The organism is Snuella lapsa (assembly GCF_039539345.1).
Taxonomy (GTDB): Bacteria; Bacteroidota; Bacteroidia; order Flavobacteriales; family Flavobacteriaceae; genus Snuella; species Snuella lapsa.
The window spans coordinates 1-57,671 of the sequence record NZ_BAABCY010000105.1 but is presented as its reverse complement, the minus strand read 5'-3'; the positions used below and the strand labels follow the sequence as shown (position 1 = coordinate 57,671).

48 protein-coding genes (1 of these 48 running past the window's edge) are annotated in these 57,671 nt (G+C 36.0%); 37 read left to right on the top strand and 11 right to left on the bottom strand.

Annotation, left to right across the window (positions count from 1 at the left end):
- The 12 genes from ABD792_RS18810 to ABD792_RS18755 all read left to right on the top strand — a co-directional run.
- Window positions 1–214, top strand: partial view of a hypothetical protein gene (locus ABD792_RS18810; RefSeq protein ID WP_345008068.1) — the final stretch only. 980 nt of this gene lie to the left of the window's left edge; the window shows 214 of its 1,194 coding nt (coding positions 981–1,194); its start codon lies beyond the left edge, outside the window; its stop codon occupies window positions 212–214.
- Between the two features lie 105 nt (window positions 215–319).
- Complete coding sequence (locus tag ABD792_RS18805; protein ID WP_345008066.1) at window positions 320–850, top strand: hypothetical protein; 531 nt, start codon at window positions 320–322, stop codon at window positions 848–850.
- A gap of 99 nt (window positions 851–949) precedes the next feature.
- A complete protein-coding gene (locus tag ABD792_RS18800; protein ID WP_345008064.1) occupies window positions 950–1,594 on the top strand; it encodes a CsgE family curli-type amyloid fiber assembly protein in 645 nt (214 codons plus the stop codon).
- A gap of 140 nt (window positions 1,595–1,734) precedes the next feature.
- On the top strand, window positions 1,735–2,142 hold the full coding sequence (locus tag ABD792_RS18795) for a curli production assembly/transport component CsgF (RefSeq protein WP_345008062.1): 408 nt from the start codon (window positions 1,735–1,737) through the stop codon (window positions 2,140–2,142).
- Between the two features lie 166 nt (window positions 2,143–2,308).
- On the top strand, window positions 2,309–3,769 hold the full coding sequence (locus ABD792_RS18790; protein WP_345008060.1) for a CsgG/HfaB family protein: 1,461 nt from the start codon (window positions 2,309–2,311) through the stop codon (window positions 3,767–3,769).
- A gap of 18 nt (window positions 3,770–3,787) precedes the next feature.
- On the top strand, window positions 3,788–5,284 hold the full coding sequence (locus ABD792_RS18785) for a carboxypeptidase regulatory-like domain-containing protein (RefSeq protein ID WP_345008058.1): 1,497 nt from the start codon (window positions 3,788–3,790) through the stop codon (window positions 5,282–5,284).
- 165 nt (window positions 5,285–5,449) lie between these two features.
- Entirely contained in the window at window positions 5,450–6,628 is a 1,179-nt protein-coding gene (locus tag ABD792_RS18780) for an AIR synthase related protein (RefSeq protein WP_345008056.1), read from the top strand.
- A gap of 67 nt (window positions 6,629–6,695) precedes the next feature.
- A complete protein-coding gene (locus tag ABD792_RS18775; protein WP_345008054.1) occupies window positions 6,696–7,661 on the top strand; it encodes a DUF3078 domain-containing protein in 966 nt (321 codons plus the stop codon).
- A 183-nt stretch (window positions 7,662–7,844) separates the two neighbouring features.
- Complete coding sequence (locus ABD792_RS18770; RefSeq protein ID WP_345008052.1) at window positions 7,845–10,403, top strand: adenosylcobalamin-dependent ribonucleoside-diphosphate reductase; 2,559 nt, start codon at window positions 7,845–7,847, stop codon at window positions 10,401–10,403.
- A gap of 160 nt (window positions 10,404–10,563) precedes the next feature.
- The gene (prfA, locus tag ABD792_RS18765) at window positions 10,564–11,640 is read left to right on the top strand and encodes a peptide chain release factor 1 (RefSeq protein WP_345008050.1); all 1,077 of its coding nucleotides are present in this window, start codon (window positions 10,564–10,566) and stop codon (window positions 11,638–11,640) included.
- Between the two features lie 43 nt (window positions 11,641–11,683).
- Window positions 11,684–12,508 (top strand): orotidine-5'-phosphate decarboxylase, encoded by an 825-nt coding sequence (gene pyrF / locus ABD792_RS18760; protein ID WP_345008048.1) that lies wholly within the window; start codon window positions 11,684–11,686, stop codon window positions 12,506–12,508.
- Between the two features lie 73 nt (window positions 12,509–12,581).
- Entirely contained in the window at window positions 12,582–13,385 is an 804-nt protein-coding gene (locus ABD792_RS18755; RefSeq protein WP_345008046.1) for an ABC transporter substrate-binding protein, read from the top strand.
- Here the strand turns inward: ABD792_RS18755 and ABD792_RS18750 are convergent.
- The 3 genes from ABD792_RS18750 to ABD792_RS18740 all read right to left on the bottom strand — a co-directional run bounded on the left by ABD792_RS18750 (window position 13,360) and on the right by ABD792_RS18740 (window position 14,604).
- Window positions 13,360–13,491: a hypothetical protein gene (locus tag ABD792_RS18750; protein ID WP_345008044.1), complete on the bottom strand. Its 132-nt coding sequence runs from the start codon at window positions 13,489–13,491 to the stop codon at window positions 13,360–13,362. The genes ABD792_RS18755 and ABD792_RS18750 overlap by 26 nt on opposite strands.
- 73 nt (window positions 13,492–13,564) lie before the next feature.
- Window positions 13,565–13,762, bottom strand: a complete 198-nt coding sequence (locus tag ABD792_RS18745) for a Lacal_2735 family protein (protein WP_345008042.1) — start codon at window positions 13,760–13,762, stop codon at window positions 13,565–13,567.
- Window positions 13,763–13,899: 137 nt separating this feature from the next.
- Window positions 13,900–14,604, bottom strand: a complete 705-nt coding sequence (locus ABD792_RS18740) for a DUF4197 domain-containing protein (RefSeq protein WP_345008041.1) — start codon at window positions 14,602–14,604, stop codon at window positions 13,900–13,902.
- 149 nt (window positions 14,605–14,753) lie between these two features.
- On the opposite strand from ABD792_RS18740, the gene ABD792_RS18735 reads away from it, so the two are divergent.
- Window positions 14,754–15,332 carry a hypothetical protein gene (locus tag ABD792_RS18735; protein WP_345008040.1) on the top strand — a complete coding sequence of 193 codons (579 nt, stop codon included), beginning with the start codon at window positions 14,754–14,756 and terminating at the stop codon, window positions 15,330–15,332.
- A 13-nt stretch (window positions 15,333–15,345) separates the two neighbouring features.
- Here ABD792_RS18735 and purU read toward each other — a convergent pair whose 3' ends face one another.
- On the bottom strand, window positions 15,346–16,200 hold the full coding sequence (purU, locus tag ABD792_RS18730) for a formyltetrahydrofolate deformylase (protein WP_345008038.1): 855 nt from the start codon (window positions 16,198–16,200) through the stop codon (window positions 15,346–15,348).
- Window positions 16,201–16,417: 217 nt separating this feature from the next.
- Here purU and ABD792_RS18725 point away from each other — a divergent pair, with 217 nt between their 5' ends.
- A complete protein-coding gene (locus ABD792_RS18725; RefSeq protein ID WP_345008036.1) occupies window positions 16,418–19,864 on the top strand; it encodes a methylmalonyl-CoA mutase family protein in 3,447 nt (1,148 codons plus the stop codon).
- Window positions 19,865–20,033: 169 nt separating this feature from the next.
- Here ABD792_RS18725 and deoC read toward each other — a convergent pair whose 3' ends face one another.
- The 4 genes from deoC to clpB form a co-directional block, all read right to left on the bottom strand.
- Complete coding sequence (gene deoC, locus ABD792_RS18720) at window positions 20,034–20,702, bottom strand: deoxyribose-phosphate aldolase (RefSeq protein WP_345008033.1); 669 nt, start codon at window positions 20,700–20,702, stop codon at window positions 20,034–20,036.
- Between the two features lie 333 nt (window positions 20,703–21,035).
- The gene (locus tag ABD792_RS18715; RefSeq protein WP_345008031.1) at window positions 21,036–21,530 is read right to left on the bottom strand and encodes an acyl-CoA thioesterase; all 495 of its coding nucleotides are present in this window, start codon (window positions 21,528–21,530) and stop codon (window positions 21,036–21,038) included.
- Window positions 21,531–21,579: 49 nt separating this feature from the next.
- On the bottom strand, window positions 21,580–22,176 hold the full coding sequence (locus ABD792_RS18710) for a TetR/AcrR family transcriptional regulator (protein WP_345008029.1): 597 nt from the start codon (window positions 22,174–22,176) through the stop codon (window positions 21,580–21,582).
- A 166-nt stretch (window positions 22,177–22,342) separates the two neighbouring features.
- A complete protein-coding gene (clpB, locus tag ABD792_RS18705) occupies window positions 22,343–24,943 on the bottom strand; it encodes an ATP-dependent chaperone ClpB (RefSeq protein WP_345008081.1) in 2,601 nt (866 codons plus the stop codon).
- 170 nt (window positions 24,944–25,113) lie between these two features.
- Between clpB and ytxJ the strand changes: the two genes are divergently transcribed.
- From ytxJ to ABD792_RS18685, 4 genes are all read left to right on the top strand, one after another.
- Window positions 25,114–25,503, top strand: a complete 390-nt coding sequence (gene ytxJ, locus ABD792_RS18700) for a bacillithiol system redox-active protein YtxJ (protein WP_345008027.1) — start codon at window positions 25,114–25,116, stop codon at window positions 25,501–25,503.
- Window positions 25,463–25,927: a gamma-glutamylcyclotransferase family protein gene (locus ABD792_RS18695; RefSeq protein ID WP_345008026.1), complete on the top strand. Its 465-nt coding sequence runs from the start codon at window positions 25,463–25,465 to the stop codon at window positions 25,925–25,927. The genes ytxJ and ABD792_RS18695 overlap by 41 nt, the downstream gene beginning before the upstream one ends.
- Window positions 25,928–26,091: 164 nt before the next feature.
- A complete protein-coding gene (locus ABD792_RS18690; RefSeq protein WP_345008024.1) occupies window positions 26,092–27,777 on the top strand; it encodes an RluA family pseudouridine synthase in 1,686 nt (561 codons plus the stop codon).
- Between the two features lie 94 nt (window positions 27,778–27,871).
- Window positions 27,872–28,513, top strand: coding sequence for an HAD family hydrolase (locus ABD792_RS18685; protein ID WP_345008022.1), 642 nt, complete (start codon window positions 27,872–27,874; stop codon window positions 28,511–28,513).
- A gap of 99 nt (window positions 28,514–28,612) precedes the next feature.
- On the opposite strand, the gene ABD792_RS18680 is transcribed toward ABD792_RS18685, so the two are convergent.
- On the bottom strand, window positions 28,613–29,941 hold the full coding sequence (locus tag ABD792_RS18680) for an L-fuconate dehydratase (RefSeq protein WP_345008020.1): 1,329 nt from the start codon (window positions 29,939–29,941) through the stop codon (window positions 28,613–28,615).
- A 351-nt stretch (window positions 29,942–30,292) separates the two neighbouring features.
- Here ABD792_RS18680 and ABD792_RS18675 point away from each other — a divergent pair, with 351 nt between their 5' ends.
- The 5 genes from ABD792_RS18675 (at window position 30,293) to ABD792_RS18655 (ending at window position 35,400) form a co-directional block, all read left to right on the top strand.
- The gene (locus ABD792_RS18675; RefSeq protein ID WP_345008018.1) at window positions 30,293–30,874 is read left to right on the top strand and encodes a YceI family protein; all 582 of its coding nucleotides are present in this window, start codon (window positions 30,293–30,295) and stop codon (window positions 30,872–30,874) included.
- A gap of 34 nt (window positions 30,875–30,908) precedes the next feature.
- Window positions 30,909–32,189 carry a hypothetical protein gene (locus tag ABD792_RS18670; protein ID WP_345008016.1) on the top strand — a complete coding sequence of 427 codons (1,281 nt, stop codon included), beginning with the start codon at window positions 30,909–30,911 and terminating at the stop codon, window positions 32,187–32,189.
- 584 nt (window positions 32,190–32,773) lie between these two features.
- The gene (locus tag ABD792_RS18665) at window positions 32,774–33,358 is read left to right on the top strand and encodes a YceI family protein (protein ID WP_345008014.1); all 585 of its coding nucleotides are present in this window, start codon (window positions 32,774–32,776) and stop codon (window positions 33,356–33,358) included.
- A 53-nt stretch (window positions 33,359–33,411) separates the two neighbouring features.
- On the top strand, window positions 33,412–34,758 hold the full coding sequence (gene mtaB, locus ABD792_RS18660; RefSeq protein WP_345008012.1) for a tRNA (N(6)-L-threonylcarbamoyladenosine(37)-C(2))-methylthiotransferase MtaB: 1,347 nt from the start codon (window positions 33,412–33,414) through the stop codon (window positions 34,756–34,758).
- Between the two features lie 108 nt (window positions 34,759–34,866).
- Window positions 34,867–35,400, top strand: a complete 534-nt coding sequence (locus ABD792_RS18655) for a hypothetical protein (protein WP_345008010.1) — start codon at window positions 34,867–34,869, stop codon at window positions 35,398–35,400.
- Window positions 35,401–35,558: 158 nt separating this feature from the next.
- Here the strand turns inward: ABD792_RS18655 and ABD792_RS18650 are convergent, their stop codons facing one another.
- Entirely contained in the window at window positions 35,559–35,855 is a 297-nt protein-coding gene (locus ABD792_RS18650; RefSeq protein WP_345008008.1) for an N-acetyltransferase, read from the bottom strand.
- A 192-nt stretch (window positions 35,856–36,047) separates the two neighbouring features.
- Here ABD792_RS18650 and ABD792_RS18645 point away from each other — a divergent pair, with 192 nt between their 5' ends.
- Together ABD792_RS18645 and ABD792_RS18640 are read left to right on the top strand one after the other, a co-directional pair.
- The gene (locus ABD792_RS18645; protein WP_345008006.1) at window positions 36,048–36,716 is read left to right on the top strand and encodes an alpha/beta hydrolase; all 669 of its coding nucleotides are present in this window, start codon (window positions 36,048–36,050) and stop codon (window positions 36,714–36,716) included.
- A 49-nt stretch (window positions 36,717–36,765) separates the two neighbouring features.
- Entirely contained in the window at window positions 36,766–37,692 is a 927-nt protein-coding gene (locus ABD792_RS18640) for a lytic transglycosylase domain-containing protein (RefSeq protein ID WP_345008079.1), read from the top strand.
- A 191-nt stretch (window positions 37,693–37,883) separates the two neighbouring features.
- Here ABD792_RS18640 and ABD792_RS18635 read toward each other — a convergent pair whose 3' ends face one another.
- A complete protein-coding gene (locus tag ABD792_RS18635) occupies window positions 37,884–38,459 on the bottom strand; it encodes a DUF2892 domain-containing protein (RefSeq protein WP_345008004.1) in 576 nt (191 codons plus the stop codon).
- Between the two features lie 296 nt (window positions 38,460–38,755).
- Between ABD792_RS18635 and rpmH the strand changes: the two genes are divergently transcribed.
- The 12 genes from rpmH (at window position 38,756) to ABD792_RS18575 (ending at window position 57,578) form a co-directional block, all read left to right on the top strand.
- The gene (rpmH, locus tag ABD792_RS18630; RefSeq protein WP_027878648.1) at window positions 38,756–38,917 is read left to right on the top strand and encodes a 50S ribosomal protein L34; all 162 of its coding nucleotides are present in this window, start codon (window positions 38,756–38,758) and stop codon (window positions 38,915–38,917) included.
- 115 nt (window positions 38,918–39,032) lie between these two features.
- Window positions 39,033–41,885: a carbamoyl-phosphate synthase large subunit gene (carB, locus tag ABD792_RS18625; protein ID WP_345007998.1), complete on the top strand. Its 2,853-nt coding sequence runs from the start codon at window positions 39,033–39,035 to the stop codon at window positions 41,883–41,885.
- 572 nt (window positions 41,886–42,457) lie between these two features.
- Window positions 42,458–43,237 carry an SDR family NAD(P)-dependent oxidoreductase gene (locus ABD792_RS18620; protein ID WP_345007996.1) on the top strand — a complete coding sequence of 260 codons (780 nt, stop codon included), beginning with the start codon at window positions 42,458–42,460 and terminating at the stop codon, window positions 43,235–43,237.
- The gene (locus tag ABD792_RS18615; protein WP_345007994.1) at window positions 43,237–45,036 is read left to right on the top strand and encodes an alpha-L-fucosidase; all 1,800 of its coding nucleotides are present in this window, start codon (window positions 43,237–43,239) and stop codon (window positions 45,034–45,036) included. Before ABD792_RS18620 ends, ABD792_RS18615 begins: the two co-directional genes overlap by 1 nt.
- Before the next feature lie 5 nt (window positions 45,037–45,041).
- On the top strand, window positions 45,042–46,529 hold the full coding sequence (locus tag ABD792_RS18610) for an alpha-L-fucosidase (protein WP_345007992.1): 1,488 nt from the start codon (window positions 45,042–45,044) through the stop codon (window positions 46,527–46,529).
- A gap of 9 nt (window positions 46,530–46,538) precedes the next feature.
- Complete coding sequence (locus ABD792_RS18605) at window positions 46,539–48,767, top strand: alpha-L-fucosidase (protein WP_345007990.1); 2,229 nt, start codon at window positions 46,539–46,541, stop codon at window positions 48,765–48,767.
- A gap of 49 nt (window positions 48,768–48,816) precedes the next feature.
- Window positions 48,817–51,204: an alpha-L-fucosidase gene (locus tag ABD792_RS18600; protein ID WP_345007989.1), complete on the top strand. Its 2,388-nt coding sequence runs from the start codon at window positions 48,817–48,819 to the stop codon at window positions 51,202–51,204.
- Between the two features lie 10 nt (window positions 51,205–51,214).
- On the top strand, window positions 51,215–51,892 hold the full coding sequence (locus tag ABD792_RS18595; protein ID WP_345007988.1) for an SGNH/GDSL hydrolase family protein: 678 nt from the start codon (window positions 51,215–51,217) through the stop codon (window positions 51,890–51,892).
- A gap of 20 nt (window positions 51,893–51,912) precedes the next feature.
- Window positions 51,913–54,273 carry a right-handed parallel beta-helix repeat-containing protein gene (locus ABD792_RS18590; protein ID WP_345007986.1) on the top strand — a complete coding sequence of 787 codons (2,361 nt, stop codon included), beginning with the start codon at window positions 51,913–51,915 and terminating at the stop codon, window positions 54,271–54,273.
- A 1-nt stretch (window position 54,274) separates the two neighbouring features.
- Complete coding sequence (locus tag ABD792_RS18585; RefSeq protein ID WP_345007985.1) at window positions 54,275–55,855, top strand: sulfatase family protein; 1,581 nt, start codon at window positions 54,275–54,277, stop codon at window positions 55,853–55,855.
- 27 nt (window positions 55,856–55,882) lie between these two features.
- Window positions 55,883–56,740 carry a fumarylacetoacetate hydrolase family protein gene (locus ABD792_RS18580; RefSeq protein WP_345007983.1) on the top strand — a complete coding sequence of 286 codons (858 nt, stop codon included), beginning with the start codon at window positions 55,883–55,885 and terminating at the stop codon, window positions 56,738–56,740.
- Window positions 56,733–57,578, top strand: coding sequence for a glycoside hydrolase family 16 protein (locus ABD792_RS18575; RefSeq protein WP_345007981.1), 846 nt, complete (start codon window positions 56,733–56,735; stop codon window positions 57,576–57,578). Before ABD792_RS18580 ends, ABD792_RS18575 begins: the two co-directional genes overlap by 8 nt.
- The last annotated feature ends 93 nt before the right edge of the window (window positions 57,579–57,671 follow it).

The following is a 57,671-nucleotide window of genomic DNA, read 5'->3' as shown; positions in this document are numbered from 1 at the left end:
AACTCAGTTTGGTGAAGAAAACGTAAGTTTAATAGATCAGGATGGAGGGTACAACTTAGGAGTAACACTTCAGTCTGGATATGGTAATGATTCTACCATTTTGCAAAATGGAGGATTAAACTTAGCAGGATCTGCCCAATTTGGAAACATGCACGTAAGTACGATAACCCAAACAGGTGTTGGAAACGTTGCAGGAACTTTACAAACTAACTAATATCCCCTTTTTTTAGTTCAATAAAATTAAAAGAAAAGGAGGTGTGTCTTAAGCCTCCTTTTCTTACTTTGTTTTTGTTAAGAACAAGCCTTTTAATCGGTATCAATGAAAATACACCCTGCCCTTATAGCACTTATGCTTTTTATATGTTTTTCAACAAGTTTGGCATTTTCTCAAGAATTGTCAGGTGATTATGGAACTAATAACGAGTTGTCGATCTTTAGCTATAAAAGTCAAGTATCCAATTTTTTAATGCAGCAACAAGCGGTAAGATTGGCATCCCATAAAAAAATGGCGCCTAAAAGTGAAATTACGTTGCAGCAAGTAGGGGATTATAATACCATACATGCATTTTCAACTCATGTGAGTGCTGATATAAAATATTACCAAGTAGGAAATTTTAATAACATAGAAAGTGTTAATGCTATAGCAGATGTTTCGGAAGAGCTAATCCAGGAAGGAAATAATAATGCGGTTTATAGTTATGCGTATGGAAATGTAACGTACGATAATTTTAAATTGTTGCAGAAAGGTGACGACTTACTTCTGGAAAGGTTTGGTGTTAATTCGTTATCGAACAACATTAAAATTAAAATGCAAGGAACGGCTAAAACATTGGTCATAAGAAGTTTTTAATTTTTTAAAAGTATGTACGGCAAGCGTCATCAGATATTACTGCTTTTTTGTGCCTTGTTTGTTAAGCTGGGTTTTGCCCAATTAACAAACAAAGAAATAGTGGCAAAAATAAAGTTTGAGAATGTAGATGATTTTATAAGTGTAAAGGGAACAGCTACAAATACTCTAGATGTTATTAAAAGCTTAAGGTATTCTATGCATGTTATAAAAGCCAATAATAAAACTTCAAACACATCGAAATCGACTCAGGAGGGGCGTTTTACACTTTTGGCAAATGAAACAAAAGAATTGTCAGGTACAACCATTAATCAGGATGAAAAAGACAAAGTTATAGTCATTTTGCTGATTTACGATGACGAAGACGTGCTTTTGGGAAAGGACAGACTTGTTTTGTCGAATAATAATGTGCCTGTAGAAGCAAAAATACCGAATGATGGTATTGAGATTCTGGGTATTGTAACAGAAGATACAAAAACGAAAGCAGGGAGGGATTTTTACGAGTTCTTTTATTCTATGTACAATTTAAATCAGATAAAAGGAAGTAAGATTGTGAAAATATCAGAAAGATTAAGTTTGGGGAGAAACACCATAATACAAATAAGTATTGATAATTCGGTTGTAGATGAGTTTTTCGTGAAACCAAATCAGGAGTATTTAGAGCAAAGGGCAAAATTGTCAATACGGAAAGTATTTAAGTACTTCCAGGATATTAAAAAACAAAAAAAATACATCACACAATATTAAAAGAGTAGAGGATAAAGTGCAAACATCCATTAATAAGTTTAATCAAACAATGAAAAGGTTGTATGCATGATTGAGCAAATTCATCCCCTTAGTTCAATATAAACTTTAGTCGAAGCATACTAATTAAAAAATATAAACACATGAGAAAATTATTGGTATTATTGCCTTTCTTGTTTTTTGCTGTAGGATTTGCATATAGTCAAGATCTGGTTTATAAACCTAAAAATCCAGCGTTCGGAGGCGATACGTTTAACTACAATTGGTTATTAAGTTCTGCGCAGTCTCAGAATTCATTTAAGGATCCCAATCAAATAGATGTAGGCCAAAAATCTGAGTTGGAAAGATTTAAGGAAAATTTGAATAATCAAATATTGAGTCAAATATCGAGAACGCTTTTTTCAGATCAATTTGGTGAAAGTGGTTTGGCAGAAGGAACGTATTCTTTTGGTGCTTTAGTTGTAGAAATCTTCCCGTCTAACGAAGGGCTCGTTGTAGATATACTTGATACAGGTACTGGCGAGCAAACCCAAATAATTGTTCCAAATTAAAACTTGTTGCGTTATTATAAATAAAACTGTTGAAATGAGTTGTTACAACCTTTAGTGAAGCTAGGTGTAAATGACGAAATCAAAGATTCATGAACTTCTTAAAAAAATATTGGATAAGATGTGCGCAGTTACATCTTGCCGATACAAAACATTAAAATTTAAACCGATGAGGAACATGCTGTTCGTGTCATTATTATTAATGATTACAGTTTTTAGTTGTGGAACATATTTTAATCAGCCTATAGATATACAGGCAGCTAGGTTGGGAGAGTCTACAGAGGTAAGTGGTGACTTAAAAAACTTACCATTGCCGGTTGAGCCAGTCGTGGTTGGTGTCTATAAATTTAGGGATCAAACAGGGCAGTATAAGCCAACAGAAAATGGGAGTACATTTAGTACGGCAATCTCGCAAGGGACAACGTCTATTTTGCTTAAAGCTTTAGAGGATTCAAAATGGTTTGTCCCGATTGAACGCGAAAACTTGAGCAATTTGTTAAATGAGCGTAATATCATAAGATCTACTCGAAAAGAATATGCAAACGGAGATGATTTGGCTTCTCAAAAGTTGCCCCCCTTACTATATGCTGGTATAATATTGGAAGGCGGTGTTATTTCCTATGATTCAAACATTATAACAGGAGGTTTGGGAGCACGTTATTTTGGGGCGGGTGGCTCAACACAGTACAGGCAAGACAGGATTTCGGTGTATCTAAGGGCAATATCGACTTCAAGTGGAAAAATATTGAAGACTGTTTACGTGTCCAAAACCATTCTTTCTCAGTCGGTAGATGCAAGTCTTTTTAGATATGTAAAGTTTCAAAGACTTTTAGAAGCAGAAACTGGATTTACCAGAAATGAACCGGTTCATTTGGCAGTTACAGAAGCAATTGAAAAATCGGTTGAAGCTTTAATTATTGAGGGCGTTAAAGATAGGCTTTGGGAGCCGCAAGGAGATGAAGAAGAAATATCTACATTGATTAAGCAATACGATTTGGAAAAAGAAAATGCAGGGTTAACGAAGTTGTATGATAGATTGTACAAAGAAAAAAGGAGTAAAAATGTTTTTGAGCTAGCCGCAGGAGCTTCTTTTATGAATGGGGATTTACCAAATCCACAACCAGAGTTTATGGGGAAAGCTGGGTATAAAAGGTACTTTAGTCCGTATTTTAATGTTGGTGCCAGTTATTCAAAATTCAATTTAGAAAATAAAGGTTTGTTTAACGAAGGATTTATGTCTTTTGATGTAAATGCCGAATGTAACATATTGCCTTTTGACGATATAACGCCGTTTGTTTATGGTGGTTTTGGGGTTAATGCAGCTAATTATTTTACAAGTACAGATGCCAAGCTTCAGTGTGGTCTGGGAATAGAATATTTGATATCTAAAAATGTAGGAGTCAAGATGTTTGGAGAACAGAACATGGTTTTTAGTGATAAGATAGATGGTGTTGTAAATGGCAAAAGGGATGATTTTTATTACAGATTAGGTATTGGGGTTAATATTTATATGCACAGGCATAATTCGCAACGTGTAAAAGCTAGGCAAAAGCTAAGAGAGGAAAAGAAAAACCTTAAGGCTAAACATAAAATTGAGGTCAAAGCCATAAGAGATGAGAAAAAGATCTAATAATAAGTTTAGAAGATAATGAATACATATTTTAAATATTTTTTAATAGTTGCAGCGGTGATGGTTTTTAATAGTTGTAGCGAAGAAACTATTGATAACCTTTCTAAGGGCAAGATTACGGGAAAAGTTGTAGCTAAAGGGATCAATAGTCCTTTAGAAAACGTTAAGATTTCTACAAACCCTAGTTCGAGTACTGTGTTTACAAACGAAAAGGGAGAATTTTTATTAGAAGAGGTTGTGGCAGACCAATACTCTGTTCAAGCAGAAAAAGAAGGATATCTAACAAGTTTTGAAGGGGTGAAAGTACAAGTGAATACAAGTATTAGTGTTGTGTTTGAAATGGAGGTAGAAACGGCTAAAAATAAAACACCCAATGTGCCTTTAATTATGGAGCCATCCGATATGGCTACAAATGTAGATATCGATATTCAATTGAAGTGGAAAGCTTCAGATCCTGAAGATGATAAACTTACTTACGAGGTCGAGATTAGAAACGATAAAGACAACGAAATATTAAAGTTTAGCAATATAGAGGATACGTTGTTTAATGTTTCTGGATTGCGATACGGATTAAAGTATTTTTGGCAAGTAAGTGCCTCCGATGGAATAAATGAATCTGCAATAAGTGCTGTGAATTCTTTTGAAACACTAAAGTTTCCGTCAAATCGGTTCTTGTTTGTAAGGCAAATAGAAGGGAATAATGTTATTTTCTCAGCCGATATGAATGGTAATGAATTACAGCTAACACCTGTTTCAATGAATTGTTGGAGGCCTAGGAAAAATTTAGCTAAAAATAAAATAGCGTTTTTGGCTACAGAAGGCTCTAAAACACATATTTATACAATGAACCCAGATGGATCGAATATATTTAAAGTAACATCTGCTATTCCTGTAAATGGGTTTGATCTGGATCAAATGAGTTTTTCATGGTCTAAAAATGGAAGCCGTTTAATTTATCCAAATTTTGATATGTTGTACACTGTAAATTCGGATGGATCAGGTTTGCAAGAAATATATAAAACACCAGATGGGAGTTTGATTTCAGAGTGTGTTTTAAGTGAAGACGAAAGTCTCATGGTGCTAAAAACAAATAATATCAATGGTTACGGTGTTTCAATATATACTATTGACTCTTCAGGAATGGTGTTAAATATTCTATTGGAAAATGTTTTGGGAGCAGCAGGAGGCTTAGATTTAACTGTGGATAATAAAAAAGTATTGTATTGGTATGACGTTTCAGGTTTTGAAAATGCCACCTATAGACAGCTTAATTCAAGTATTTATTTATATGAATTGGTTTCGTCTACAACAATGCTCGTGTCTAGTCAAAAACAAGCAGGCTTTAATGATATAGATCCTCGTTTTTCACCTAACGATGCTGAGGTTATTTTTATGCAGACATCGAATGATGGGATTTCGCAAAAAGATATTTTAAAAGTAAAACTCTCAGATTTGGATGATGTCAATTCAAGAACAGTGCTTTTTGGTAATGCGGAAATGCCAGATTGGGAATAGATAGATAAAACTTAAAACTGATTGAAAAGCGTACATGAAATTTGTACGCTTTTTTTGTTGTATATTTTTGAACAGCCTTTTAGTTAAAAAATATTGTTATAAATTCTCGGTTAAAAGAATAGCAAAAAAGAAACAATCCTTATTTTTGCACAACAAATCAATATAATGAGTCAAGAAGTTTCCAAACGTTATGCCCAAAGAGGTGTTTCGGCATCTAAAGAAGATGTTCACAATGCAATTAAGAATATAGACAAAGGGATTTTCCCAAAAGCATTTTGTAAAATCGTTCCGGATTATTTAACAAATGATGATGATTACTGTCTTATAATGCATGCAGATGGCGCAGGGACCAAGTCATCTTTGGCATATATGTATTGGAAAGAAACTGGTGATCTTTCGGTTTGGAAAGGTATAGCGCAAGATGCCTTAATTATGAATATAGACGATTTGTTATGCGTAGGGGCAACAGATAATATTATACTGTCCTCAACTATTGGGCGTAATAAAAATCTAATTCCAGGAGAAGTTATTTCGGCAATTATTAATGGAACGGAAGAACTCATTTCTGAGCTAAAGGCATTTGGAGTGACGATTCATTCAACTGGTGGAGAAACAGCTGATGTTGGTGACCTGGTGCGTACCATAATTGTAGATTCGACTGTTACTGCAAGAATGAAACGCAGTGATGTTATAGATAATGCCAATATTAAAGCAGGTGATGTTATTGTTGGATTAGAGAGTTTTGGACAGGCAACTTACGAAAAGGAATATAATGGAGGAATGGGGAGTAACGGTTTAACCTCTGCAAGGCACGATGTTTTTGAAAAGTATTTGGCAAAAGCTTATCCAGAGAGTTATGACGCAGCAGTTCCCGATGATTTGGTTTATTCTGGAGGTGTTAAGCTAACAGATGAGGTTGCAGATGCTCCATTAGACGCCGGTAAGTTGGTGTTGTCACCAACGCGAACCTATGCGCCAATTATTAAGAAAATTTTATCGCAATATACAAGTGATTTAGTACATGGAATGGTGCATTGCTCTGGTGGTGCACAAACTAAGATCCTTCATTTTGTAGATCAGTTTCATATTGTAAAAGACAATATGTTTGATATTCCTCCCTTGTTTAAACTAATACAAGAACAGAGTAAAACAGATTGGAAGGAAATGTATCAAGTATTTAATTGTGGGCACCGTATGGAACTTTATGTGACTCCAGAAATAGCCGACGATATTATTAGTATTTCTAAGTCTTTTAATGTTAATGCTAAAGTCATTGGAAGGGTAGAGTCTTCAAAAACCAAAAAGCTAACAATAAAGAGTGCGTTTGGCGAGTTTAGCTATTAGTTTTGGTTTTTGTCAAAATGGAATGGTTGTTGATGAAGGATGTAATTTTAAAATAACCTAGTAAACTATGAAAAACGTTCTGTTAATTCTTTTCTTGTTTTGTTTGCAATTAATAAGCGCGCAACCCGATACATTATTTTTAAAGCCAATTGTTAAGCCCGATAATTTTGTTAAGCCGCAATGGGTTCGACTAAATAAGGCCTCGGTAGATTTGAGCGAAGTGTCTTTTGTTAATTGGAATTCGGGAGGTAGTAATTCCATTTCTATGCTTTTGGGGTTTGCGTCAGAAGCTAATTATAAGGACAAATATTTCTTTTGGAATAATAATGTTATGTCACGTTACGGACTTAACAAACAGCAAGGGCAGAAGATTAGAAAAACAGACGATCTGTTTGAATTAAATTCTAATTTAGGCTACAAGCCCGATAATGAGTCCAATTGGTTCTATTCGGCAAAACTTAATTTTAAGACACAGTTAGCCAACGGTTACAAATATCCTAATAGAGATAAGCCAATCTCTAGGTTTATGGCTCCTGGTTACTTGTTTTTTGGTGGCGGTATGGAATATGGTAGAAACATAGAGCGTTTATCATTTTATTTTTCACCCATTACTTTAAAAGCGACATTCGTGTTAGATGAAGATTTATCGAATGCAGGTGCTTTCGGTGTAAAGCCAGCAGTTAGGGATATTAATGGGGATATTATAATTGAAGGTGAGCGGGTTAGGAAAGAAGTTGGGATTTTAATGACCAACAGTTATGAAATGCAAATGGCCGAGAATGTTAAGGTTAAAAATCAATTTAGTCTTTATACCGATTACATAAATAATTTTGGTAATCTAGATATTGATTGGCGTGTAGATTTCGATTTTAGAGTAAATAGTTTCGTAAGAGCTACCTTGGGCTCGCATATTAGATATGATGATGATGTAAAGACAACCAAGCCTTCAGAAATTGAAGGTGAACTGGAGGAAGCTGGAGCTAAAGTGCAGTGGAAGCAGTTTTTAGGTGTTGGTTTTGCGTTCGATTTTTAGAGTTTCTAGATTATTTTATTTAAAAAACTTGTTAACTTTTTGCTGTTGATAAATTTACAACTTATTGGTTGTTAGGGTTTTATTTGTTTTTTGTGTAAACTTTGTGACTTTTGTCATGTTTTTAGTTTTGATTTTTTGCGTATTTTGCAATTAAGAAATCGTTAAATTTTAATCCTGAAAACTATGCCTGTTGAAACCGAATCTGTTAGTAAATCAAAAACATATACCCAAGAAGAAGCCTTTGAAGCTTCCGTAGCTTATTTTAAAGGAGATGATCTTGCTGCTCGTGTATGGATAAATAAATATGCCTTAAAAGACTCCGAAGGTAATTTGTATGAGCAAACACCTAACGATATGCATCGTCGTATTGCTAAGGAAATCGCCAGAATAGAGAAGCGTTATCCAAATGCGCTTACCGAGGATGATGTTTTTAATTTAATTAAGGACTTTAGGTACATTGTGCCTCAAGGAAGTCCTATGGCAGGTATTGGTAATCCCTACCAAACGGCATCGCTATCTAATTGTTTTGTTATTGGAAACTCAGGAGCATCCGACTCATATGGGGGAATTATGAAGATTGATCAGGAGCAAGTTCAATTGATGAAACGCCGAGGAGGAGTTGGTCACGATTTATCACACATACGTCCCAAAGGTTCACCGGTTAAGAATTCTGCGTTAACATCTACAGGTATTGTTCCTTTCATGGAGCGCTATTCTAATTCCACCCGGGAAGTGGCACAAGATGGTCGTCGTGGAGCCCTAATGTTATCTGTATCCATCAATCACCCAGATTCTGAGGATTTTATAGATGCAAAACTTGAACAGGGGAAAGTTACTGGAGCAAATGTCTCTGTACGTATTGATGATGCTTTTATGGAAGCAATAAAATCTGATACAGAGTATACTCAAAAATATCCAATATTTAGTAGTGCCCCTAAATATACCAAATCTATAAAGGCAAGGAAACTATGGAAAAAAATAGTGCACAATGCATGGAAATCAGCAGAGCCAGGCATATTGTTTTGGGATACAATTATTAATGAATCTGTTCCTGATTGTTATGCGGATCTAGGTTACAATACGGTGTCCACAAACCCTTGTGGAGAAATTCCTTTATGTCCTTATGACTCGTGTCGTTTATTGGCTATTAATTTGTTTTCCTATGTAGAAGAACCTTTTACTAAAGCAGCCAAATTTAATTTCGAGTTATTTAAAAAACATGTTGCTATAGCGCAACGTATTATGGATGATATTATCGATTTGGAACTGGAAAAGATTGATGTGATTTTAGGGAAGATAGAAGCCGATCCGGAAATGGACGATGTAAAATCCATTGAACGCAATTTATGGCTGAATATTAAGAAGAAAGCTGAAGAAGGTCGTAGAACAGGCATAGGTATTACGGCTGAAGGTGATATGTTAGCCGCATTGGGAATTAAATATGGTAGTGAAGAAGGTAATGCGTTTTCTCTTCAAGTGCATAAAACATTGTGCCTTGAAGCATATCGAGCATCAGTTTACACGGCAAAAGAACGTGGCGCTTTTGCAATTTTTGATAGCGAACGAGAAAAAGCGAACCCATTTATTCAGCGCATAAAAGAAGCTGATGAAAAATTGTATTACGATATGTTGGAATACGGCCGTCGTAATATAGCGCTGTTAACGATTGCTCCAACAGGAACTACTAGTTTAATGACGCAAACATCGTCTGGAATAGAACCTGTATTTCTACCCGTTTATAAAAGAAGGCGTAAAGTGAATCCAAATGATAAAAATGTACGTGTCGACTTTGTAGACGAGGTTGGGGATTCATGGGAAGAATACGTAGTTTTTCATCATAGATTTAAGCAGTGGATGGATGTGAACGGAATAGATACTTCTAAGAATTTTTCTCAGGAAGAATTGGATGATTTGATTAAGCAATCGCCATATTTTAATGCAACTTCTAACGATGTAGATTGGCTTAGTAAAGTAAGTATGCAGGGAGCTATTCAAAAATGGGTAGACCATTCCATTAGTGTAACGATTAATTTACCTAGTGATGTTGATGAAGACTTAGTAGGAGAATTGTATTTAAAGGCCTGGGAGGTAGGTTGTAAAGGAGTTACCGTTTATAGGGATGGGTCTCGGTCTGGTGTGTTGATTTCTAACGAAGAGAAAAAAGAAGAAAAACAACAGGAGCTGTTAACTGCATTTCCAATAAAAAGACCCCAAACCTTGGAAGCTGATGTTGTACGCTTTCAAAATAATAAAGAAAAATGGATCGCTTTTATTGGCTTAATTGAAGGGAAGCCCTATGAGATTTTTACTGGGCTGGCAGATGATGAAGATGGAATTTTAATTCCGCGCTGGGTAGATAAAGGAGTGATAATTAAGAACAGGGATGAAAAAGGGAATTCCCGTTACGATTTTCAATATAAAAACAAAAGAGGGTATAAGACCACTATTGAAGGTCTGTCCCATAAGTTTAATCCTGAGTTTTGGAATTACGCCAAGCTTATTTCCAGTACACTCCGTCATGGAATGCCAATAGACAACATTGTTGAATTGATTAATAGCTTACAATTGGATAGCGAATCCATTAATACATGGAAAAATGGTGTAGGACGAGCCTTAAAGCGTTACGTGGCCGATGGAACTAAGGCAAAGGGACATACCTGTTCTAATTGTAATTCGGAAAATTTGATTTATCAGGAAGGCTGTCTAACCTGTAAGGATTGTGGCTCTTCTAAATGTGGGTAAAATAAAGAATGGATATACATGATGAATTGGAAGTTGGTTCTTAACCGACTTCCAATTTTCTTTTTAATGTAGAATAGTTCCAGATACTTAATCAGAATACCCGTCGCGCTATTGAAAATTCATAAATTATCGTATTTTTGGTGCACAATTAAAAAGGTAGATGTTAGAGAAATTACAAATAATAAAGCAACGATTTGATGAGGTAAGTGATTTAATCATTCAACCAGATATTATTTCCGATCAAAAGCGTTATGTGCAATTAAACAAGGAATATAAAGACCTAAAAGTATTGATGGATAAGCGGGACGAATATGTGACGCTAACAGACAATATCACTGAGGCCGAAGAAATTATAGCCGATGGTAGTGATCCAGAAATGGTAGACATGGCCAAAATGCAGTATGATGAAGCCAAAGAACGTATTCCTGCATTAGAAGAAGAAATAAGGTTTTTGTTAATTCCTAAAGACCCAGAAGATTCTAAAAATGCTGTTGTTGAGTTGCGAGCAGGGACAGGAGGTGACGAGGCAAGTATTTTTGCCGGTGACTTATTTAGAATGTACACTAAATACTGTGAAAGCAAAGGGTGGAAAGTCGATACCGTAGACTTTAGCGAAGGCACCAACGGTGGGTTTAAAGAAATCCAGTTCGAAGTTACTGGTGAAGACGTATACGGAACCTTAAAGTTTGAAGCAGGAGTACACCGTGTGCAGAGGGTACCACAGACAGAAACCCAAGGTCGTGTGCATACCAGTGCAGCGACTGTAATGGTCTTTCCTGAAGCTGAAGAATTTGATATAGAGATTAATCCTAAGGATGTTCGTATTGATTTTTTCTGTTCATCCGGGCCAGGAGGGCAATCGGTAAATACGACCTATTCAGCTGTACGTTTAACCCATATTCCAACAGGATTGGTGGCACAGTGTCAAGATCAAAAATCACAGCATAAAAACAAAGAGAAAGCCTTTAAGGTGCTACGTTCCCGCTTGTATGAAATGGAATTGGCAAAAAAGAATGAAGAAGATGCAGCTAAGCGCGGTTCGATGGTGTCCTCGGGAGATAGAAGTGCTAAGATCAGAACCTATAATTACCCGCAGGGACGCGTTACCGATCATAGAATTGGTTTAACGCTTTATGATTTATCCAATATTGTAAATGGCGATATCCAAAAGATTATCGATGAGCTGATGTTGGCCGAAAATACGGAAAAGCTTAAAGCGAGTGACGAGACCATTTAATACTACTCTCATTCCTGCGAAGGCAGGAATCTATATTTTTTGAATGACTACAAAACAACTTATTTCAGAAATCAAAAAAAAACAATCCTTTTTGTGCATTGGGTTGGATGTTGATTTGAACAAGATTCCTAAATACCTTTTACAAGAAGAGGATCCAATATTTGCATTTAATAAAGCAATTATAGATGCGACCCATCATTTATGTGTTGCATACAAGCCTAACACAGCATTTTATGAAGCTTATGGCATTAAAGGCTGGAAAGCATTAGAAAAGACCATTAATTACATTAACGAGAACCATCCTGAAATATTTACAATTGCTGATGCTAAACGAGGCGATATAGGGAATACCAGTACGATGTACGCTAAAGCCTTTTTTGAGGATTTATCTTTTGATAGTGTTACCGTGGCACCTTATATGGGCAAAGATTCAGTAGAGCCGTTTCTGGCTTTTAAAAACAAGCATACCATTCTTTTGGCTTTAACCTCCAATCAAGGAGCCTTCGATTTTCAAACGAAAGAAGTAAATGGGAAAGAACTGTATAAACAAGTTTTGGAAACCTCCAAGACTTGGGAGAGTTCAGAAAATCTAATGTACGTTGTTGGGGCAACAAAGGCTGAGTATTTAGCTGAAATACGAAATATTATACCAGAGAGCTTCCTTTTGGTTCCAGGAGTTGGAGCCCAAGGCGGTAATTTACAGGATGTATGTAAGTATGGTATGAATGATAGTGTAGGCTTGCTTATTAATTCTTCCAGAGGAATTATTTATGCGTCAAATGGGGCAGATTTTGCTTTAATGGCTGCTCAAAAGGGTAAACAACTTCAGGTGCAAATGGCTGAAGTTTTAAGTAAACAGTTTCAGTAAGCAGTCTCAGAGGTCAGTAGCGGTTGCTTTGTTGAAATACTGAGTACAGCAACTGCAACTGGAAACTAAGAATATGAGAGACCAACTTCAAAGAACACTTCATTTTAAAGATACGCCAAAGCGTATTATATCCTTAGTGCCAAGCCAAACAGAGTTACTTTGCGATTTGGGATTGGCCGATCAAATAGTTGGAATTACAAAGTTTTGTGTGCACCCTTGTCATTTATTAAGTGATAAAACTATAGTTGGTGGAACCAAACAATTGCATTTGGATAGAATTAAAGCATTGCGCCCCGATATTATTCTTTGTAATAAAGAAGAAAATACCAGAGAGATTGTTGAAGCATGCCAATCGGTTTGTGAGGTTCATGTTTCGGATGTGTATACTATTGCAGATAGCTTAGAGCTAATTGGTCAGTATGGAGTAATTTTTAATAAAGCCGATAATGCTTCGTCATTAATAAATACAATTAAAGCAAAATGGAATACGTTTGAAAATTTTGTTCAAGATAAGCCTGTTTTAAAAGTAGCCTACTTTATTTGGAAAACGCCATGGATGGTCGCTGCAAATAATACATTTATTAATTATATGTTACAGCTTAACAAGTATGAGAATGTATATAGTCGCTTAGAGCGTTATCCAGAAGTTAAATTAACGGACGATATGGATAAAACCAAAACCGTTGACTATGCTTTTTTGTCAAGTGAGCCATATCCGTTTAAGGAAAAACACAAAGACAAGCTTCAAGTATACTGGCCAGATACTAAAATTGTTTTAGTGGATGGAGAAATGTTTTCTTGGTATGGATCTAGGCTTTTAAGGGCTTTCGATTATTTTAAAACTTTACGCGTTAGTCTTCAAAAGGATGTGTTTTAAACGTAACATCTATAACCTTAATATCAACATTTAGTAATTCTTCTTTGCCTATTAATTTATTTATGTTGGGCTTAATTTTACCAACTTTACAAAAGTGTGAACTCATATTCATTTTTTATATAAAATACGAGTGTTTTTAAGAAATGGATGTGATTAAAAAGTTAAATAATTGATAAGAATCAAGGAGTTGCTTTAGACTGTTCGCGGGCTAAATATTTTAATCTGTTAAGTTTGTTCAGGAGTTTGATTGCCCTAAACTCAGATATGTCACTTAAAGCAGAATCTGTTTGACGGAAATTATAAGCCTGCTCAATAAGCTCCTTATAACGTTTATTAAGTCTGGTTTGGTTGTTTTTTATGACGTCTATCCTGCTCATTTTAGACTGAATAACAAGTACTTAAATATACATTTTTATTTTTAATAAGAAAAGAAAGTACGTGTTTTTTTGGAATAGAAAAGAGATGCAATTTTCCCTTTGTTGAAGAGAAATAGCCAACAAAATATATTTTGAATTTAATCCTGTAAAGCAAAAACCTTTTTTAAAAGCGCGGTTGTTCTTGATGAAAACTTCGTGCGTATTTCCTTTTCTTCAACGGCTATCATGGTATATACCCCTTTTAGGGTTTCTCCAGTTACATAGTCTGTTAAGTTAGGGTTAACATTGGTAGTAAAAGGAATTGCGTTGTATTTTGTTATTAGGTTATTCCATATTTGATCGGCTCCAACTTTGTCAAAAGAACTTTTTATAACTGGGTTAAATTTAGAGTATAAAGCAGTTTCTGTTTTGGTTTTTAAATAGTGCGTAGCAGCCGAGTCATCACCTAATAAAATCGTTTTTGCATCAGAAAAAGTGATGCCTTTTACAGCGTCTACAAATATAGGCGTAGCTTCTTTTACAGCGTCCTCTGCTGCCCTGTTAAGTACTTTAAGTCCTTCATCTGCAAGTTTGCTCAACCCTATGTCCCTAAGAGCTTTGTCTACTTTTTGGAGTTCCTCGGGGAGTAAGATTTTTACCAATTCATTTTTATAAAAGCCATCAGTTTGTGTAAGCTTGGTAACTTGCTTGTCGATACCAAAGTTTAAGGCCTGGCGTAATCCCGATGCTATTTCTGTGTTGCTAATACCCCCTCCTTGAGGTAGTTGGTTTACCACTTGTTGCAATTCGGCACAAGAACTAAAAAACAAAATACAGAGTAATAGTACTAATGGTTTTTTCATGATGTAGATTTTAAGATTTTCAAAAATACAAAAAGTAGACTAGTATGCATTTATATTGCCAAATTCTATTTTAAAATAGCATCAATCAATTCTATTTATTCTATCGATTGTTTAATTTTAATTAAATTTATGGAAATGTTAAGGTTACAATGGAAAAGTCTAAGCTTAAGATTGTAAATATTTCCAGTAAAGGGTTTAAGAAGGAACTAATAGTTTCTTCTAAAGACGTTTCGACGCTTCATGCTTTTTTAAAAAGGATTATTAAGGGTAATTTGATGTTAGTGAATACCAACCTTGGGCTGGATGTCTATTACCATGCCAATCAAAATTACCGAGATTTAATTTTTAGTACATTTTTGTTATTGGTAACAAGCAAAGGTAAATCGGCCGATCATTATTTTGTTAAGTCGTTAGATTCAGAATTTGAAATAAAGCATGAAACGCAGTTGTTTTTTCAAAACCTTGTTAAAAATCCTTTGTTGTTTAAAAGTTATTCAAACAGTTTATTTAATCAATTGGATGTAAACTATGCCCATAATGCAATTATAATAAATGAGTTATTAGGTTTGTGGTTGGGAGTGTTAGAGTACAATAGCTCAAATAAAACATGGCTTAAAGCCCTTGCGCCTTATGTGAGTAAATTTTCGGAGGAAAATACTTTTAAGGCATGCCAGATTGTTTCACGACGACTCATACAGGAATCCTTACATGTGATTAGGAGTAATTGATTGTGTCAATAGACTACGAAAAGATAACTGTTTTGTTATTGTATACCATCACTTTTCTATTGGCATGTAGCTTGATAGCATTAGCCAAAACTATTTTTTCCAAATCACGACCCTTGGCAATAAGGTCGGCAATAGAGTAAGTATGGGAAACATGTGCGACATCTTGCTCTATAATAGGACCTGCGTCTAATTCTTCTGTTACATAATGACTGGTAGCTCCAATAATTTTAACCCCTCGTTTATAAGCAGAATGGTAAGGTTTGGCCCCTACAAAAGCAGGCAGAAAAGAATGGTGGATATTAATGATTTTATTGGGGTATTTTTCAATTAATTTTTCAGATATAATTTGCATATACCTAGCCAGTACAATAAAATCAACTTTGTGTTTTAATAATAATTCAAGCTGTTTAGTTTCTGCTTCAGCCTTTGTTTCTTTAGTAACTGGTATATGGTAAAAAGGGATTTTAAAATTATCAGCAATGGGTTTTAAATCTGCATGGTTGCTAACAATAAAAGGAATTTCTAAATTAAGTTCGCCCGAGTTATAACGCCCTAATATGTCATAAAGGCAATGGTCGTATTTTGAAACGAACAAGGCCATTCTGGGTTTTTTTTCAGAAGAATAAATGCGCCATTTCATTTCAAATGTTTTTGCCAAACCATTTTTAAAGGTTTCTTTAAAGGTGTTCGTAGAAAACGAAGGTATGGTGAATTCACTTTCTAAACGCATGAAAAATATATTTTGCTCCCTATCAACATGTTGGTCTATATATACAATGTTGCCATTTCTTTGTGCTATAAAGTTGGTTACAGAAGCTATGATATTGGGGCTGTCTTTGCAATGGATTAAAATTGTGATCTTGTTCATGGTTAAAAATGATTTCAGGGCTAAAATTAACCCAAAAAAAGACAGGTTTTTGGTTAGGTGAAAGTTTTAGAAAATCCTGTGTAAATAAAGTGTATTTTTGAATATTCCGTAAATTGCAGTGCTAAAAAAGATATATTTTTATAAATGAGTTATTTATAAGGTGGTTTGGATGTTGTTGTAAGAGAGATGGCCGTTTATGAATAAAATTAAGAAGTAGATGGAGCAAGTACCAGTTTATAAGCCAATACATAATGTAAGAATCGTTACAGCAGCCTCGTTGTTTGATGGGCATGATGCCTCTATAAATATTATGCGTCGTATTATTCAAGCTACCGGAGTCGAGGTGATACACCTTGGTCACGATCGCAGTGTTGAAGAAGTTGTCAATACGGCGATTCAAGAAGACGCAAATGCCATTTGTTTGACCTCGTATCAAGGAGGGCACAACGAATATTTTAAATATATGTACGATCTGCTTAAGGAAAAGGGCGCATCGCATATAAAAATATTTGGCGGTGGAGGAGGTGTTATACTGCCTTTGGAGATCAAAGCATTGATGGATTATGGTATTGCCCGCATCTATTCCCCGGATGATGGACGGGATATGGGGCTACAGGGTATGATAAATGATTTGGTGGAACAGTCGGATTTTGCGATAGGAGATGTGCTTAACGATGAGCTCCAAAACTTATCGGTAAACAATCCTAAAGCGATAGCGCGTATTATTTCTTCTGCCGAAAATTTTCCAGAAAAGGCAAAAGTGGTTTTAGAGGCTATTCGAAAATCTAATAAAGATTCCAAAACGCCTGTTTTGGGAATTACAGGTACGGGAGGTGCAGGAAAGTCTAGCTTGGTAGATGAATTGGTTCGGCGCTTTTTAATTGATTTTCCAGAAAAAACAGTAGGGATCATTTCTGTAGATCCTTCCAAGCGAAAAACAGGAGGGGCATTGTTGGGCGATCGCATTCGTATGAATGCCATTAATTCACCAAGGGTATATATGCGTAGTTTGGCGACCAGACAATCCAACTTGGCTTTGTCTAAGCACGTTAATGAAGCCATAGCTGTTTTAAAGGCAGCCGGGTATGACTTGGTCATATTGGAAACTTCGGGAATAGGACAGTCGGATACCGAGATTGTTGAGCATAGTAATGTGTCCCTTTATGTGATGACTCCAGAGTTTGGTGCAGCTACACAATTAGAGAAAATTGATATGCTTGATTTTGCAGATATAGTAGCTGTTAATAAGTTTGATAAACGTGGTGCTGTTGATGCTTTACGCGATGTAAAGAAACAATATATGCGTAACCATAACCTTTGGGATACATCACAAGAAAACATTCCGGTTTTTGGGACGATTGCATCGCAATTTAATGATCCGGGAATGAATACGCTCTACAAAGTAGTTATGGATACATTGGTTGCCAAAGCGCAAGCCGATTTAAAATCAAGTTTCGAGGTTTCGGGTGAAATGAGCGAAAAAGTGTTTGTTATTCCTTCTTCGCGGACACGATATCTTTCTGAGATATCGGAAAATAATCGCTTGTATGATAAAAAAGTAAAAGTACAATCACAAGTAGCTCAAAGATTATATGGTATATTTAAGGCTATTTGTTCGGTAGCCAACATTGTATCAAGGGATGTAGAGCTATCTATCATAACAAGTTTGGGGTTAGATCAGGATAAGATTCTGGGTCAGGTTCAAGACAGTCACTCTAAAGATTTTTTAAATCTATTAATTAAGGAATTCTATCGTATAAAGCTTGACTTGGAACCCCGTAATTGGGATGTTATTGTTGGTTGGCATGATAAAAAACAGCTTTATAAAAATGATTTCTATATTTTTAAAGTACGGGATAAAGAAATAAAGGTAGCGACACATACCGAATCGTTATCGCGTATAAAAATACCCAAGATCGCTTTACCTAAATACGAAGCTTGGGGTGATGTTTTACAATGGTGTTTACAAGAGAATGTACCGGGTATTTTTCCCTATACCTCAGGATTGTATCCATTCAAACGAACTGGAGAAGACCCTGCACGGATGTTTGCAGGTGAAGGAAGTCCAGAGCGAACCAATAGACGTTTTCACTATGTAAGTAAGGATATGTCCGCCAAACGTTTGTCTACTGCTTTTGATAGTGTTACACTTTATGGGAATGATCCAGATTTACGTCCCGATATTTATGGGAAAATTGGAAATGCAGGAGTCTCGGTTTGTTGTCTGGATGACGCTAAAAAACTGTATTCGGGATTTAATTTGGCAGATGCCATGACTTCTGTTAGTATGACCATTAACGGACCTGCGCCTATGTTGTTGGGTTTTTTTATGAACGCGGCTATCGACCAACAATGTGAATTGTACATTAAAGAACAGGGGTTGGAAGACGAAGTTGAAATCCTGATAACAAAGTACTATGAGGAAAGAGGCGTTGAACGACCAAGATATAGTGGAGATTTACCAGAAGGGAATGATGGGCTTGGCTTAATGTTATTGGGAATTACGGGAGACAAGGTTTTGCCAGAAGCTATTTATAATAGGATTAAAGCGCAAACTATAACTCAGGTAAGAGGAACGGTGCAAGCGGACATATTAAAGGAAGATCAAGCCCAGAATACTTGTATTTTTTCAACAGAGTTTGCTTTGCGCTTAATGGGTGATGTACAAGAGTACTTTATTAATAATAATATCCGTAATTTTTATTCGGTGTCTATTTCTGGATACCATATAGCCGAGGCAGGAGCTAATCCTATTTCGCAATTGGCATTTACTTTAGCAAACGGATTTACCTACGTGGAGTATTATTTGAGTAGAGGAATGGATATCGATAAATTTGGACCTAATTTGTCTTTCTTTTTTTCTAATGGTATTGATCCGGAATATGCTGTCATTGGACGGGTAGCTAGAAAGGTTTGGGCAAAAGCCATGAAGTATAAATATGGTGCCAATAAAAGAGCTCAGATGTTAAAATACCATATTCAAACCTCTGGGCGTAGCTTACATGCCCAGGAAATAGATTTTAACGATATTCGTACCACTTTACAAGCCCTTTATGCTATTTACGATAACTGTAATTCTCTTCATACTAATGCCTACGATGAAGCGATTACAACACCTACCGAGGAGTCCGTTCGGCGTGCTATGGCCATTCAGTTGATAATCAATAAAGAGTTAGGATTGGCTAAAAATGAAAATCCTATTCAGGGAGCATTCATCATTGAAGAGTTGACAGATTTGGTTGAAGAAGCTGTATTGATGGAATTCGATAGAATTACGGAACGGGGAGGTGTTTTGGGAGCTATGGAAACCATGTACCAACGTAGTAAGATTCAAGAAGAAAGTTTGTATTATGAAACATTAAAGCACAATGGCGATTTCCCTATTGTTGGCGTAAATACTTTTTTAAGCTCGAAGGGGTCGCCTACAGTCATTCCGAAAGAGGTTATCAGAGCAACTGAAGCAGAAAAGAAGCTCCAGATAAAAACGTTGGAAAATTTACATAAAGCTTACAATACTAAAGATTTGTTAGAAGCATTGCAGCAAAAAGCAATTCAAAATGAGAATATATTTGAAGCTTTAATGGAAGTCTGTAAAGTTTGCTCATTGGGGCAAATAACATCTGCCTTGTTTGAAGTAGGAGGCCAGTATCGCAGAAATATGTAGTTTGTTCGCGACTTATATAAATGGATGTTAGTCCATAACAAAAATTTAAATCTTATCTAGATGTAATAAGCACAGCCGAAACCATTATTTTTATGCTTTCGGCTGCGCTTAATGTGACATTTTTAGTTTTTTGATGTTTACTCTTATTAAAGCTACAGAATATTTCTTTTTAAGAAGCTACTTTTAAGTTTGCTATTTTTTCTTTTGCAATTTTTACACCATCAGAAGTAGCTACCCTGTCAACTCCAGTATCAAGATATTTTAAAGCTGTTTCAAGGTCTGTAATGCCGCCTGAAGCAATTATTTTAGCTTTGTTCTTAATGGTCTTTTTCATGATTTTTACGGCTGTTAGCGTAGCGCCGCTTTTAGAGAAACCACTTGACGTTTTAATGTAATCTACATTAGCGTCCAGGCAAATTTCACAAGCTTTAATGATTTCATTTTTATTAAGCTCAGAGATTTCTATAGTAACTTTTAAAGGAGTATTGCCTATAGCTAATCTTACATCGCTGATGTCTTTCAGTACAGAGACGTAATTTTTGCTTTTAAGAAATCCAAGATTGATGACCATGTCAATTTCATTGGCACCATCGAGTAGGGCCTTTTTAGCTTCATAAACTTTAGATGCAGTCGACATGGCGCCAAGCGGAAACCCAACAACAGCAGCTACCTTAATGGGGGTTTTATTGAGTAGCTCTTTGGTTAATGCTACATAAGAACTATTTACACTTACCGCGTTAAATTGGTTTTCTCTTGCTTCGCGACATAATTCAATTATATCGCGTTCTGTTGAGGTTGCTTTTAAAAGGGATAAATCTATGTACTCTGATATGTTCATAGGTATAAGTAGGTTTTTATTGCTCAGTCCGTTGCTGTAATGGCAAAAGAATAAGCTGCTATTAAAAAATTAAATTAAGTTTATATAAGTTTTGGGGACTTATTTGGTAGCTAATTTAAAAATTAAAATTTAAATCAGCTCAATTTAGGTCGAGCTTTTAATCCACATAGTTATTAACATCAATATTTTCAAAATATTGTGAGCAAGGAGAAAAACTGTTTAATTTTACCTTTTTCTTCTTAAAATACATCTTATTTCCTTATAATTCCTTTTCAGTCTTGCAGGCCTTTATTTTTAAGTTTTATTGGGAAGATGAATTTTAACTTACGAATGTCAAACAGTTTTTGCAAAGTCTTGTTTTAATTCGGAAAGCCTATCTTCAAAAGACTGCGATTTAACTGGATTAACTACGGCTTTAAAAAGATCTATCAGCTCCCTGTCGTGATATTCGCGCTTTTGCGTTAATAAGTTAAAATGTACGAGACTACTCCAAATAAATGCTTTTAAGTGGCTTTTGTCTTTGTTGTACATACGCATTTCAACTTGTAGTTCACTATTATTAAAGGAAAGTAATTGCGATTCAATAATAACTGTTTCCATTAATAAAGCAGGTTTTAAATAAACTATTTGGTTGCTACTGGATACCCAGCTTTTTCCTTCTTGCTTTGCTCTTTTATAAATATCGAAGTTGTAATTTTCTATAAGTACATCTTCACGGTGGTTCATAAAATAGTTTATATAGTTACCATTGTTTAGGTGGTTAAAGGGGTCACAGTCTTGAAAGCGTATTTTTGCCGAGCTTTGTAGAAGTTTTGGAAGTGTATTCATAAGTTTTGTTTTAAATATACCAATTGGTATATTATTGGTTAAAAAAATATTAAGTTTTTAGTTCATTACTAATAATCAGCTTTAATTGATCAAGAGTTTCGTGCATGTAAAGTTCATCTTGCATAGTATAGGTCATAAAAATGGCTCCTTGAATCAACGTATACAAGCGCTTTGAAAAAAGCATGGCATTTACCTCGGTCGATATTTCACCAGTTTCAATACCGTCTTCTATAATGTTAGCAATCTGGTCTTGTATTTTTTCGATGACCTGTCTCACGTTTTCAAGTAAAAGGGTGTTTTGATTATTGGCATCTACACCAATATTTAATACGGGGCAGCCACCAAGTTCTTGACTATATTTGTAGTAATTTCTATAAAAATCTACAATCAAATAGAGTTTTTGTATAGGGGAGTTACTTTGTTCTAGATGAATGGAAATTTGTTTGAGTAGATTCTTTACAGTAAATCTAAAAGCAGCTATAGCCAAGGCTTCCTTGTTTTTGAAATTTCCATATATGGCTCCTTTTGTTAAGCCCACTGCCTGGGTTATATCGTGCATGCTTGTGGCTGCATAGCCATTCTTGTTGAAGATAGGGGCAACCATTTCAAGAATATATTGCGATGTTATTTCTGCTTTTGTTTTCAATATGAAGCGAATATAACAAAAAAATATACCAATTGGTATATTTTAATAAAAAAAGCAACGCCTATATTTAAAATCTTAAATGGCGTTGCTTTTCACTAACCAACCAACCAACTAACTATCTACTAGACTTGTTTAATGCTGTTTTGTTACAATATCAACCATTTTTTTAAGTTACAAGATCGGCTTGGTTTCTAAATACTAGGGTGTTGTCAAAGGCATCCAGCAAAATAATACTGTCTGTGGTAACGTTTCCTGCCAGTATCTCTTTGCTCAAAGCATTAAGAACTTCTTTTTGTATCACGCGTTTAACTGGTCGTGCTCCATATTCTGGATTATAGCCTTTATCAGCCAAATAGGTTATAGCTTCTGGTGTTGCATCAAAAGTAATGCCTTGTTGAGCAATCATTTTCGTTACATTTTTGAGTTGTAATTCAACTATGGCTATAATGTTTTCTTTGCTTAATGGAGTAAACATGATAGTGTCGTCAATTCTGTTCAAGAATTCAGGGCGAACCGTTTGTTTTAATAAGCCTAAGACATCTACTTTAGATGCTTCGATAGCAGATTCTATATCTTTGGTTGCTTCAAACCGCTCTTGTATTAAGTGACTGCCAATATTTGAGGTCATGATGATAATCGTATTCTTAAAATCGGCAACACGCCCTTTGTTATCAGTTAAATGCCCTTCGTCAAGTACTTGAAGCAAGATGTTAAAAGTATCAGGATGTGCTTTTTCAATTTCGTCAAGAAGCACTACAGAGTAAGGTTTACGCCTTACAGCTTCGGTTAATTGTCCGCCTTCATCATATCCTACATATCCAGGAGGTGCTCCTACTAATCTGCTAACAGCATGACGTTCTTGATATTCGCTCATGTCGATTCGTGTCATGGCATTTTCATCATCAAAAAGATATTCGGCCAAAGCTTTAGCCAATTCGGTTTTACCAACTCCCGTTGTTCCTAAAAACAAGAAGGTACCAATAGGCTTTTTAGGGTTTTGTAGCCCAGCACGGCTACGTCTTACGGCGTCGCTTACTGCAGTAATGGCTTCTTCTTGACCAATAACGCGTTTATGTAGCTCGTCTTCAAGTTTTAGTAATTTTTCACGTTCGCTTTGTAGCATTTTCGTAACGGGTATGCCTGTCCATTTGGCAACGACTTCAGCAATGTCATCGTAGGTAACCTCCTCTTTAATTAAAGAACTTTCTGCTTGATTTTCTTGTAGTTCCTTCTGGAGGGTTTCTAAACGTTCTTGGGCTTCTTTTATTTTACCATAACGCAGTTCGGCTACCTTTCCGTAATCGCCATCACGTTCGGCTTTTTCAGCATCCAACTTAAAGTTTTCTATGGTCAATTTTGTGTTTTGGATGTTGTCGACCACTTCTTTTTCGCTTTTCCATTTGGCATTAATAGCGTTGCGTTCTTCCTTTAAATTGGCAAGATCTGTCCTTAAGGCCTTAAGTTTGGTCTCGTCTTTTTCTCTTTTAATAGCTTCTATCTCAATTTCCAATTGCATAATCTTTCTATCCAAAACATCCAATTCTTCTGGTTTTGAATTGATTTCCATACGTAATTTAGAAGCAGCTTCATCCATTAAGTCAATAGCCTTGTCGGGTAAGAAGCGATTTGTAATGTAACGCTGCGATAATTCGACCGCACCAATAATGGCTTCGTCTTTAATGCGTACCTTGTGGTGTGTTTCGTATTTTTCCTTAATACCGCGTAGGATGGATATGGCGCTCTCGGTATCGGGTTCGTCTACCATTACTTTTTGAAAACGACGCTCTAGGGCCTTGTCCTTTTCAAAGTATTTTTGATACTCGTCCAACGTAGTAGCTCCTATAGCTCGTAATTCGCCCCGGGCTAGTGCTGGTTTTAATATATTGGCTGCATCCATAGCACCTTGTCCACCACCCGCACCAACCAAGGTGTGGATTTCATCAATAAACAGGACAATATCGCCTTCGCTTTTAGTTACTTCTTTTACCACAGATTTTAAGCGCTCTTCAAACTCACCTTTGTATTTGGCGCCAGCGATAAGGGCTCCCATGTCTAAAGCAAAAATTTGTTTGTCTTTTAGATTTTCGGGGATGTCACCGTCAATAATGCGATGAGCTAAACCTTCAGCAATAGCTGTTTTACCTGTGCCTGGTTCGCCTACCAAAATAGGGTTGTTTTTTGTGCGGCGTGATAAAATTTGGAGAATTCTACGTATCTCTTCATCACGGCCAATGACAGGATCCAGCTTTCCGTCTTTTGCTAACTGATTAAGGTTTTTAGAATATTTGTTAAGGGCATTATAAGTGTCCTCTTGGCTTTGGGATGTTACATTTTCACCTTTGCGCAATTCTTGTACGGCTGCACTTAAGGATTTTTCTGTAACCCCTTGGTCTTTTAACATCTGAGCTATTTTACTGTTAGATTTAAATATGGCTAAGATTAAATGCTCTACCGATACATAATCGTCGTTCATTTTCTTAGCAATATTGACTGCTTCATTTAGGGTTTTTCCTGTTTCCCTGGATAGCATGAGTTCACCTCCAGAGACTTTAGAGAAACTTTCCAGTTGTTTGTCTAATGCTTGTTTTAGGATGTTAATGTTAACATTTAACTTTTTTAATATAAATGGTAAAACGTTCTCGTCAACTTCAAAAAGCCCCTTAAACAGGTGTTCGTTTTCTATTTGTTGGTGACCGAAGCCCTGAGCAATCTGTTGTGCTTGTTGGATGGCTTCTTGGGATTTTATTGTATAATTATTTAAGTTCATAATGGTAATTTTAGTTTCTTTACAACCGTTATCGGACAATAATCTTACCATCTGGTTTTATAAGACAAAATGTCTTTAAAATGATTGATATGTCTGACTTTTAGTCAGTTTGTAAGGTTTTCTATTGTGTCTAGACTATTGTTAATTCACAATTTAAAGTTATACATTTTATGGGGTTTATAAATAAACTATTTGGCGGTGCAACATTAGAAAAGGAAACAAAAGAGCTGCCGTGGATTGCATTGGAAGATCACGTCCAACTAGATGAGTTGGCCGAAAGATCGAACAACAAGATACAAGTCATTTTTAAACACTCTACACGTTGTGGAATAAGCCGTATGGCTCTTAACCAATTTGAGCAATCCTATAATGTGTCGGACGATGCATTGGATCTTTATTATTTGGACCTGATTAGTTTTAGGGATCTGTCAAATGAAATAGCTTCTAGATTTCAGGTGTGGCATGAATCACCTCAAATTTTGGTGATTAAAGAAGGGATAGCCATAACGCATGCGAGTCATGGAGCGATTACTGATGTTGATCTTAATAGGTTTATTTAACTTGAGTTTCCTTGAAAAAAAAGAAATAAGCTATTTGTTTGTTTATGGTACTTTGCTAAAGGGTTGTGATAATGAGATGTCGCAATTTTTGGCTGAGCATTCCCACTTTGTTGAAAAGGGCTTTTTTTATGGCAAACTTTATGAAGTTGATGGTTATCCGGGAGCTATTTTAAGTACGAATCCTGTTGATAAAGTTTATGGGAGTGTTTACAAGGTGCTAGATGCCGAAATGGTGTTTAAAAGCTTGGATGATTACGAAGGTATAGATATTAGTGTCTCAGAGCGCGATTTATACAAACGTTTGCGGGTTAAAGTGTATATGGAATCTGGAGTGTCATTGCAAACTTGGGTTTATATCTACAATCTCTCCACTCTGGGTTTACAGCTCATACCGTCTGGAAAGTACTTGCAGGGAAATCAATAGAAAAGATTTATTGAGATTGTTTTTCGATGAAGATGGAATATAATGACAGCATTTCCAATTTTAGGTCTTTTGGTAAAAGTTTGTCTTCGTATTGATTATTTCTTAGAATTAGAATTATCAAGCTAAGTGAAATTTTGTTTCTTTGCAGCGTTTTTACAGTGCCTATGCATAATTTTGGAGATTCTTTATTTCATCCCTTACAAAACAATTCTAAGCATGCTTTGCCAGAAGCGTTTACATTTCCATTTTATTATGAGCCTCATCCGTTAAGCATAGAGGCGGCAGAATCTTTACAGGCCTATTTAGAATCCCAAACCGATTTTGAACATAATTTTGGATTGGATGCGCATATAGATGGTAGTCCAATAGGCAAGATGTTTGGAGTGATGGTCGTTAAGGACGTTGAAGGGAACTTGGGGTATCTTGCAGCCTTTTCAGGAAAGTTAACCGATAGTAATGATATCAATGGATTTGTGCCGGCTATATTCGATACTTTAAATGAGACTGGGTTCTATAAAAAAGGAGAAGCTAGGTTAAATGCCATGAATGCTGCTATTGTGGAATTGGAAAATGCTCCAGAGCTGGGAAAAGCAACAGCGTTGTTAAACGATAATAAAACAATTTCCCAGAACGAATTACAGGCTCTTAAAGCAGAAATTAAAGTTGAAAAGCAAAAACGTAGGCAACGGAGAGAGGAAGCTGAAAAGATGTTGTCTATACAGGAATATGAAAGTCTGGTAGAGGAATTAAAACACGAGAGTATTAGTTATCATCTGCGATTAAAACGTTTAAAGATATATTGGGAGAGCAAAATACAGGAAGATAAAGCAGCTTTGAATGTTTTGAAACAACCCATAAAGGATTTGAAAGAAAGGCGAAGTGAGCTATCGGCATCCTTGCAAAAGCGTATTCATGAACAGTATAAGTTTTTAAATGCTAAGGGCGAAACCAAAGATTTGCTTGCTGTTTTTAAGACAACCAAGGCATCGGTTCCTCCTGCTGGATCGGGTGAGTGTGCGGCACCCAAATTATTTCAGTATGCCTATAAAAATAAGTTAACACCAGTTTGTATGGCGGAATTTTGGTGGGGCATATCACCAAAATCTGAAGTACGGAAGCACAAACATTTTTATCCTTCTTGTAGAAGTAAGTGTGAACCCATTTTAGGACATATGATGGAAGGATTGTATGTTGATGAAAATCCCATAGAAAAGGCTGTTAAATTTGATTGGTTTTTAGATATTATTTATGAAGACGATCATTTGTTAGTCCTTAATAAGCCCCATGAGTTTTTATCTGTTCCGGGAAAGACATTAAAAGAATCGGTGCTTACCCGAATGCAATGCTATTTGCCTAATGCTACAGGGCCTTTATTGGTACATCGTTTAGATATGTCGACTTCAGGGTTATTATTGGTTGCCAAAAATGAGCATGTACATAAGCAATTGCAGCGACAGTTTATAGAACGTACTATACAAAAGCGCTATGTTGCGTTATTAGATGGTCTTATTAAAGAAAATAGAGGAAGCATTAATTTGCCTTTGCGTGTCGATTTAGACAATAGACCCCAGCAGTTGGTTTGTTACGATCATGGTAAATCGGCTAAGACAATGTATGAAGTGTTGGCTGTTGAAAATGGCAAAACCCGTGTTTATTTTTACCCCTTAACGGGACGAACGCACCAGCTACGTGTGCATGCAGCCCATATTGATGGTCTAGAAGCACCTATCGTGGGAGATGATCTATACGGTAAAAAAGGAACCCGTTTGCATTTGCACGCCGAGTTGTTGAGTTTTACTCATCCTATTACAAAGAAAACACTTAACGTACAGTGTAAGGCTCCTTTTTAGAGTTTATCTGGGAGCACAAAGTGTACTGTATTTTATTTGTGTATTTTTAAATCAGAAATAGTATTGTGATAATTATAAAATACCTGTGGATTTTATGAAATATAAATGCATAATCTTTGATTGTGATGGCGTGCTTGTTGATAGTGAGGAAATTTCAAATAGAGTGTTGATTGAAATGATGGACGCTATTGGTGTAAAAATGGAAATGGAATATGCAATGGAAAATTTTACAGGGAAATCCCTTAATAGCATTTTAAAATATCTGGAAGGCCAGATTAACAGAGAATTACCAAGTCATTTTGAAAAAGAGTTTAGGGAGCGTACGTTTAAACGTTTTAAAACAGATTTAAAGCCAATAAAAGGGATACATACATTATTGGATAAAATTAAAGTTCCGTATTGTGTAGCTTCTAGTGGACCGACAGAAAAAATAAAACTGAATTTAACTACAACAGGTTTGATAGGAAAGTTTGAAAATAAGATATTTAGCTCCTATGAGATAGGGAGCTGGAAACCAAGTCCTGGTATTTTTGAATATGCAGCAAGAGAAATGGGTTTTAAACCTAGCGAATGTGCCGTTGTTGAGGATAGTATTTATGGGGTGATAGCTGCAAAAAGAGGCGGGTTTGATGTCTTTGGTTTTGCAAATGGAAATAATAAAAGTGAACTTGAAAATGAGGGAGCCATAGTATTTTTCGAAATGGAAAAGCTGATAGATTTTTTATTTGTCGATTAAGTCAACTGTTTTTGCTTAGGTATAAATTTGTACGACGCAAAAAAAAAGAGCTGCCTTTTTTAGACAACCCCTTTTTTAATCCTATAAAAACAACCAAATCTAATTGACTGTTGTTGCTTTTAATTTTTTACTCCATACCTCACCATTAGGATAACTATAAGTTTCTAACGATTCTGGTTTCATGGTAATACTGTACCCTGGTTGTTTAGGAGGCATATAGGCTCCATTTTTGATGACTACAGGTTCAAAAAAGTGCTCATGTAAATGGTCAACAAACTCAATAATTCTATCTTCTGTTGTACCGCTTACAGCAATGTAATCTATCATGGATAAATGTTGTACGTACTCACACAATCCTACACCTCCTGCATGAGGGCATACAGGTACATTGTATTTAGCGGCTATGAGCAAGATGGCTAGTATTTCATTAACACCTCCAACGCGACAGCTATCTATTTGACAAATTTGAAGTGCATTAGCTTGTATAAGTTGCTTAAAAATAACCCGGTTTTGGCAGTGTTCGCCTGTGGCCACCTTTATGGGGGCAACAGCTTCGGCTATTTTTGCATGCCCTAAAATGTCATCAGGGCTTGTGGGTTCTTCAATCCAATAGGGGTTGAATTTTTTTAAGGAAGCCATATTTTCAATAGCCTCGTCTACGTCCCATTTTTGGTTGGCATCCATCATCAATTGAAGGTCGTCGCCAATCTCTTCACGAATAATGGCTGCACGACGCATATCGTCTTGTAAATCAGATCCAACTTTTATTTTCATGTGTTTAAAGCCTTCAGCTTTAGCTTCACGGCATAAACGGCGCATTTTCTCATCAGAATAACCTAACCAACCAGCAGAAGTAGTATAAGCAGGATAACCATTTTCCAATAAATTTGCAATACGTTCGTGTTTAGTGGTCTCTTGTTTTTTTAATAACTCCAATGCTTCATTAGGTGTAATCGCATCAGTGATATAAGTAAAGTCTATACACGAAACAAATTCCTCTGGAGACATGTCGGCTATTAGTTTCCATAATGGTTTACCTGCTACTTTAGCATATAAGTCCCAAACAGCATTTACGACAGCACCGGTAGCTAAATGTATAACGCCTTTTTCTGGGCCTAACCAACGTAATTGGCTATCGCTTGTAATCATTTTCCAAAAGCCTCCCATATTTTGGGTAAATGATTCTAGGGATTTGCCAACTACCAAATGAGACAAAGCTTTTATGGCTGCTACACATAATTCGTTGCCACGACCAATGGTAAATGTTAGTCCATGTCCTTCAAATTCTGGGTGATTGGTCTTTAAAATAACATATGCAGCAGAATAATCAGGATCTGGATTCATGGCATCAGAACCATCTAAGGCATCACTAGTAGGGAACCTAACGTCCTTACTAAGCAACTCTGTTATTATTATAGGTGTATTCATAAATTTTTTTAAAAAGTATATAGAGCAAAACTAGGGCATCTTTAAGACTGTTTCTACTAATTTAACAACTCTTGCTAGTACTTTTTTTGCTTTTTAAATGAAGAGCCTTATACAGTGGGTTTATTGATAGTTTTTATTAAAAGCAATGAAAATTGAGTGCTAGTTTTTATGTGCTAAGGAAAACAGGTTTATCAGTTGCCTTGTTTTTAGGTCTTATATATGGGATTTCGATGAAGTCTTATTTTATCAATACCCATTGCGCTCTTAAAATTGAATTGGATATGATAAAAATCATATTTTAATAGTCATGTATGGCTGAACTTTGTGTAAGAATTTAAAAGATAAATCACAATGACAGGGTTTAGAAATATAAGTTTAGGTATTTGGAGTTTACTGGCATCCTTCCTTTTTATATCACAGGTAAGTGCTCAAGAATTTGATTTAATAAACGGGGAATCTTCTTTAAAAGTTTTAGGGACTTCTAGTTTGCATGATTGGCATATAGAAGCTGAGGAGCAAAGCGGTAGTATAAAATTTTCTGATATTACTACAGGGAATATTACAGCATGTCAGGTTAAAATAGTATCAGAGAGCTTGAAAAGTGGGAAGAGGACAATGGATAAGAACACTTTTAAGGCATTAAGAACAGACGATTATCCAAATGTATTGTTTCAACTAGTGGAAGTAAAAGAGATAACAAACAAAGGAGCTGGCAAATTTTTGGTAAAAACAGTAGGGGATTTAACAATTACAGGAGTTAAAAAGCAGGTGGATATAGATTTTACAGTTGCAATAGCCAATGAAAAAGTGAGTTTAACAGGAGAAAAAAATATAAAAATGACAGACTTTAATATTGATCCGCCAACGGCTTTGTTTGGAACGATTACAACCGGAAACGATTTAACCATAAAATTTACAACAATTTTTAGATAAACTATAGAATAACTTAACACTAAATTTAAATATCATGAAATCAATTTTAAAAAGATCAATACTATTGATAGCCATATTAACCGGATTTAGTTTTTATGCGCAAAACAGAAGTTTAGATAACTACAGAGACCCAGACCAACGAGGCGTTAATGTTTTTGAACCAGCTAAAGATACTGTTTCTACGTACGATGGTGTAAAAGTAAGACTTGGAGGCGCTTCAACACTACAATTCCAATCTTTAACTCAGGAAAACTCAAACAGTGATATCACGCTTACAGATCTAGGATCTAATTTTAACCTTGCAACCGCTAACCTAGATTTAGATGTTGCTTTATACGATGGTGTTAGAATGCACTTACGTACCTATTTGTCTTCTCAACACCATACAGAAGCTTACGTTAAAGGCGGGTATATCCAAATAGATAAATTGGACTTTATCAGTGAGGGCTTTGCAGAGGATTTAATGAAGTACATTAGAATTAAAATCGGGCATATGGAAAATAACTATGGTGATGGTCATTTCAGAAGAAGTGATAATGCCATGGCACTACATAATCCTTTTGTTGGTAATTACCTAATGGATGCTTTCACTACCGAGGTAGGGGCAGAAGTATATTACTTAAACAACGGATGGTTAGGTATGGTTGGATTTACAAATGGTAAATTAAATCAGAATGTAACCGACAAGGATCAAACAAGCCCTTCATTTTTAGCTAAATTTGGATACGATAAACAAGTTAACACTGATTTCCGTTTCCGTTTAACAGGGTCATTATTTCATAGTGCTCACAACAATGCCAGAGGAATTTACCTTTATAGTGGTGACAGAGCAGGATCTCGATACTATACTGTAATGAATGGAAAAGATGTTAATGGAGATGCTGTTGGTGATAGTTTTAGAGCAGGTAGAATCAATCCAGATTTAAAAAATGAGATGACCGCCTTCATGATAAACCCATTCTTGAAATATAAAGGGTTAGAGTTTTTTGGAATCATAGAATCTGCCAAAGGGAAAAAAGTTAGTGAAACTAATGATAGAACTTGGAATCAAGTATCAGGTGAGTTACTTTACAGATTCGGAAATAAAGAAAACTTGTATTTAGGAACACGTTATAATACCGTTAGTGGTGAGTTAACAAGTGGAGACAATGTTACTGTAAACAGATTCCAATTAACAGCAGGTTGGTTTATGACCAAAAACATCTTAATGAAAGCTGAGTATGTTAACCAAAAATATAACGATTATCCTAGTGCGGATTACCGTTATGAAGGTAAGTTTAATGGTTTAGTTTTAGAAGCAGCCATCAGTTTTTAAAATGCAATAGTGAACAAGCTAATAGTTAGTAAAGCCTCTGGATTATATGACTGCTTAAAGTGTTGTATGTTCAGGGGCTTATTTTTTTTTAATCGAAAAGAATTCCTCGACGCTTTGCGTTAGGGTTTCCACTGACATTGTTATTCATGGAAATGGGAATCTAAATATAGAATTTCGGTTTTTGACCTAAAAGGTTAAAATGAAACGAGCGAAATACCTCTATGGCTCAACCTCGAGGATAGTTCGTTTCAAGAAATTCTTTATTTAAGTCTAAAGTATTAAATTTGTTATTGTGATTAATAATAACCCGTTGTGCATATTGAGTCAAACTAGTTTCAAAAATGTCGGTTCGATTGATTTTTATATAAAGAATAGTATCGAGAACTATTTCAAAGGCTAAAATTTTTATTTTCGATACAAATTTTATTCGTTTCAATCGTTAAATCGAATTGAAAGAATTTTGTCAAAAATATACAATGGGTTAATAATAGCAAAGATGAAACATCCATAAGAGAAATGCTTTTTGGGCGACTTAATGATTATATGGATGTTGTATGTGTCCTTAGAAGAAAAAATATGAGCACATGAAAAGGATTGTTTTTATAGGTACTATTATAACTTTGTTGGCCTTTACCAACAAAAATAGTTTCGTTGGTACAACGTCTGTCTTTATTACCCCAGAGAGTACGCTCTTTGTTAAAGGAGCAACTAATGTTAGTAGTTTTATTTGTTATTACGATATTAACCAATTGGTTAAGCCCATTCCTATTATTTTTGAAAAGGAAGCAAACAAAATAGTTTTTACCAAAACAACACTAGTTTTGGACAACGCCCATTTTGATTGTGGGCACAAAGGAATGAATAATGATTTTCAAAAATTATTAAAGTCCGATGCATATCCCAAAATATTTCTTACTCTAAAAGAAATAAAGAAGCATGAAGTGAATAATAACCTTATTCAGGCAAGTTTAGATCTTAAAATAGCAGGTGTTACGAGCGCGTATACAGTACCTGTAAAAATGGATACTTCAAATGATATGAGCGTTAAAGGTGTTTTAAACTTGAAGCTTAGCGATTTTAATCTGGAACCTCCTAAAAAGTTTTTAGGCCTGATAGTTGTTAAAGATGCTATTGAAATCAATTTTCAACTTCAGCTTAAAGAAAAATAACTTCTTAAAGATTCCTGTCTTTTTTATTAACTTTGTAGCCTTTAATAAATTAGATGGCGACGAGAAAAAAAGTAGCATTTTATACCCTGGGTTGTAAATTAAATTTTTCTGAAACTTCAACCATAGCGAGAAGCTTTTCTACCGAAGGTTTTGATCGTGTTGATTTTTCCGAAAAAGCCGATATTTATGTCATTAATACCTGTTCGGTAACCGAAAATGCCGATAAGCGTTTTAAATCCATAGTAAATCAAGCGCATAAGAGTAATGCGGATGCTTTTGTTGCCGCTATTGGTTGCTATGCACAGCTTAAGCCTCATGAGTTGGCCGATGTTAATGGTGTGGATTTAGTACTTGGAGCTACTGAAAAATTCAATTTAACCAGTTATATAAACGATTTATTAGAGCAACCAGAACGTAGTCGCGGAACAGGAGAGGTGCACTCGTGTGATATAGAAGAAGCCGACTTTTATGTGGGATCCTATTCCATTGGAGACCGTACCCGGGCTTTTTTGAAAGTACAAGATGGGTGCGATTACAAATGTACCTATTGCACCATCCCCTTAGCAAGAGGAATATCACGAAGTGATAGTCTGGAAAATGTATTGAAGAATGCTAGGGAGATTTCAGAGCAGAATATCAGGGAGATCGTTCTTACAGGTGTTAATATTGGGGATTATGGAAAGGGAGAATTCGGAAATAAGAAGCATGAACATACTTTTTTTGAATTGGTAAAGGCTTTGGATGAAGTTGAAGGTATTGAGCGTTTGCGTATTTCGTCTATTGAACCTAATTTACTTAAGAATGAAACGATCGATTTCGTTGCCTCCAGTAAAGCTTTTGTCCCGCATTTTCATATTCCGTTACAGAGTGGTAGTAATACCATTCTTAAAAAAATGAAACGCCGTTATATGCGTGAATTGTATATAGACCGCGTATCAAAAATTAGGGAAGTAATGCCGCATGCTTGTATTGGAGTAGATGTTATAGTTGGGTTTCCAGGAGAAACTGATGCCCATTTTCTTGAAACCTATAATTTTTTAAACACGCTCGATATCTCTTACTTACATGTATTTACCTATTCGGAACGCGATAATACCGAAGCAGCCGAAATGGAAGATGTGGTGCCAATGAAAGTTAGGAATAAAAGGAGCAAAATGCTAAGAGGCTTATCGGTTAAAAAACGCAGAGCTTTCTACGAAAGTCAATTAGGAAGTATGCGTACGGTACTCTTCGAAAGTGAAAATAAAGAAGGATATATACACGGATTTACGGAAAACTATGTAAAGGTAAAAACACCGTGGAATCCCGAACTCGTAAATACACTTCACAATATAGAACTCACCCGGATTGACGACGACGGATTGGTACGATTCGAGTTCGCGAACGTATATTCTGGTTAATTTAGTGTGCTGATATAGAGGTTTAACCGAATTTTATACGTCTTAACCGATTTTTTATACAAATATCGTATTGACTTTTATTTTTACCTCATATAATCCCCAAATTGTATGAAAAAAATAATTTCAATCTTTTACTTAGCCTGTTTGTTGGTATGCTTTTCCAGTTGTAGTAGTGATAATGACGATAATGCTCTTGAAGGAACATGGAAATTATCCGCTTGGCAAGTAAATACACCAATAGATTTAAATAGTGATGGTGTAAAAAGTTCTAATCTGTTAACAGAGTTTGGCTATCTAAATGATTCAGCCTTGGTTATAGCCGACAATTCTAATGGCAGTATTTTTTATTCAGCTCTAAATGTTTCATTTAATGCCATAACGGAAGGTGATATGCTGACTTTTATGTCCACTTCGGTTACAGATTCAGATAATGTACCGCACCCTTTTTCTTATACTAAAAGTGATAATACTATTATAATAGATGCAGACATCACTTTTAACAAAGTTGGCGGCAGTTCAGTTTTGATTTTTAAGGATAATGCACTTGTAATGGAAGTGCCTAACGGGTTTGTGGTTAAAGATAGCGAAACGTTAGAAACTATCCTTTCTCAGGATGTAACTTATGTATTTACAAAAGAGTAAACTTAAGAGTTTCTTAAGAAGATTATGCTTTTGTATCTATTGAACACTAAAACCAAGTCACTGTTTAAAATTTCAAAAAAGAAGTTAAAAGAGCTTTTAACCTTTACTAACACAGGTAAGTAGAGGTTTGTGGTCTAACAATCTATAATTTAAATAACTTAAATCCTTACTCCTACAGGTAGCATTCGTTTGTATTTTCTGTTACTTCTAACAAATTTTGCAATTTCAGGGCTTGTAGGGACAATGCTTAAATTGCGATCTTCAATTTGTTTAAAAACAGCAGATAGAAATTCTTTGCTAAAATCTTCGTCATTAATTTCTTCAGGAATAACAAGCTTTGTTAAAAAGATTTTGCGCTCTTGCAAGGAGTATTCAATTTTAGCTAAATGATCATCAATTTTAATTTCAAATTGGCGTAAGAAATCATTGTCTATTAATTCTGCAACATCAATCATGGTGTGTGTGTTTTATTTCAATGGAATATTAATAGTGAGGACTATTTATTAGCTTTGTGATACAAATTTACAAAAAAAAAGTATCACTCTAAAGTAGAATTTAAGTTAATGCCTTATTAAATAAACTATTAGGTGGATTTTTATGGTTTATGAGAAGTTACTTTTATTAGTAGTAAAAAATTATTTGATTAAATGCCACAAAAAATAATTCATATTTATTTGATGCCGGGCATGGCTGCAAGTCCAATCATTTTTGAGCACATTAAATTGCCCGAGGATAGGTTTGAAATTCATTGGTTGGAATGGATAATGCCGTTAAATAACAATGAATCACTTCATGATTATGCTTTGAGGCTATCCAAACATATAAAACATGATGATGTTGTTTTATTAGGAGTATCATTTGGAGGTGTATTAGTTCAGGAAATTAGTAAGCATATTAAGGTTAAAAAACTAATTATAGTTTCGAGTGTAAAAACAGTTAAGGAGTTACCAGTGCAAATGTTATTGGCATGTAAAACAAAAGCTTATAAATTAATACCAACCCAGTTAGCGTCAAATATTGATATATTGGCAAAATATGCTTTTGGGAATGGTATAACAAAACGTTTGGATTTGTATAAAAAATATTTGTCTGTTAATGCCCCGGAATATTTAAGTTGGGCCATTAAGCATATGGTGTGTTGGAAGCAAGAGTTTTTTCAAGAAGATATTGTACATATACATGGCGATAAAGACGCAGTATTCCCTATAAAAAATATTCAATCTTGTATTACAGTAAAAAATGGTTCCCATATAATGATTATCAATAAATATAAGTGGTTTAATGAACATTTACCAAGAATCATTTTAAACGCTTAATAGAGCCCTTTCAATTATTTTTTTTAATTTTATGCAAAACTTTTTAATGATGAAGATAGTAGAAAAAGCACTGGCGTTTGTGGGATTATTAAGTTTATCTGCCTTGTTTATTTATGCCCTCCAAGACGCTCCAACCGATGAGAATTTTGAAAAAAAGCTTATAAACGATTATAACGTTTATGCATTACAGGTGCCCGATAATTTAGATTTTGCAGGAGAACAGATGCCCTTAAAAAACCCTGATATCCTAGAACGTATGGACAGAGAGTTATTGGTCAATACCTATTGGCAGTCTAATGGGTTACTTATGTTTAAAAGGGCGAGAAAATACTTTCCGATTATGGAACCCATCCTCGCTAAATATGGTGTGCCCGATGATTTTAAGTATTTGGCCGTGATAGAAAGTGGTTTGACCAATGCTGTATCTCCAGCAGGAGCCAGAGGTGTATGGCAAATCATGAAATCTACTGGAAGAGAAAATGGCTTAGAAATAAATACAAATGTAGACGAACGTTATAACTTAGAGAAAGCAACCGAAGTCGCTTGTAAATACCTGTTAAAATCGAAAGAACAACTAGGTTCTTGGACATTGGCAGCAGCAGCATATAATGCAGGAAACGCAGGTGTCTCCAGACGTTTAAAAGAACAGAATGTAACTAATTACTATGATTTATTGTTAGGAGAGGAAACGGGGCGATACCTCTTTAGAATTGTTGCTTTAAAGGAAATTTTAACCAACCCAACAAAATATGGTTTTAATTTTAGGGAGAAAGATCTGTATAACAATGTACCAACATATAAAGTTGAGGTCGATACAGCCGTAACTAATTTTTCAAAATTCGCTGAAAACTTTGGGATCAATTATAAAATCTTAAAGCTTCATAACCCTTGGTTAAGAGAACGACATCTTAATAATAAATCTAGAAAGTTATATTTTATTGATATTCCCAAAGATGGATATTATGATGTGCAATAAATTACCTTGAGCCAAGAATACTAAGCATTCAAACTTGCGTTAAACCAGTTCTATAAAAGCATGGCTGTCTAATTTAAGGCAGCTTTTTTATTTGTTTTGTTGTATATCCATGAAAAGAAGTGCTCAGAAAAAACAAGGCACCTATAAATAGATTTATAAGTGCCTTATTTTTTATTATATGTATAGCCGTTTTAACCTCTTCTTTTCTGTTGTCTAAGGGAACCGCCAGATCCGTAATGTTGGTTAGGCATTTGCGCGCGTTTCATGTTCTCTTTCATCATTTTAATTTGATCTGTAAGCATGCCGCGCTTATCTAATTTTTGGGCCTCTGTTAAGAGTCTTTGCGCTTCTTGCTTTCTACGCTTGGAAAAAGCAATACCCGATAAGTTAAGTTTTGCCATAGCCAGGTCGTGATCCATGGATAAGCCCAAAGTAATAGCTTTCTTAAAGTACTTTTCCGCTTCATTCATGTTGGTTTGCGAAACCATAATCCCATGTAGGTAATTATAATAACCTTGCTGTTTGGTTACTAGGGCAGCTTCTGGATTTTTGATTTTGTTAAGCCATTTTTTTGCTCCTTCAAAATCTTGTTTACGCAATCTTAAAAAAGCCAATAGAATAAATTCATTTTTAAAATAAAGGAATACAAAAATTAAGGAAAGTAATATAAACATAATGCCATTACCTATATAACCTTCAGTAAATTGATAAATAGCAAAAGCAATGATACCAGCCGCAATAATAAGTTTTATAATTTTATTGTACATTTTGACGTAAATTTAAATAGGTGATTGGACACTCAATATTTTGTAGATAGTGCCCTTTTAATTTAGACTGCAAAGAAACTAATTTTTTATTTAATTTACCCATGCTGATTTAATAAATGCTGGAGTAAATAGACCTTCTATGCTAGTGTTTTTATAGTAAAAGATCAAAAAAATAAGGATGTGAAAATATTTTTAAATAAGGTTTGTCAAAGTAAAAACTCTTTGTATATTTGCACTCAGTTTTGGAAAAAACACCAAATTAAAGATAATACATTCAGAATTAAAGATACAAGGTAATGAGTAAAAGAACGTTTCAACCATCAAAGAGAAAGAGAAGAAACAAGCATGGTTTTAGAGAGCGAATGGCTTCTGCTAACGGTAGAAAAGTCCTTGCTCGTAGAAGAGCTAAGGGAAGAAAAAAACTTTCTGTATCTTCTGAAACAAGACATAAAAAATAATGATTTTTCATTGTTAATAATTTAAAGGTGTTGCTTATGTGTAACGCCTTTTTTTATATCTGCTTATCACCTAGCAATTTTTAAGATTATATAAAGACAAAACAATACAGTAAAAATGCCAAAAAATTCAAAACTAAAATCTATTTTAATTATTGGTTCGGGGCCTATTGTTATCGGACAAGCTTGTGAGTTTGACTATTCTGGATCCCAAGCATTAAGATCATTAAGAGAAGATGGAATTGAAACCATTCTTATAAACTCGAATCCAGCAACTATTATGACAGATCCATCTATGGCGGATCATGTTTATTTATTGCCTCTTAATACAAAATCCTTAATTAAAATTTTAAAAGAACACCCACAAATAGATGCAGTGTTACCAACGATGGGGGGGCAAACAGCATTGAATTTGTGTATAGAAGCAGATGAAAAAGGAATTTGGGAAGACTTTGGTGTTGAAATTATTGGAGTTGATATTGATGCAATAAACATTACCGAAGATAGAGAGCAGTTTAGGGAACTAATGCTTAAAATAGGCATTCCTATGGCACCACAAGCTACGGCTACTTCTTATCTAAAAGGAAAGGAAATTGCCCAAGAGTTTGGTTTTCCTTTAGTTATCAGGGCATCCTATACACTAGGAGGAGCTGGGGCTTCTTTTGTACATAAAGAAGAAGATTTTGATGAGTTGCTAACGCGTGGTTTGGAGGTTTCCCCAATTCACGAAGTAATGATCGACAAAGCATTAATTGGTTGGAAAGAGTATGAGTTAGAGTTGCTAAGAGATGCTAACGATAATGTGGTTATTATCTGTTCTATCGAAAACATGGATCCTATGGGTATCCATACGGGAGATTCAATAACCGTTGCACCGGCCATGACATTGAGCGATAAAACCTATCAAAGAATGCGTGATATGGCAATCCATATGATGCGTAGTATTGGTGATTTTGCAGGAGGGTGTAACGTGCAGTTTGCAGTAAGTCCAGATGAGAAAGAGGAAATAATAGCCATCGAAATCAACCCACGTGTCTCTCGTTCATCTGCCTTGGCCAGTAAGGCAACAGGATATCCTATTGCTAAAATAGCGGCCAAATTGGCTATTGGGTATAACTTAGACGAACTAAGTAACCAAATTACCAAGTCTACATCGGCCTTATTCGAACCAACCTTAGATTATGTAATCGTAAAAATACCACGTTGGAATTTCGATAAATTTGAAGGTTCAGACAGAACTTTAGGGCTTCAAATGAAATCTGTTGGTGAGGTTATGGGAATTGGTCGCTCATTCCAGGAAGCTTTGCACAAGGCAACACAGTCGCTAGAAATTAAGCGTAATGGATTGGGGGCTGATGGTAAAGAAAATAAAAATTACGATCAGATTATAGAAAAATTAACCTATGCTTCTTGGGATCGTGTATTTATAATTTATGATGCCATTGCTAAAGGAATACCTTTAAGTAGAATCCATGAGATTACTAAAATAGACATGTGGTTTTTGAAGCAATATGAGGAATTGTATTTGCTGCAAAATGAAATATCTACCTACACGATTGATTCTATTGAAAAAGAATTGTTGTTGGAAGCAAAGCAAAAAGGATATGGTGACAGACAGATAGCACATATGCTAGGTTGTTTAGAGAGTCAGGTGTACAATAAGAGGGAAGAGCTTGGTATTAACAGGGTTTACAAATTAGTGGATACTTGTGCTGCAGAATTTAAGGCGCAAACACCTTATTATTACTCTACTTTTGAGAGTGATATGGAGACAGCAGATGGAAAGCGTTATGCCGATAACGAAAGTGAGGTTTCCGATAAGAAGAAAGTAATTGTTTTAGGATCCGGTCCAAACCGAATAGGACAAGGAATTGAATTCGATTACTGTTGTGTACATGGGGTTTTGGCAGCGGCCGAAGTAGGTTATGAAACCATTATGATTAACTGTAACCCAGAAACGGTATCAACCGATTTCGATACGGCAGATAAATTGTACTTTGAACCTGTATTCTGGGAACATATATATGATATAATTAAGCATGAAAAGCCAGAAGGTGTTATTGTTCAATTAGGAGGGCAAACAGCTTTGAAACTTGCTGAAAAATTATCACGTTACGGTATAAAGATACTAGGAACTAGCTTTGAAGCTTTGGATTTAGCTGAAGATAGAGGTTTATTTTCAAACTTGTTAAAAGAAAACAATATCCCATATCCTAAGTTCGACATTGCTACAACGGCCGATGAGGCCTTGGCAATAGCCGATGTATTGGACTTCCCGATTTTGGTACGTCCATCATACGTTCTTGGAGGGCAAGGAATGAAAATCGTTATCAATAAAGCAGAGTTGGAAAAGCATGTAGTAGATTTGTTGAGTAAAATGCCAGATAATAAATTGCTGCTAGACCATTACTTAGATGGTGCTATAGAAGCAGAGGCAGATGCCATATGTGATGGTGAAGATGTATACATTATTGGTATCATGGAGCATATCGAACCATGTGGTATCCATTCAGGAGATAGTAATTCTACATTACCTCCATTTAATCTGGGTGATTTGGTAATGCAACAAATAAAAGACCATACCAAGAAGATTGCCTTAGCTTTAAACACTGTTGGATTAATAAATATCCAGTTTGCTATAAAGGATGATACTGTTTACATTATTGAAGCAAACCCAAGAGCATCCAGAACAGTACCATTTATAGCAAAGGCATATGGAGAACCTTATGTAAATTATGCTACTAAAGTAATGTTGGGAGATAAGAAACTTAAAGATTTTAACTTCAATCCTAAATTAGAAGGTTATGCCATTAAGCAACCAGTTTTCTCTTTCAATAAGTTTCCTAACGTCAATAAGAAATTGGGGCCAGAAATGAAAAGTACAGGAGAAAGTATCTTGTTTATAGATAGTTTAAAAGATGACGAGTTTTACGATTTGTATTCCAGAAGGAAAATGTACTTAAGTAAATAAAATTAAACAACAAATATATAAAGCCGCTTAAAGCGGCTTTTTTTTATATAATAATTCTGTTTGTAAACTCTTCTTTACGTTTTTAACTTTTAAATTAAACAATAAAGGGCTGACATTAATGTCAACCCTTTACTAAAAAACTAAACTAACTCTAATATAATCTCATATTATGTTACAAATATAGCAAGGCAACTAGGGTCGAGGCTACTAATTATTAGACCAGATATGATACTATTTTTGCTTTTTTTAATTTTTTGAAAGAAAATTAAGGCTCGGGACAATAGAGTGGTTATAAAACTTTATATACGTTGATAGCATGGAAAAAAAATATTTATATTTGTTATGGTTCAATCGTTTGAATTGTTATTGCATCATCATAGGATATAAGCTCTATATAGGCAAAAATAGTATAGGACGGGGTAACATTTATAGTAGTACCTATCAGTATGACTAACTAAATTTGTATGAATACTTAAAAAGTATCTGTTTTTAAGTTTTTATAAGCATAAACAAATTCAATTAATAAACTAAACAATAGGATTAAACACCTAGAATTAAATATTAAAATAACAATGTCAATATTCAGTCTACAAGGAAAAACGGCTATCATTACAGGTGGAGCGAGTGGAATAGGGAAAGCTATTACAACAACATTTGCAAAGCAAGGAGCTCAAGTACATATTTTAGAGTTTAATGCTGAAAATGGTAATTTAACTGCTAACGAGATCAATAACAATGGAGGACAAGCTTACTTCTATCAATGCGATGTCTCTAACCATCAACAAGTAAAAGACGTTATAAATAATATTGCAGCCCAGCATACTATAGATATTTTGGTTAATAATGCTGGAATTGCCCATGTGGGTAACGTAGAAAGTACAGAAGAAGCCGATTTAGACCGTATTTATAATGTAAACGTAAAAGGTGTATATAACTGCATGCATGCCGTTGTACCTAAAATGAAAGCAAACGGGGGCGGCGTTATTTTAAATATGGCTTCTATTGCTTCATCTGTTGGGATTTCAGATCGCTTTGCATATTCGATGTCTAAAGGAGCAGCACTTACTATGACTTATTCAGTAGCTAAGGATTATGTTAATGATGGTATTCGTTGTAATTGTATATCCCCTGCAAGAGTACATACGCCATTTGTAGACGGTTTTATAAAGAAAAATTATCCAGGAAAGGAAGATGAGATGTTTCAAGCCTTGTCTAAAACTCAGCCAATTGGACGTATGGGAAAACCTGAAGAAATAGCCAATTTAGCACTCTATTTATGTTCTGATGAAGCTTCATTTATTACAGGAACAGACTTTCCAATAGACGGAGGGTTTATAAAATTAAATGGATAATGATTAAAAAGTGTTTATTAATCGTTACATTTTTTAGCGTCGTTACGATAACGTTTTCGCAACAAAATGAGAAAATAGATTACATTAAAGAAATTTCAGAAAGGCCTTATCCAGAGTGGTTTAAAGATGCTAAACTTGGAATCTTTATTCACTGGGGCTTGTATTCTGTGCCAGCCTATGGAGGTAAAGAATCTTATGGAGAGTGGTATTTAAGAGGTCTGCAGTTAGGCGATTCTTTGCGTACTAATTTTATGAAGGATACCTATGGGCAAAATTTCACCTATAAAGATTTTGCTCCGCTGTTTAAAGCAGAATTGTTTAAAGCAGAGGAATGGGCCGAGTTTTTTAAAAAATCAGGAGCTAAATATGTTGTACTAGTATCCAAGCACCACGATGGTTACGCTTTGTGGCCTAGTAAATACAGTAGAAATTGGAATTCGGTTGATGTAGGGCCTAAACGCGATATTGTTGGTGAGCTAACAAATGCAGTAAAAAAGTCTGGCCTTAAAATGGGACTGTATTATTCACTTCCAGAATGGAACCATCCACTACATCGTTGGTATACCGATCCGCATGATAGCATTACAAACTATATAGAATCCTATATGGTGCCCCAATTTAAGGAATTAATAAGTACATATAAACCGTCTTTAATATTTGCTGATGGCGAATGGTTCAATTCAGCCAAACAATGGCATTCGGCAGAATTGATTCACTGGTATTATAACTTAGTAGGTGACGAAGCTATTGTGAATAACCGTTGGGGGCATGGATTGGATACGGGCTTTTTAACGCCAGAATACAGTGCAGGAATTAAAGTAACCAACAGGCCATGGGCAGAAGTTAGAGGAATAGGACGGTCATTTGGTTTAAACAGGAATGAAACATTGGAAGCCTATGGGAGTTCCAAAGATTTAATTCAACGTTTTGTGCACACCGTTGCCAATGGTGGTGGTATGATTATAAATGTGGGACCTAAAGCAGATGGACAAATTCCGTTAATACAGCAGGAGCGTTTACTAGATCTTGGAAATTGGTTGAAAATAAATGAGGATGCTATTTACGGATCAAAACCTTATACTGTTCATGAGGAAGAAAAAGAAGTTTTTCTTAAACGTGTAGACTCGCAAATTGATTTTAATTGGGTGCGTAATTCGCCTATGAAAGGGATTAAAGAAGATCATTTTTCGGCAACATGGAAAGGTTACATTGTAGCGCCTCAAAATGGTAGCTATACTTTTGAAATCAAAGCAGATGATGAGGCCGTTGTTTTAATAGACGGAAAAGAGGTTATTAATCAAAACTATACGGCTTCTGGGTCACAATCCGAAGTTATGGGAGCGCAGACCAGTGCAACAACACAAGGTACGATTAAGTTAAAAGAAGGTGTCGCCTATCCAGTTCAAATCAAATACAGGGAAAAGGATTTAAATGCATCTATTGCCTTGTTTTGGAAAACGAAAGGTAATGAAAAACAGCTAGTGCCTGCATCAGCTTTCTTTTTGGATGCAGACAAGAAAACACAAGGCTTAAATGCAACTTATAGTTCATTAAAAACATACTTGTGCTATACTCAAAACAAGGGTAAAATATATGCAATTAGTTTTGAGTGGCCAGATGATAAATTAAAGCTAACAGTACCAGATCCAGGTGCTCATGCAACAGTAAAACTATTGGGTTTAGAAAAGGACTTACCCTGGACTTATGTAAACGGACAGATGCATATTGATACAAGTGACATAAAATATGCTGAAATGCCAACACACGACGCATGGACTTTTGAAATCGATAAACATTAAATTATATGAACCTATTAAAAAAACGATACCTGATAAACTTTTTGTTAGCAATAGCAACTTGCGCTTCTGTTAACGCTCAGGAAACCTACAAACCCACCTGGGAATCTTTAGACTCCCGTCCTATACCCGATTGGTTTCAAGATGCTAAATTTGGAGTATTCATACATTGGGGACCATATTCAGTACCAGCCTGGTCTCCCAAAGGGACCTATTCGGAGTGGTATCAATATTGGTTACAGAGTAAATCCCTTTTTGGTAATGGTAAATTTAAAGGAGACGAAATAGTTAATTTTCATAATAAAACCTATGGAGAAGACTTTAGTTATTATGATTTTGGAGAGCACTTTAAAGCCGATTTGTTCAATCCCGATGATTGGGCTGAATTGTTTGAAAAAGCAGGAGCCAAATACATTGTATTGACCTCTAAGCACCACGACGGATTTACACTTTGGCCTAACAAGCAAGCCAATGATAGGGGCTTTGCATGGAACAGTATGGAAGTTGGATCCAAAAGGGATTTGGTAGGAGAGTTGTCGGAAGCTGTAAAGAAAACCGACGTTAAAATGGGATTGTATTATTCGCTTTACGAATGGTATCACCCTTGGTGGCAAAAAGACAAAGAACGTTTTGTAGATGAGCATTTTATCCCTCAAGTAAAGGATTTGGTAACTAAATATAGTCCGGATGTATTATGGGCAGATGGTGAGTGGGATATGGAAGACGAGAAATGGAAGTCTAAAGAGTTTTTGGCCTGGTTGTTTAACGAATCGAACGTAAAAGAATCTATTGTCGTTAATGACCGTTGGGGAAAAGGAGTAAGAAAACATCATGGAGGTTACTTTACTACAGAATATGAAGCGGCAACTCCCGAATTTGATAAGCCTTGGGAAGAATGTCGCGGCATGGGATTTTCATTTGGGTACAACCGCAATGAAGATGCAGAAGATTACAATTCACCAAAAGCACTAGTATTAACTCTAGTTAACATTGTCAGTACAGGAGGTAATTTGTTGTTAGATATTGGTCCAGATGCCAGAGGAAGAATACCAGTAATTATGCAAGAGCGCTTATTGCAAATAGGAAGCTGGTTGAAAACAAACGGAGAAGCTATCTATGGAACGCGCCCTTGGAATAACTCTTTTCAATGGTCATTAAATGGCGAAAAAAACTATATACCCAAGCAACACTATTTAGGAGGCGATGTCATTTTAAAACAAACCATCGATCCCGAACCAGGTTATGCGGTTAAAGAGTTATTCTTTACACAAAATGAAGAGGCCTACTTTGCCATTATGCCAAAATGGACGGAGTCGGTTACTATAAGAAATTTTAAAGCGCCTGAAAATGCAAAAATTACATTGCTGGCAACAGGAGAAGAATTAAGAGTAAAACAGTTAGGTAATGATGTTATGATAAAACTGCCTGTTTATCGACCAGATAAATTCAAAGTATCCGATACCTATGCCTATGCTATTAAAATAACAAAACAATAAAATTCAAATATGTACAAACTATCCAGTTTATTAGTTGCCTTCTTGGTTTTTGTTTCGTGTAACCAAAGAAAAGGATTGGTGTTAAATACCAGTAATACCATTGAAATTAAAGAAGGTGATACCAAAGATTCCATTATATTAAAAGCGGCACATGTTGTACCGACAGCCAATCAGTACGAGGCACTAAGAAATGAATTCATTGCATTTATTCATTTCGGTCCAAATACCTTTACCCGTATGGAATGGGGAAATGGCATGGAAGACCCAAAAATTTTCGATTTAAAGACTTTGGATACCGATCAATGGTGTGAAGCCATGAAAAGTGCCGGTATGAAAATGGTAATCATCACAGTAAAACATCACGACGGATTTGTGCTTTGGCAAAGCCGCTATACCAAGCACGGTATTATGTCTACTGGCTTTAAAGATGGAAAGGGAGATATTTTAAAGGAACTCTCTGAGTCTTGTCAGAAGTACGGACTAAAATTAGGAGTCTATTTATCACCAGCCGATCTGTACCAAATTGAAAATGAAGAAGGGCTTTATGGTAATCTAAGCAAGTATTCAGACCGAACCATTCCAAGACCTGTTAAAGGGCGTCCGTTTGCCAATAAAACGACTTTTACATTTAATGTCGACGATTATAATGAGTATTTCTTAAATCAGCTTTTCGAATTGTTAACAGAATATGGCCCCATTCATGAAGTATGGTTTGATGGTGCCCACCCGAAGCGTAAAGGCGGACAAAAATATAACTACCTAGCTTGGAAAGAGCTCATTGCAACATTGGCACCAAAAGCAGTAGTCTTTGGAAAACAGGACATTCGTTGGTGTGGTAACGAAGCCGGTGGAACAAGAGATACCGAATGGAATGTCATCCCATATAAAACAGATCCGAATCAAATGAATAGCTTTGCCGATATTACAGGTAAAGATATTGGAAGCCGGGAGAAACTGTATGATGCTAAATATTTGCATTACCAGCAAGCTGAAACGAATACCTCTATTCGCGAAGGATGGTTTTATAGAGACGAGGATAAACAAAAAGTACGTAGCGCCGACGATGTATTTGATATTTATGAACGTTCAGTAGGAGGAAACTCAACATTTTTATTGAACATCCCTCCAAATAGAGAAGGTAAGTTTTCACCAGAAGATGTTAAGGTCCTAAAAGAGGTAGGGAAGCGTATTGAAGCTACTTATAATACTAATTTATTTGAAGACGCAGAAGGGCCTTCCAAAGTATTGGATGCAGATGTGAAAAGTTTTGAGTTATTAGGTGATTCAAATGAAATACTTATAAGCACAAATGAACCAGTTACAATCAATCGTGTGGTGTTACAAGAAGCCATAACTACACATGGAGAACGTATTGAATCTCATGCTTTGGATGCTTGGATTGATAATGCTTGGCAGGAAATTGCTAAAGCCACTAATGTAGGCTACAAACGTATTTTACGTTTTCAGGAGGTAACTTCCAATAAATTCAGAATACGTGTTACCGCTTCGCGTTTTGTGCCAACTGTTTCAAATATTTCAGCGCATTATTACAAAACACGTCCGCCACAATTAACGATTTCCAGAGATGCTGAAGGAAAACTTAATATTGCACCCAAAAAACACGATTTTGGATGGAAACCCCATGGAGAAGATGCTATAAACAATTTAAATGCTGGCTATGAAATCCGATATACCACCGATGGTAGTATACCAACAAAAGCCTCTAAGCTGTTTGGAGATTCCGAAATTGTGGCATCGACCGAAGTTAAGGCCGTTGCAATCGATAAGGAAGAAATGGGTAGCATAGCATCCCGTGTGTTCGGTATTTTAAAAACCGATTGGAAAATTGTAGCAACAGATAGCGATGCGGATAAACACCCAGGAACATATGCTTTTGATGAAAATCCAAACACCTATTGGCAATCAGAAGCAAAAGGAAATACCCATTATTTGACTGTTGACTTAGGACGTTCTTATAACCTAAAGGGCTTTGCTTACACCCCGCAAACAAAACATGCCGACGGCATGATCGAGCAAGGTATATTTAAAGTAAGCCAGGATGGTAAACAGTGGAAAACCGTTGAAGCCTTTAAATTTGGAAACCTAATTAACGATCCCGTAAGAAGAAACCATTATTTTAAGAATACGGTAGAAGTTAGATTCATTAGAATTGAGTCTAAAACCATAGCAGGAGGCAAACAAACAGCTGCCATTGCAGAGTTAGATATTTTCGAGTAAATAACTTTTTGAAGATCCTAGGATTATTCAGTAAACTAAAATTTAGTAGATGAAGTATATTGCAAAATATGGTTATATCGTAATCTTACTCTTTTTTGTAAACTTTAGCGTTGCACAAAATAATACAGATGACTTACGTTTGTACGACAAGTTTAAGTCTATTACCTCAGACAATGTGTTTAAGACCGAGGGCTATTACAATTGGGGTACATCCATATTAAAAGGAGAGGACGGAAAGTACCATATGTTCTATGCACGATGGAAAAAAGAGTATGGATTTACAGGCTGGCTCACGCATTCAGAGATTGCACATGCCACGTCCAAAAGCCCTGCTGGTCCCTGGAAATTTAAAGACGTAGTACTTGAAGGTGCCCGCAATAACCGATGGGATGCTATTACAGCACATAACCCTAAAATAAAATATTTTGAAGGGAAATACTATTTGTATTACATAGCTACCAATTTAGGAGATAACGATTTTACAGAAGAAGAACTTGTAGAAACAGCCCGTACAGGATACAGTCATCCAAATTGGAAAATTTTACGTCCCAATCAACGTACTGGTGTAGCCGTTGCAAATTCTATCAATGGTCCATGGAAACGTATGGATGCACCCTTAATAGAGCCTTCGGGACCTATAACAACCCTTACCGTAAACCCAGCTATTGATAGAGGAAGTGATGGTAACTATTATTTGATTGTTAAGGGTGATAAACCCAATGAAAAACGTTTTATAAGAAATCAGGCCATAGCCATTTCAAAATCACCACAAGGACCATTTGAAATTCAGGAAAAACCAGTAATCGATTATATAGATACCGAAGATATGTCTATGTGGTACGATGAAACCAGAAACCGTTTTTATGGTGTGTTCCATGCTCATGGTTTCATAGGTATGGTAACATCACATGATGGGATCCATTGGAAAAAGGCTAATGAGTATGTGCTCTTGCCTAAGAAAATTAAAATGGCAGATGGATCGATACTCGTCCCCGACCGTTTGGAACGTCCATTTGTTTATCATGAAAATGGCAAACCCAAAGTGCTAAGCTTGGCTGCTAAGAAAGGCGATCAATCCTATAGTATTTTCATTCCTATAGAAGAGGTATCATATCCAAAACCGAATCATAGGCAATTAGCTTGGCAGCAAGCCGAAATGGGCGTCGTATTCCATTACGATCTGCACGTATTTGATGGTATAAAATACGGTCAAGGGAATAACCGAATCGATCCTGTTAACAATTATCAGATATTCAATCCTAAACAATTAGATACAGATCAATGGGTGAAGGCTGCCAAAGATGCTGGTGCCAAATTTGCGATTTTAACAGCAACACACGAAACAGGGTTTGCCTTGTACCAATCTAAAGTTAATCCTTATTGTTTAAGAGCAGTAGATTGGCGTAACGGTAAAGGTGATATTGTGGCCGATTTTGTAGCGTCCTGTAGAAAGTATGGTATTAAGCCCGGTATCTATTTAGGTATACGATGGAATTCATTTTTAGGTGTTCATGACTTTAAGGTCAATGGAGAAGGCGCATTTAAAGAAAATCGTCAGAAATGGTATAACCAAATGATAGAAGGTATGGTGAAAGAAATATGTACCAATTATGGAGAACTTTTTGAAATCTGGTTTGATGGTGGTGCCGATCATCCCGATAATGGAGCGCCAGATGTTTTACCCATAGTTAGAAAATACCAACCCAATTGCTTGTTCTATCATAACGGACAGTTGGCAGAAGCACGTTGGGGTGGCTCCGAATCAGGAACAGTTGCCGATCCATGTTGGTCTACATTCCCTTATAATGCCACAGGGGCAGGTGAAAGTGCCAGAAGAAATATAGCAACCAATAATTTTCAGTTATTAAAAGAAGGCGATCCCAATGGAAAATTTTGGGTGCCTGCTATGGCCGATGCGCCTTTAAGAGGCTATAATGGACGTCACGAGTGGTTTTGGGAACCTGATGATGAAGCCCACATTTTCCCTTTGGAGAATTTAATAGATATGTATTACAAGTCTGTTGGCAGGAATTCAACCCTTATCATGGGCTTAACACCCGATCCGGATGGTCTTTTACCTGATCCCGATGTTAAACGATTAAAAGAATGGGGAGATGAGATTAACAGGCGATTTTCTAAACCATTAAAAACAGTATCTGGGACAGGATATAAATTAGAATTAAAGCTTAAAACTGCTACAGAGATTAATCATGTAATTATCCAGGAGGATATTAAACAAGGGGAGCGGATTAGATCATATACGGTAGAGGCTTTAGTGAATGGTAAATGGAAAGAAGTATGTAGTGGACAAAGCATAGGGCACAAACGAATAGAACAGTTTGAAAGTGTAAAAATAAGTCGATTAAGGCTTAAAATTTTAAGAAGTGATGGAAAGCCCCAAATAAAGAATTTCAGTATTTATAACGTAAAAAAATAATGTAAAGAGAATGAAGTGCCCTTATAAACTATATTACTTGATGCTATTGCTCGTTGTATGCAGTACGAGTGCCTTTTACAAAAGTAAACCCAAAATTTTAATTATAGGAGATTCCATATCCATTGGTTATACTCCATTTGTACAGAAAAGTTTGGCCGATGTCGCAATTGTAAAGCATAATCCAGGCAATGCGCAGCATACAGGTACTGGACTAGGGCATATTGAAGCTTGGATAGGAGATACCGATTGGGATATCATCCAGTTTAATTGGGGACTATGGGACTTATGTTACCGACACCCTGATTCAAAAGAATACGGAAACAGAGATAAAATAAACGGTACGTTAACCTATACAGTTGAAGAGTATACTGCCAATTTGGATGCACTTGTTAGGATGATTAAAAGGAAATCGAATGCCAAACTCATTTTTGTAACAACAAGTTATGTGCCTAATGAGGAAGCAGGAAGGTATACAAAAGATGCAAAACGATACAATAAGGCAGCAAAGGGAGTAATGAAAAAATATGGGGTAATAGTTAACGATATATATAAAGTATCTAAAGAAATTCACAACAAATATGGAATAGGAGTGCATGATGTTCATTTCACAGAACAAGGGTATATAAAGTTGGGTGAAAAAATATCTGGTTTTTTAATAGATCAAATGAAAGTACTCAAAAAGCAATAATCAAAGAAAATAAGTATTAGATGAAGAAAACAGTTAAAGTTTCCCTTGTAATATGCATTCAACTATTCTTGAGCTGTGCGTTACCGGTACAGGATATTTATGTAAGCCCCAATGGGAATGATGCAGCTACTGGATTTAAAGACGCTCCATTGGCAACAATAGATTTGGCCATTGAAAAAGCTAGAGCATTTAAGCATGAAAATCCAGAAGGACATGTAAATATTTATTTAGAAGAAGGAGAATATCGTTTACTCAATCCAATTGTAATAACCCCAGAACTAAGTCATATAAGTATTATTGGTGAGGAATCAGATAAAGTTATTATTAAGGGGTCAGAACAATTAGATTTGAATTGGATTAAACAATCAGACTCTATATGGATTGCTGATGTAAAAGGGAATTCAGATTTCGATCAACTTTTTGTAAACGAACAACAACAAGCATTGTCAAGATACCCCAATTATAATGAGGAGGGCGGACACTGGCAAGGACACGCAGCCGATGCCATTTCACCAGAACGTGTAAAATCATGGCAACAACCTAAAGGAGCGATTGTACACGCCATGCATAGTGGTGAATGGGGCGACTTTCATTACGTGATATCTAAAGCCAATGAAGATGGCACTGTAGATTTAGTAGGAGGACATCAAAACAACCGACCTTCAAAAATGCACGAACGTTTTAGAATGGTAGAAAATGTTTTGGAAGAATTGGACAGTCCAGGAGAGTGGTATTTTGATAATGATGAAAAGGAACTTTATTATTGGCCTTTAAATAACATAAATGTCGAAACAGCTCTTTTTGAAGGCGCAACTTTAAAGAATTTGATAAGCATTCAAGGAACTGAAAGAGTACCTGTGCAAAATATTAGTATAAGCGGAATTAAGTTTACACATACACAAAGAACCTTTTTGGAAGATTATGAGCCTTTGTTGCGAAGTGATTGGACTATATTTAGAGGAGGAGCTTTGTTTATAGAAGGAACTGAAAATATAAGCATTACCGATTGCGAGTTTGTTAACTTGGGAGGAAACGTCATTTTTGCAAGCAATTACAATCGCCATATTACTATAGAACGAAATCACATTCACGATTGCGGTGCTACTGCCATCAGTTTTGTAGGAGATCCCAAAGCGGTGCGTTCGCCCTCATTTCAATATGGCGAATATGTTGATTTAGCGGTAATGGATACCGTACCAGGCCCCGCAACAAATAATTACCCCAGTGAATCCGTAGTCAACGATAATTTAATTTACCGAATTGGACGCATAGAAAAACAAACAGCTGGGGTGGAGATCTCTATGGCAATGGACATAACCGTAAGCAATAATAGTATTTACGACATACCCCGTGCTGGGATCAATGTAAGCGAAGGTACTTGGGGAGGCCATGTTATAGAATTTAATGACGTATTCAATACCGTATTGGAAACTTCCGATCATGGCGCGTTCAATTCCTGGGGGCGTGATCGCTTCTGGCATCCGCACCGATCGGTAATGGATAAGTTGGCTGCTGATGATCCGCAGATGCCCTATTGGGACGCCATACATACAACTATCATTAGAAACAACCGCTTTCGGTGTGATCATGGTTGGGACATCGATTTGGATGATGGTTCTTCAAATTATAATATATATAACAATTTATGCTTAAATGGAGGCATTAAACTGCGAGAAGGATTTTATAGAACCGTAGAAAATAATGTTATGATTAACAACGGTTTCCATCCGCATGTTTGGTTTAAAAACAGTGGTGATGTATTTAGGAAAAATATCGTTTTTACAAGTCATAGAGATATTTGGGTAAAACATTGGGGAAAAGAAGTGGATTATAATTTTTTCCCTAACGAAGCAGCTTTGAAGGATGCCCAGTCTAAAGGTGTAGATGTCCACAGTATTTATGGTAGCTTAGAATTTAAAGACCCGGTTAATGGTAATTATGATATCGTAGATAGCTCTGAGCCTGAAAAAATTGGTTTTGTGCCGTTCAAAACAAATGTATTTGGGGTTAAAACAGCCCGTTTAAAAACCTTGGCCAAACAACCAGATTTTCCACAAGTATATCTAAGTATTAGTGGTGAAAAAGGAGAGATCGTAGATTGGCAAGATGCAAAAATAAAAAATATAGAAACCATTGAAGAGCGCTCGGCATCCGGGTTAAACAAAACGGCGGGTGTTTTAGTAGTTTCGCTTAATGAGAAAAGTATTCTTAAGAAATCGGGGGTTCAAGAAGGAGATGTTGTCGTTCGGGTTGAAGAAGCTGAAATTGAAAATACATCAGATTTAATAAATAACTTTCAGAAGTTAAACTGGAAAGGTAAAATGAAACTGGGTATCTTTAGAAACCAGAAAGAGCAAACCGTTAATTTAATAACAAAATAAAATGAAGCAACATTTAGTTTTTGCAATTCTTTGCATTGTTTTATTACAGGTTTCATGTACTAAAAAGCAGAAAGCAGAGGTAGAACAAGAAGCGGTAAAGCGACCTAATATTATTTATGTATTGGCAGACGATCTGGGGATTGGCGATGTCAAGGTATTTAACAACAACGGTAAGATCAAAACGCCCAATCTGGATAACTTGGCTGCAGGTGGTATGATATTTACCGATGCCCATACTTCCTCATCCGTGTGCACACCTACGCGTTACGGAATTCTTACGGGGCGTTATAATTGGCGAAGTAGGCTAAAAAGCGGTGTTTTAACCGGAACCTCCAAAGCACTCATCCCCAATAGCAGAGCTACGGTAGCTTCTTTTCTTAAAGAAAATGGCTATTATACCGGGTTTATAGGTAAATGGCACTTAGGCTGGGATTGGGCTAAAACACAAAAGGATAGCTTGTTGGGCAATGGATGGAATCCAGGAGATTATAAGAATATCGATTTTTCAAAACCCATTAAAAACGGCCCAAACGATGTGGGGTTCGATTATGCCTACGGACATTCGGGTTCGTTGGACATGGCACCTTATGTTTATGTTGAGAATGGTATGCCTACCACCATTCCCGATACGGTAACGGTCGATAAAGGAAAATATACATGGTGGCGCGAAGGACCGACAAGTCCCGATTTTGTTCATGAAGATGTAACCCCAAACTTCTTCAGGAGGTCTTTTAATTTTATAAAGGAGCAAGCCAAAAATGAGAAACCATTCTTTTTGTATTTAGCCTTGCCTTCACCTCATACCCCAATTTTACCTACTGAGGAGTGGTTGGGTAAAAGTGGTTTAAACCCCTATGCCGATTTTGTGATGGAAGTAGATGGTTATATGGGACAATTACAGGCAGCCATTAAAGAAGCTGGAATCGAAGAGAATACCATCGTTATTTTTACAAGTGATAACGGATGTTCGCCTCAAGCCGATTATAAGGCGTTAGCAGCGTTTGATCATAATCCGAGTAGTATTTACAGGGGACATAAAGCCGATATTTTTGAAGGGGGACATCGTGTACCGTTTATTGTAAAATGGCCAGAAATGGTAAAAGCTGGATCCGTTTCGGGTAAAACAATATGCACCACAGACTTGTTCGCTACCTGTGCCGATATTGTAAATGCAAAGTTGACCGATAACGAGGCAGAAGACAGTTTTTCAATGTTACCACTTTTAACAAATAATGGGAAAATGTTTAAGCGGGAGGCTATTATTCACAGTTCTATTAATGGAAGTTTTGCTATTAGACAAGGCGATTATAAATTGGTGATGGCTCCGGGTTCTGCCGGTTGGAGTTTCCCCAAGCCCAATTCAAAGGATGTCGTATCCTTACCAGAGATTCAACTATATAATCTGGTAACCGATCCTGGTGAAATGCAAAATATTTATAAAGAGCATCCTGAAAAGGTAACTGAGTTAAAGACCTTATTAGAAAATCAAATTCTTGAAGGAAGAAGTACTCCTGGCAAAGCTCAGGAAAATGATTCGGTTGCAAACTGGAAGCAAATTAATTGGATATCAAAAAACAAATAAATAAAAACAATAAATAAATCAATAAAAATGAAATTAATACGATTTGGAGAAGAAGGGAATGAAAAACCTGGCGTGCAATTAGAAGATGGAACACGTATCGATGTGTCTGCATTCGGACAGGATTATGACGAGATTTTTTTTGGAGGTGATGGCTTGGAAAGATTAAGTTCTTGGCTGGAAAGTAATGCTTCTGGCTGTCCTAAGATTGCAGATACTGTACGTTTGGCTGCGCCTTTAGTGCGACCTTCTAAAATTGTTTGTGTAGGTTTAAACTATGCCAAGCATGCAGAAGAAGCTGGGATGGCAATACCCAAAGAACCCGTTTTGTTTTTTAAGGCAACTTCGGCTTTGGTTGGACCTAATGATGACGTGGTGATACCTAGAGGAAGTGAGAAAACAGATTGGGAGGTAGAACTAGCGATTGTTATTGGTAAAAAAGCATCTTATGTAGAAAAGGAAGAAGCCTACAACCATATAGCAGGGTATGTGTTGCACAATGATATTTCTGAGCGTGCCTACCAAATTGAAAAAGAAGGGCAATGGTGTAAAGGGAAAGGCTGTGATACCTTTGCTCCGGTGGGACCATTCATAGCTACCAAAGATGAAATTCCTAATCCTAATAATCTTAATTTATGGTTAAAGGTCAATGGTAAGGAACTTCAAAACTCTTCCACATCCGACTTTATTTTTAATGTAGAAGAAGTGGTATCCTATATTTCACAATTTATGACCCTGTTGCCAGGAGATATTATTTCAACAGGAACACCTTTTGGGGTGGGCTTAGGATTCAATCCGCCTATATACCTTAAACCGGGAGATGTTATGGAACTGGGTATCGATGGATTAGGAGTATCTAAACAAGTAGCAAAAGCTTACAATGGCTAAAATTGTAAGTTTTCAAACGTTAAAATATTCAGCCCTGTTGTTTACCCTATTATTGGTAAACTGTAAGGCGTCCCGATCGGCCATAGTAGACGAATATATATTTGTTCAAAAGGATACGCTGCAAACAACGAAGTGGCAAGTGGTATGGGAAGATCATTTTAACGAACAGCAAATTGATACAACAAAATGGACAAAGATTCCCCCGAATAAAGCTGATTGGGGGAATTATATGTCCGATAACGCAAACTGTTATGGTTTCTCCGATGGGAAACTACATTTAAAGGGCATAGTTAATCCTGATACCATAGCCGATTCCCGTCCCTTTTTAACAGGAGGTATTTATTCCAAGGGGAAATTTGCTTTTCAGTACGGTAAAATTGAAATACGGGCAAAATTAGAAAATGCCAAAGGCGCCTGGCCAGCCATTTGGTTATTGGCAGAGCAAAAGAAATATGGGAAGTATCCCAGAAATGGAGAGATAGATATCATGGAACATCTCAATTTCGATGAGATGGTCTATCAAACCGTACATTCCTATTATACGCTTGAACTCAAGCAAAAAGATAATCCCCTTTACTACAAAACAGCTAAGGTGAATTCCGAAGAATTTAACACCTATGGATTAGAATGGTATCCAGATAAACTGGTGTTTACTGTAAACGGTAAGGAGACACATACCTATCCAAAATTAGAGGGTGTCGATCCTACGCAATGGCCATTCGATCAACCTTTCTATATTTTAATCGATCAGCAATTAGGAGGTTCTTGGGTAGGCGATGTAAAGTCAGAAGACCTTCCGGTGCACATGATTATAGATTGGGTAAAAATATATCAATAACACTTTTAAATAGCTACTAAAATATAAACACATGAAACCTCCATTACAGCACAAAATAATTTTAGAGGAATCTGTCACAAAAGGGGATGAATA

Bases quoted from the DNA above. Each gene is read 5' to 3' on its own strand.
- ABD792_RS18600 (WP_345007989.1), top strand. From the start codon at position 48,817: ATGAAGTATATTGCAAAATATGGTTATATCGTAATCTTACTCTTTTTT.
- ABD792_RS18770 (WP_345008052.1), top strand. From the start codon at position 7,845: ATGCCTGTTGAAACCGAATCTGTTAGTAAATCAAAAACATATACCCAA.
- ABD792_RS18635 (WP_345008004.1), bottom strand. From the start codon at position 38,459: ATGTACAATAAAATTATAAAACTTATTATTGCGGCTGGTATCATTGCT.
- ABD792_RS18775 (WP_345008054.1), top strand. From the start codon at position 6,696: ATGAAAAACGTTCTGTTAATTCTTTTCTTGTTTTGTTTGCAATTAATA.
- ABD792_RS18795 (WP_345008062.1), top strand. From the start codon at position 1,735: ATGAGAAAATTATTGGTATTATTGCCTTTCTTGTTTTTTGCTGTAGGA.
- prfA (WP_345008050.1), top strand. From the start codon at position 10,564: ATGTTAGAGAAATTACAAATAATAAAGCAACGATTTGATGAGGTAAGT.
- purU (WP_345008038.1), bottom strand. From the start codon at position 16,200: ATGAACAAGATCACAATTTTAATCCATTGCAAAGACAGCCCCAATATC.
- ABD792_RS18575 (WP_345007981.1), top strand. From the start codon at position 56,733: ATGGCTAAAATTGTAAGTTTTCAAACGTTAAAATATTCAGCCCTGTTG.
- ABD792_RS18680 (WP_345008020.1), bottom strand. From the start codon at position 29,941: ATGAATACACCTATAATAATAACAGAGTTGCTTAGTAAGGACGTTAGG.
- ABD792_RS18715 (WP_345008031.1), bottom strand. From the start codon at position 21,530: ATGAATACACTTCCAAAACTTCTACAAAGCTCGGCAAAAATACGCTTT.
- ABD792_RS18695 (WP_345008026.1), top strand. From the start codon at position 25,463: ATGGAGCGATTACTGATGTTGATCTTAATAGGTTTATTTAACTTGAGT.
- ABD792_RS18585 (WP_345007985.1), top strand. From the start codon at position 54,275: ATGAAGCAACATTTAGTTTTTGCAATTCTTTGCATTGTTTTATTACAG.
- ABD792_RS18690 (WP_345008024.1), top strand. From the start codon at position 26,092: ATGCATAATTTTGGAGATTCTTTATTTCATCCCTTACAAAACAATTCT.
- mtaB (WP_345008012.1), top strand. From the start codon at position 33,412: ATGGCGACGAGAAAAAAAGTAGCATTTTATACCCTGGGTTGTAAATTA.
- ABD792_RS18670 (WP_345008016.1), top strand. From the start codon at position 30,909: ATGAAATCAATTTTAAAAAGATCAATACTATTGATAGCCATATTAACC.
- ABD792_RS18580 (WP_345007983.1), top strand. From the start codon at position 55,883: ATGAAATTAATACGATTTGGAGAAGAAGGGAATGAAAAACCTGGCGTG.
- ABD792_RS18790 (WP_345008060.1), top strand. From the start codon at position 2,309: ATGAGGAACATGCTGTTCGTGTCATTATTATTAATGATTACAGTTTTT.
- ABD792_RS18645 (WP_345008006.1), top strand. From the start codon at position 36,048: ATGCCACAAAAAATAATTCATATTTATTTGATGCCGGGCATGGCTGCA.
- ABD792_RS18805 (WP_345008066.1), top strand. From the start codon at position 320: ATGAAAATACACCCTGCCCTTATAGCACTTATGCTTTTTATATGTTTT.
- pyrF (WP_345008048.1), top strand. From the start codon at position 11,684: ATGACTACAAAACAACTTATTTCAGAAATCAAAAAAAAACAATCCTTT.
- ABD792_RS18610 (WP_345007992.1), top strand. From the start codon at position 45,042: ATGAACCTATTAAAAAAACGATACCTGATAAACTTTTTGTTAGCAATA.
- ABD792_RS18620 (WP_345007996.1), top strand. From the start codon at position 42,458: ATGTCAATATTCAGTCTACAAGGAAAAACGGCTATCATTACAGGTGGA.
- ABD792_RS18605 (WP_345007990.1), top strand. From the start codon at position 46,539: ATGTACAAACTATCCAGTTTATTAGTTGCCTTCTTGGTTTTTGTTTCG.
- ABD792_RS18665 (WP_345008014.1), top strand. From the start codon at position 32,774: ATGAAAAGGATTGTTTTTATAGGTACTATTATAACTTTGTTGGCCTTT.
- ABD792_RS18740 (WP_345008041.1), bottom strand. From the start codon at position 14,604: ATGAAAAAACCATTAGTACTATTACTCTGTATTTTGTTTTTTAGTTCT.
- ABD792_RS18595 (WP_345007988.1), top strand. From the start codon at position 51,215: ATGAAGTGCCCTTATAAACTATATTACTTGATGCTATTGCTCGTTGTA.
- ABD792_RS18750 (WP_345008044.1), bottom strand. From the start codon at position 13,491: ATGAGTTCACACTTTTGTAAAGTTGGTAAAATTAAGCCCAACATAAAT.
- ABD792_RS18615 (WP_345007994.1), top strand. From the start codon at position 43,237: ATGATTAAAAAGTGTTTATTAATCGTTACATTTTTTAGCGTCGTTACG.
- ABD792_RS18590 (WP_345007986.1), top strand. From the start codon at position 51,913: ATGAAGAAAACAGTTAAAGTTTCCCTTGTAATATGCATTCAACTATTC.
- rpmH (WP_027878648.1), top strand. From the start codon at position 38,756: ATGAGTAAAAGAACGTTTCAACCATCAAAGAGAAAGAGAAGAAACAAG.
- ABD792_RS18755 (WP_345008046.1), top strand. From the start codon at position 12,582: ATGAGAGACCAACTTCAAAGAACACTTCATTTTAAAGATACGCCAAAG.
- ytxJ (WP_345008027.1), top strand. From the start codon at position 25,114: ATGGGGTTTATAAATAAACTATTTGGCGGTGCAACATTAGAAAAGGAA.
- carB (WP_345007998.1), top strand. From the start codon at position 39,033: ATGCCAAAAAATTCAAAACTAAAATCTATTTTAATTATTGGTTCGGGG.
- ABD792_RS18685 (WP_345008022.1), top strand. From the start codon at position 27,872: ATGAAATATAAATGCATAATCTTTGATTGTGATGGCGTGCTTGTTGAT.
- clpB (WP_345008081.1), bottom strand. From the start codon at position 24,943: ATGAACTTAAATAATTATACAATAAAATCCCAAGAAGCCATCCAACAA.
- ABD792_RS18640 (WP_345008079.1), top strand. From the start codon at position 36,766: ATGAAGATAGTAGAAAAAGCACTGGCGTTTGTGGGATTATTAAGTTTA.
- ABD792_RS18785 (WP_345008058.1), top strand. From the start codon at position 3,788: ATGAATACATATTTTAAATATTTTTTAATAGTTGCAGCGGTGATGGTT.
- ABD792_RS18655 (WP_345008010.1), top strand. From the start codon at position 34,867: ATGAAAAAAATAATTTCAATCTTTTACTTAGCCTGTTTGTTGGTATGC.
- ABD792_RS18650 (WP_345008008.1), bottom strand. From the start codon at position 35,855: ATGATTGATGTTGCAGAATTAATAGACAATGATTTCTTACGCCAATTT.
- deoC (WP_345008033.1), bottom strand. From the start codon at position 20,702: ATGAACATATCAGAGTACATAGATTTATCCCTTTTAAAAGCAACCTCA.
- ABD792_RS18780 (WP_345008056.1), top strand. From the start codon at position 5,450: ATGAGTCAAGAAGTTTCCAAACGTTATGCCCAAAGAGGTGTTTCGGCA.
- ABD792_RS18675 (WP_345008018.1), top strand. From the start codon at position 30,293: ATGACAGGGTTTAGAAATATAAGTTTAGGTATTTGGAGTTTACTGGCA.
- ABD792_RS18745 (WP_345008042.1), bottom strand. From the start codon at position 13,762: ATGAGCAGGATAGACGTCATAAAAAACAACCAAACCAGACTTAATAAA.
- ABD792_RS18735 (WP_345008040.1), top strand. From the start codon at position 14,754: ATGGAAAAGTCTAAGCTTAAGATTGTAAATATTTCCAGTAAAGGGTTT.
- ABD792_RS18725 (WP_345008036.1), top strand. From the start codon at position 16,418: ATGGAGCAAGTACCAGTTTATAAGCCAATACATAATGTAAGAATCGTT.